The 55965-nt window shown below is 65.7% G+C and carries 53 protein-coding genes; 31 read left to right on the plus strand and 22 right to left on the minus strand.

Annotated features, from left to right (window positions below; genetic code table 11):
* The 4 genes from AC066Y_RS23985 to AC066Y_RS24000 form a co-directional block, all read right to left on the minus strand.
* The coding region (locus tag AC066Y_RS23985; RefSeq protein ID WP_478276148.1) for a transposase at nt 1-134 on the minus strand (134 nt) is incomplete at its 3' end.
* 207 nt (nt 135-341) lie between these two features.
* Complete coding sequence (locus tag AC066Y_RS23990; RefSeq protein WP_478276026.1) at nt 342-1016, minus strand: RraA family protein; 675 nt, start codon at nt 1014-1016, stop codon at nt 342-344.
* Between the two features lie 33 nt (nt 1017-1049).
* Nucleotides 1050-2075: an amidohydrolase family protein gene (locus tag AC066Y_RS23995; protein ID WP_478276027.1), complete on the minus strand. Its 1026-nt coding sequence runs from the start codon at nt 2073-2075 to the stop codon at nt 1050-1052.
* 22 nt (nt 2076-2097) lie between these two features.
* Complete coding sequence (locus AC066Y_RS24000; RefSeq protein ID WP_478276028.1) at nt 2098-3426, minus strand: MFS transporter; 1329 nt, start codon at nt 3424-3426, stop codon at nt 2098-2100.
* Between the two features lie 202 nt (nt 3427-3628).
* On the opposite strand from AC066Y_RS24000, the gene AC066Y_RS24005 reads away from it, so the two are divergent.
* Together AC066Y_RS24005 and AC066Y_RS24010 are read left to right on the plus strand one after the other, a co-directional pair.
* Complete coding sequence (locus AC066Y_RS24005; RefSeq protein ID WP_092124432.1) at nt 3629-4564, plus strand: LysR substrate-binding domain-containing protein; 936 nt, start codon at nt 3629-3631, stop codon at nt 4562-4564.
* Nucleotides 4565-4816: 252 nt separating this feature from the next.
* The gene (locus tag AC066Y_RS24010; RefSeq protein WP_456758379.1) at nt 4817-5167 is read left to right on the plus strand and encodes a hypothetical protein; all 351 of its coding nucleotides are present in this window, start codon (nt 4817-4819) and stop codon (nt 5165-5167) included.
* Between the two features lie 9 nt (nt 5168-5176).
* Here the strand turns inward: AC066Y_RS24010 and AC066Y_RS24015 are convergent, their stop codons facing one another.
* The gene (locus AC066Y_RS24015) at nt 5177-5890 is read right to left on the minus strand and encodes a type 1 glutamine amidotransferase (RefSeq protein ID WP_478276029.1); all 714 of its coding nucleotides are present in this window, start codon (nt 5888-5890) and stop codon (nt 5177-5179) included.
* A gap of 80 nt (nt 5891-5970) precedes the next feature.
* Nucleotides 5971-6945, minus strand: coding sequence for a hypothetical protein (locus tag AC066Y_RS24020; protein ID WP_478276149.1), 975 nt, complete (start codon nt 6943-6945; stop codon nt 5971-5973).
* 449 nt (nt 6946-7394) lie between these two features.
* Here AC066Y_RS24020 and AC066Y_RS24025 point away from each other — a divergent pair, with 449 nt between their 5' ends.
* Nucleotides 7395-7937, plus strand: coding sequence for a cytochrome b (locus AC066Y_RS24025; protein ID WP_456659442.1), 543 nt, complete (start codon nt 7395-7397; stop codon nt 7935-7937).
* 67 nt (nt 7938-8004) lie between these two features.
* Here AC066Y_RS24025 and AC066Y_RS24030 read toward each other — a convergent pair whose 3' ends face one another.
* Nucleotides 8005-8478, minus strand: coding sequence for an Lrp/AsnC family transcriptional regulator (locus AC066Y_RS24030; RefSeq protein ID WP_171948063.1), 474 nt, complete (start codon nt 8476-8478; stop codon nt 8005-8007).
* Between the two features lie 141 nt (nt 8479-8619).
* Between AC066Y_RS24030 and ald the strand changes: the two genes are divergently transcribed.
* Nucleotides 8620-9735: an alanine dehydrogenase gene (ald, locus tag AC066Y_RS24035; RefSeq protein ID WP_478276030.1), complete on the plus strand. Its 1116-nt coding sequence runs from the start codon at nt 8620-8622 to the stop codon at nt 9733-9735.
* Nucleotides 9736-9845: 110 nt separating this feature from the next.
* On the opposite strand, the gene AC066Y_RS24040 is transcribed toward ald, so the two are convergent.
* On the minus strand, nt 9846-10616 hold the full coding sequence (locus tag AC066Y_RS24040; protein ID WP_478276031.1) for an IclR family transcriptional regulator: 771 nt from the start codon (nt 10614-10616) through the stop codon (nt 9846-9848).
* Nucleotides 10617-10761: 145 nt separating this feature from the next.
* On the opposite strand from AC066Y_RS24040, the gene leuC reads away from it, so the two are divergent.
* From leuC to AC066Y_RS24070, 6 genes are read left to right on the plus strand one after another with little or no spacing between them, the layout of a single operon-like run.
* Nucleotides 10762-12165, plus strand: coding sequence for a 3-isopropylmalate dehydratase large subunit (leuC, locus tag AC066Y_RS24045; protein ID WP_478276032.1), 1404 nt, complete (start codon nt 10762-10764; stop codon nt 12163-12165).
* Nucleotides 12166-12168: 3 nt separating this feature from the next.
* Nucleotides 12169-12834, plus strand: a complete 666-nt coding sequence (leuD, locus tag AC066Y_RS24050) for a 3-isopropylmalate dehydratase small subunit (RefSeq protein ID WP_478276033.1) — start codon at nt 12169-12171, stop codon at nt 12832-12834.
* Nucleotides 12831-13964: a 3-isopropylmalate dehydrogenase gene (leuB, locus tag AC066Y_RS24055; RefSeq protein ID WP_478276034.1), complete on the plus strand. Its 1134-nt coding sequence runs from the start codon at nt 12831-12833 to the stop codon at nt 13962-13964. Before leuD ends, leuB begins: the two co-directional genes overlap by 4 nt.
* A complete protein-coding gene (locus AC066Y_RS24060) occupies nt 13964-15025 on the plus strand; it encodes an ABC transporter substrate-binding protein (RefSeq protein WP_478276035.1) in 1062 nt (353 codons plus the stop codon). The genes leuB and AC066Y_RS24060 overlap by 1 nt, the downstream gene beginning before the upstream one ends.
* Nucleotides 15022-15855: an ABC transporter ATP-binding protein gene (locus AC066Y_RS24065; protein ID WP_478276036.1), complete on the plus strand. Its 834-nt coding sequence runs from the start codon at nt 15022-15024 to the stop codon at nt 15853-15855. Before AC066Y_RS24060 ends, AC066Y_RS24065 begins: the two co-directional genes overlap by 4 nt.
* Nucleotides 15852-16724: an ABC transporter permease gene (locus AC066Y_RS24070; RefSeq protein WP_478276037.1), complete on the plus strand. Its 873-nt coding sequence runs from the start codon at nt 15852-15854 to the stop codon at nt 16722-16724. The genes AC066Y_RS24065 and AC066Y_RS24070 overlap by 4 nt, the downstream gene beginning before the upstream one ends.
* A 76-nt stretch (nt 16725-16800) precedes the next feature.
* Here AC066Y_RS24070 and AC066Y_RS24075 read toward each other — a convergent pair whose 3' ends face one another.
* Nucleotides 16801-17007 carry a hypothetical protein gene (locus AC066Y_RS24075; protein WP_478276038.1) on the minus strand — a complete coding sequence of 69 codons (207 nt, stop codon included), beginning with the start codon at nt 17005-17007 and terminating at the stop codon, nt 16801-16803.
* Nucleotides 17008-17222: 215 nt separating this feature from the next.
* Here AC066Y_RS24075 and AC066Y_RS24080 point away from each other — a divergent pair, with 215 nt between their 5' ends.
* Complete coding sequence (locus AC066Y_RS24080; protein WP_092124442.1) at nt 17223-17486, plus strand: hypothetical protein; 264 nt, start codon at nt 17223-17225, stop codon at nt 17484-17486.
* An 84-nt stretch (nt 17487-17570) separates the two neighbouring features.
* On the opposite strand, the gene garD is transcribed toward AC066Y_RS24080, so the two are convergent.
* From garD to AC066Y_RS24110, 6 genes are all read right to left on the minus strand, one after another.
* Nucleotides 17571-19112, minus strand: a complete 1542-nt coding sequence (gene garD, locus AC066Y_RS24085) for a galactarate dehydratase (protein WP_478276039.1) — start codon at nt 19110-19112, stop codon at nt 17571-17573.
* Nucleotides 19113-19219: 107 nt separating this feature from the next.
* Nucleotides 19220-20668 carry an aldehyde dehydrogenase family protein gene (locus AC066Y_RS24090; protein WP_478276040.1) on the minus strand — a complete coding sequence of 483 codons (1449 nt, stop codon included), beginning with the start codon at nt 20666-20668 and terminating at the stop codon, nt 19220-19222.
* Between the two features lie 17 nt (nt 20669-20685).
* Nucleotides 20686-22041 carry a glucarate dehydratase gene (gudD, locus tag AC066Y_RS24095; protein WP_478276041.1) on the minus strand — a complete coding sequence of 452 codons (1356 nt, stop codon included), beginning with the start codon at nt 22039-22041 and terminating at the stop codon, nt 20686-20688.
* Nucleotides 22042-22072: 31 nt separating this feature from the next.
* Entirely contained in the window at nt 22073-23014 is a 942-nt protein-coding gene (gene kdgD, locus AC066Y_RS24100) for a 5-dehydro-4-deoxyglucarate dehydratase (protein ID WP_478276042.1), read from the minus strand.
* 127 nt (nt 23015-23141) lie between these two features.
* The gene (locus AC066Y_RS24105) at nt 23142-24047 is read right to left on the minus strand and encodes a LysR family transcriptional regulator (RefSeq protein WP_478276043.1); all 906 of its coding nucleotides are present in this window, start codon (nt 24045-24047) and stop codon (nt 23142-23144) included.
* A 149-nt stretch (nt 24048-24196) separates the two neighbouring features.
* Nucleotides 24197-25534: an MFS transporter gene (locus tag AC066Y_RS24110; protein WP_478276044.1), complete on the minus strand. Its 1338-nt coding sequence runs from the start codon at nt 25532-25534 to the stop codon at nt 24197-24199.
* 212 nt (nt 25535-25746) lie between these two features.
* Here AC066Y_RS24110 and AC066Y_RS24115 point away from each other — a divergent pair, with 212 nt between their 5' ends.
* Nucleotides 25747-26778 carry an alpha/beta fold hydrolase gene (locus AC066Y_RS24115; protein ID WP_478276045.1) on the plus strand — a complete coding sequence of 344 codons (1032 nt, stop codon included), beginning with the start codon at nt 25747-25749 and terminating at the stop codon, nt 26776-26778.
* 14 nt (nt 26779-26792) lie between these two features.
* On the plus strand, nt 26793-27743 hold the full coding sequence (locus AC066Y_RS24120) for a fatty acid desaturase (protein ID WP_478276046.1): 951 nt from the start codon (nt 26793-26795) through the stop codon (nt 27741-27743).
* A gap of 3 nt (nt 27744-27746) precedes the next feature.
* On the opposite strand, the gene AC066Y_RS24125 is transcribed toward AC066Y_RS24120, so the two are convergent.
* Complete coding sequence (locus AC066Y_RS24125; protein ID WP_478276047.1) at nt 27747-28358, minus strand: TetR/AcrR family transcriptional regulator; 612 nt, start codon at nt 28356-28358, stop codon at nt 27747-27749.
* 151 nt (nt 28359-28509) lie between these two features.
* Here AC066Y_RS24125 and AC066Y_RS24130 point away from each other — a divergent pair, with 151 nt between their 5' ends.
* The 8 genes from AC066Y_RS24130 to AC066Y_RS24165 all read left to right on the plus strand — a co-directional run bounded on the left by AC066Y_RS24130 (nt 28510) and on the right by AC066Y_RS24165 (nt 36176).
* Nucleotides 28510-29535, plus strand: coding sequence for a histone deacetylase family protein (locus AC066Y_RS24130; RefSeq protein WP_478276048.1), 1026 nt, complete (start codon nt 28510-28512; stop codon nt 29533-29535).
* A 237-nt stretch (nt 29536-29772) separates the two neighbouring features.
* The gene (locus tag AC066Y_RS24135) at nt 29773-30702 is read left to right on the plus strand and encodes a Gfo/Idh/MocA family protein (protein WP_478276049.1); all 930 of its coding nucleotides are present in this window, start codon (nt 29773-29775) and stop codon (nt 30700-30702) included.
* Nucleotides 30703-30704: 2 nt separating this feature from the next.
* Complete coding sequence (locus AC066Y_RS24140) at nt 30705-31775, plus strand: aldose epimerase family protein (RefSeq protein ID WP_478276050.1); 1071 nt, start codon at nt 30705-30707, stop codon at nt 31773-31775.
* Between the two features lie 35 nt (nt 31776-31810).
* Nucleotides 31811-32689 (plus strand): SMP-30/gluconolactonase/LRE family protein, encoded by an 879-nt coding sequence (locus AC066Y_RS24145; protein ID WP_478276150.1) that lies wholly within the window; start codon nt 31811-31813, stop codon nt 32687-32689.
* 58 nt (nt 32690-32747) lie between these two features.
* A complete protein-coding gene (locus tag AC066Y_RS24150) occupies nt 32748-33494 on the plus strand; it encodes a TetR/AcrR family transcriptional regulator (RefSeq protein ID WP_478276051.1) in 747 nt (248 codons plus the stop codon).
* 19 nt (nt 33495-33513) lie between these two features.
* Nucleotides 33514-34383 carry an ABC transporter substrate-binding protein gene (locus tag AC066Y_RS24155; protein ID WP_478276052.1) on the plus strand — a complete coding sequence of 290 codons (870 nt, stop codon included), beginning with the start codon at nt 33514-33516 and terminating at the stop codon, nt 34381-34383.
* Nucleotides 34383-35306 (plus strand): DUF1932 domain-containing protein, encoded by a 924-nt coding sequence (locus AC066Y_RS24160; RefSeq protein WP_478276053.1) that lies wholly within the window; start codon nt 34383-34385, stop codon nt 35304-35306. The genes AC066Y_RS24155 and AC066Y_RS24160 overlap by 1 nt, the downstream gene beginning before the upstream one ends.
* Nucleotides 35307-35393: 87 nt before the next feature.
* Nucleotides 35394-36176, plus strand: a complete 783-nt coding sequence (locus AC066Y_RS24165) for an SDR family NAD(P)-dependent oxidoreductase (protein WP_478276054.1) — start codon at nt 35394-35396, stop codon at nt 36174-36176.
* Nucleotides 36177-36394: 218 nt separating this feature from the next.
* Here the strand turns inward: AC066Y_RS24165 and AC066Y_RS24170 are convergent, their stop codons facing one another.
* A complete protein-coding gene (locus AC066Y_RS24170) occupies nt 36395-37198 on the minus strand; it encodes an enoyl-CoA hydratase (protein WP_478276055.1) in 804 nt (267 codons plus the stop codon).
* A gap of 385 nt (nt 37199-37583) precedes the next feature.
* On the opposite strand from AC066Y_RS24170, the gene AC066Y_RS24175 reads away from it, so the two are divergent.
* Nucleotides 37584-38237 carry a PilZ domain-containing protein gene (locus tag AC066Y_RS24175; RefSeq protein ID WP_478276056.1) on the plus strand — a complete coding sequence of 218 codons (654 nt, stop codon included), beginning with the start codon at nt 37584-37586 and terminating at the stop codon, nt 38235-38237.
* 261 nt (nt 38238-38498) lie between these two features.
* Here AC066Y_RS24175 and AC066Y_RS24180 read toward each other — a convergent pair whose 3' ends face one another.
* Nucleotides 38499-39203: a hypothetical protein gene (locus tag AC066Y_RS24180; RefSeq protein ID WP_478276057.1), complete on the minus strand. Its 705-nt coding sequence runs from the start codon at nt 39201-39203 to the stop codon at nt 38499-38501.
* Between the two features lie 186 nt (nt 39204-39389).
* Here AC066Y_RS24180 and AC066Y_RS24185 point away from each other — a divergent pair, with 186 nt between their 5' ends.
* The 7 genes from AC066Y_RS24185 to AC066Y_RS24215 all read left to right on the plus strand — a co-directional run bounded on the left by AC066Y_RS24185 (nt 39390) and on the right by AC066Y_RS24215 (nt 47258).
* On the plus strand, nt 39390-40010 hold the full coding sequence (locus AC066Y_RS24185) for a class I SAM-dependent methyltransferase (protein WP_478276058.1): 621 nt from the start codon (nt 39390-39392) through the stop codon (nt 40008-40010).
* A gap of 23 nt (nt 40011-40033) precedes the next feature.
* Complete coding sequence (locus tag AC066Y_RS24190; protein ID WP_478276059.1) at nt 40034-40444, plus strand: DOPA 4,5-dioxygenase family protein; 411 nt, start codon at nt 40034-40036, stop codon at nt 40442-40444.
* Nucleotides 40445-40579: 135 nt separating this feature from the next.
* Nucleotides 40580-42961, plus strand: coding sequence for a putative bifunctional diguanylate cyclase/phosphodiesterase (locus AC066Y_RS24195; protein ID WP_478276060.1), 2382 nt, complete (start codon nt 40580-40582; stop codon nt 42959-42961).
* Between the two features lie 210 nt (nt 42962-43171).
* Nucleotides 43172-44212, plus strand: a complete 1041-nt coding sequence (locus AC066Y_RS24200; protein ID WP_478276061.1) for a DUF2778 domain-containing protein — start codon at nt 43172-43174, stop codon at nt 44210-44212.
* A 248-nt stretch (nt 44213-44460) separates the two neighbouring features.
* On the plus strand, nt 44461-45510 hold the full coding sequence (locus AC066Y_RS24205; RefSeq protein ID WP_478276062.1) for an aromatic ring-hydroxylating dioxygenase subunit alpha: 1050 nt from the start codon (nt 44461-44463) through the stop codon (nt 45508-45510).
* Nucleotides 45511-45518: 8 nt separating this feature from the next.
* A complete protein-coding gene (locus AC066Y_RS24210; protein WP_478276063.1) occupies nt 45519-46265 on the plus strand; it encodes a GntR family transcriptional regulator in 747 nt (248 codons plus the stop codon).
* Between the two features lie 12 nt (nt 46266-46277).
* Nucleotides 46278-47258 carry a PDR/VanB family oxidoreductase gene (locus AC066Y_RS24215; RefSeq protein ID WP_478276064.1) on the plus strand — a complete coding sequence of 327 codons (981 nt, stop codon included), beginning with the start codon at nt 46278-46280 and terminating at the stop codon, nt 47256-47258.
* 22 nt (nt 47259-47280) lie between these two features.
* On the opposite strand, the gene AC066Y_RS24220 is transcribed toward AC066Y_RS24215, so the two are convergent.
* Nucleotides 47281-49242 (minus strand): putative bifunctional diguanylate cyclase/phosphodiesterase, encoded by a 1962-nt coding sequence (locus tag AC066Y_RS24220; RefSeq protein WP_478276065.1) that lies wholly within the window; start codon nt 49240-49242, stop codon nt 47281-47283.
* A 285-nt stretch (nt 49243-49527) separates the two neighbouring features.
* Between AC066Y_RS24220 and AC066Y_RS24225 the strand changes: the two genes are divergently transcribed.
* Both AC066Y_RS24225 and mhpA read left to right on the plus strand, forming a co-directional pair.
* Nucleotides 49528-50523 carry a VOC family protein gene (locus AC066Y_RS24225; RefSeq protein WP_478276066.1) on the plus strand — a complete coding sequence of 332 codons (996 nt, stop codon included), beginning with the start codon at nt 49528-49530 and terminating at the stop codon, nt 50521-50523.
* A gap of 37 nt (nt 50524-50560) precedes the next feature.
* A complete protein-coding gene (gene mhpA, locus AC066Y_RS24230) occupies nt 50561-52156 on the plus strand; it encodes a bifunctional 3-(3-hydroxy-phenyl)propionate/3-hydroxycinnamic acid hydroxylase MhpA (RefSeq protein ID WP_478276067.1) in 1596 nt (531 codons plus the stop codon).
* On the opposite strand, the gene AC066Y_RS24235 is transcribed toward mhpA, so the two are convergent.
* From AC066Y_RS24235 to AC066Y_RS24245, 3 genes are read right to left on the minus strand one after another with little or no spacing between them, the layout of a single operon-like run.
* Nucleotides 52146-52619 (minus strand): GlcG/HbpS family heme-binding protein, encoded by a 474-nt coding sequence (locus AC066Y_RS24235; RefSeq protein ID WP_478276068.1) that lies wholly within the window; start codon nt 52617-52619, stop codon nt 52146-52148. The genes mhpA and AC066Y_RS24235 overlap by 11 nt on opposite strands.
* Nucleotides 52620-52659: 40 nt before the next feature.
* Nucleotides 52660-54165, minus strand: a complete 1506-nt coding sequence (locus AC066Y_RS24240) for an aldehyde dehydrogenase family protein (RefSeq protein ID WP_478276069.1) — start codon at nt 54163-54165, stop codon at nt 52660-52662.
* A 10-nt stretch (nt 54166-54175) separates the two neighbouring features.
* Nucleotides 54176-55717: a hypothetical protein gene (locus AC066Y_RS24245; protein WP_478276070.1), complete on the minus strand. Its 1542-nt coding sequence runs from the start codon at nt 55715-55717 to the stop codon at nt 54176-54178.
* Nucleotides 55718-55965 lie beyond the last annotated feature (248 nt).

A 55965-nucleotide genomic window follows, 5' to 3' on the forward strand; every position in this document is an offset into this window, starting at 1 on the left:
ACCCAGCGCCGCAGCACCGAGTCTCGCAGACCAAGTTCCTTGCCAACCGACGTAATCGAGCGGCCGCTCGACACCACCAGCTCAACGGCTTGCCGCTTGTACTCCTCGGTAAACGACCGACGTTGACGTTCCATTCGACACCTCCGCGCTCAATGAGCCTACTACAGGTGTCCACTCATTCGGAGGAGGTTCAGTCTCCGCGTATTCGGCGATAGCTGTGTTTGCGGAGACTCCCCCTCACCCGGAACGCATCCAACGATGCGTTCCGACCTCTCCCCGCACGCGGGGCGAGGTGAAGCGGGATCCGTTGCTCGCTTCGGAGCAAAGTCATCTTGTTCTAGCTAGTCCTTGAACTCGCAGCCGAGGCGGTGCAGGGCCTCGTCAACCCAGCGGCGGTCGCTGGTGCCGGCGAGGATCTGCTGGATGGCCTTTTCTTCGCTCGCCTTCTTGGCCTCGGTCAGCTTGCAGACGGCTTCCGCGTCGTCATGCGGCACGCAGAGCACGCCGTCATCGTCGGCCACGACGAGATCGCCGGGCTCGACGATCATGCCGTCGACCGAGATGGCGCAATTGATCTCGCCCGGGCCGTCCTTGTAGGGGCCGCGATGGGCGACGCCGGCGGCGAACACCGGGAACAATCCGGCGCGGATCGCGCCGGCATCGCGGATCGAGCCGTCGATCACGAAGCCCGCGACGCCCTTCTTCTCGGCGAGCGTCGACATGATCTCGCCGATGATGGCGTTGACCAGGACGCCGCCGGCGTCGACCACGATGACGTCGCCCGGCTGGGCCAGGTCGATCGCCTTGTGCACCATCAGATTGTCGCCGGGCCGGGTCTTCACGGTCAGCGCCGGGCCGCCGAGCCAGCCGCCCGCATGCATCGGCCGCAGCCGGTTGGTGCCCGCCATCCGCGACATCACATCGCTGATATTGGCGACCGGCAGCGTGCGGTAGCGCGCGACGAGGTCGGGCGAGACTTTCCGCTTCGCCTTGTGAATTGCAAATCCTATGGCCATCGGTGTTCTCCGGGGTGTTGTCGGCGCGGTCGTTCAATGCGCGCGGCGGTCGAGATGGGCGTTGAGGCGGGGATAGACGCGGCGGGCATTGCCTTCGAAGATCTTGGCCTTGTCTTCCGCGCTCAGGGGCAGCGCATCGATATAGCGGCGGGTGTCGTCGAAGTGATGACCCGTTTCAGGATCGATGCCGCGGACCGCGCCGACCATCTCCGACGCAAACAGGATGTTCTCGACCGGGATCACCCTGGTCAACAGCTCGATGCCGGGGAGATGATAGACGCAGGTGTCGAAGAACACGTTCTTCAACAGATGCTCCGACAGCGGCGGCAGCTTCATGTCCTGTGCGAGGCCCCGGTAGCGGCCCCAGTGATAGGGCACCGCGCCGCCGCCATGCGGGATGATGAACCGCAGGGTCGGGAAGCGCTTGAACAGATCCGAGGTCAGGAACTGCATGAAGGCGGTGGTGTCGCCGTTGAGGTAATGCGCGCCGGTGCCGTGGAAGCAGGGATTGCAGGACGAAGAGACATGGACCATCGCCGGCACGTCGAGCTCGACCATCTTCTCATAGAGCGGATACCACCATTCGTCGGTCAGCGGCGGGTCGCACCAATAGCCGCCGGCGGGATCGGGATTGAGGTTGCAGCCGACGAAGCCGAGCTGCGTCACGCAGCGCTCGAGCTCCTCGATGCAGTTGGCGGGCTTGACGCCCGGGCTCTGCGGCAGCTGGCACACGGGTACGAAGTTCTGCGGAAATAGCGTGCAGACCCGGTGCACGAGGTCGTTGCAGATTGTGGTCCATTCACGGCTGGTCGCCTCCTTGCCGACATGGTGCGCCATGCCGGCGGCGCGCGGCGAGAAGATGGTGACGTCGGTGCCACGCTCTTTCTGCAGGCGGAGCTGCGCGCCCTCGACGCTCGTGCGGATCTCGTCGTCGGTGATGCCGAGATTGGTGGTGAGCGGCCGGCGCGATCTGTCGGCGAGGCCGGCGAGCTGCTTGTCGCGGAAGATCTGCAGCTTGGCCGGCTCGGTGGTGTAATGGCCGTGACAGTCGATGATCATGGTTGCTTCCTTGGCAGAGTTGTCAGTGGGCGACGGATGACGGGATCGCGCCCGTCAATTCGGTCTCGCGCGGTTTGACGCGCATGGTGGCGGCGATGGCGGCCGCGACGAACAGGAAGCCGGCGATGCCGACCAGCGCCCAGGAGAAGCTTCCGGTCGAGTCCTTGATCAGGCCGATGCACCACGGGCCGATCAGCCCGCCGAACTGCGCCAGCGTGTTGACCATGGCGATCGCGGCGGCGCCGGCCGCGCCGGTCAGCAGCGAGGCGTTGATGCTCCAGAACAGCGGATTGCCGGCGTTCAGGCTGAAGCCGACGATGCAGAGGAACACGAAGGCCAGCACCGGGCTCGCGACATAGGCGCTGCCGAGCATCGCGACGGCGGCGAGCAGATAGACGGCCGCAAGATGAAACTTGCGATCGCCTGTCTTGTCCGAGCTGCGGCTGACCACGATGGTGCCGACGACGCCGAGCAGCGGCGGGATCGCCGACAGGAAGCCGACCTCGATGTTGCTGAGATTGCCCATGCCCTTGATGATCTGCGGCAGCCACAACAGCAGGCCATAGATGCCGACCAGCGCGCAGCCGAACAGCACACCCAGCAGCCAGACCCTGATATCGAGCACGCATTCGATCAACCTGTGCTGCCCCTGTTGTTCGATCTCGGCCCGCTCGGCGGCGAACTCGCCCTCCAGCCAGGCGGCCTGCTCTTTGGTGAGCCAGTTCGCTTTGGCGGGACGGTCGGTCAGATAATAGAGCGTGAAGAGGCCGAGCAGAATGGTCGGCACGCCCTCGGCGATGAACATCCATTGCCAGCCATGCAGGCCGGCGGCGCCGTCGAGGAAGGTCATGATGCTGGTCGAGATCGGCCCGCCCAACACCGCTGAGAACGAGCCGGCGATGATGTAGCCGGCCACCGCGCGGGCGCGATAGCGTGCGGGGAACCAATAGGTCAGATACAGCACCACGCCGGGCATGAAGCCGGCCTCCGCGACCCCGAGGCCGAACCGCATCACATAGAGGCTGAGCGGATTCCAGACAAAGGCGGTGAGCGTGGCGACGAGGCCCCAGGTGATCAGGATGCGCGCGAGCCAGATCCGGGCGCCGAGCCAGTGCAGCATCAAATTGCTCGGCACCTCGAGCACCATGTAGCCGAGGAAGAAGATGCTCGCCGCAAAGCCGAAGATGGCGGGGCTGAGGCCGAGGTCCTTGTTCATCGTCAGCCCGGCGTAGCCGAGATTGATGCGGTCGAGATAGTTGAAGAACATCATGACGAAGAGGATCGGAATCAGCCGCCAATAGACCCGGCGGATGGTTTGCTGTTCGAGCTCGCTGATGGACGCTTGGCCCATTGGAATCCTCCCTTGCTTTCTTGTTATCGCGCCTGTGATCCGAACCGGGCGGAGCGCCTGTTATTCGCGGCGATTTCGCATGGCTGACCGGCTGCGCGTGTTGCCCCTTGGAGCATCCGCGTTTCGACGCCAAGATCGGCAAACGGACCTGGGAGGTCAAATACTGCTTTGACCCGTCACTTATAGGGAAACGGAATAAGCGATGGATTACAGGCAGCTTCGCTACTTCATCGCGGTGGCCGAAGAACTCAGCTTCAGCCGCGCCGCCAAGCGGCTGCATGTCAGCCAGCCGCCGCTGAGCACACAGATCAAGGCGATGGAGGAGGAGCTCGGCACCCAGCTGTTGTCGCGGACACGGCGCGCGGTCGAACTCACCCAGGCCGGCCAATTGCTGCTGGAGCACGCACGGCGGGCCGTCAGCGAGCTCGACCTCGCATCGGAGACCGTGCGCCGCGCAGCGCGCGGTGAAGCCGGCGCGGTCCGTGTCGGCTTCACCGACTCGGTTCCGATGCTCGATATGTTCGCCGAACTGTTCCGCGGCTTCCGCAGCAGCTATCCGCGGGTGAAGATCGAACTCAGGCACATGTCGACGGCAAAGCAGCTGCAGGCACTCGCCGACGCAGAGCTCGACGTCGCGATCATGCGGCCTCCGCTGGATTTCCGGCCCGCGGCCGATCTGCAGGTTCACGTCGTCTGGCGCGACCGGCTGATGGTGTTCCTGCCGATCGATCATCCGCTCGCCGCCGCGCCCGGCAAGCTCAGCGTTGCGGACCTCGCCGAGCACGAATTCGTCGGCATGGCCGAGAGCGGCTGCGGCGTCGGCGACCAGGCCGCGATGCTGTGCCGGCGCGCCGGCTTTGCGCCGCGCATCGCGCAGGAGGCGCACGAACTGCGCACGGTGCTCAGCCTCGTCGCCGCCGGAATCGGGCTTTCGATTCTGCCGTCCTGTTACCAGCAGGCCGGCGTCATGAACGTTGTCGCGAAAGCGCTGGACACGCCGGATGCGGAGAGCCGCATGCTGGTGGCGATGCGCTCGAACGCCTCGCTGCTGCCGCGCCGGTTCGTCGAATGCGCGCTGCAGGCGGCGTCGCGAAGCGCACCACCGCTGGTCCCCGAGGTCGCTGCGGCGATCCGCTGATCGAGTTGCGCCGAAGGCGATCACGCGCGCTTGAGATGGCGACTTGCCGCGCGTGGCACGCGATGGTCCGCACACCCCATACTTTCGTCGCCCGTAGTCTCCCGGAATGCAGTCTGGCGTTGCTCTTGCATGGCCAAACGTCAGGTGCTGGGGCGCCGATTCGTCGTGCTTTCGCCTGTGACGCCAATGCCGCGGGCGAACGGTCGAGCGATGCGCGCCCGCAGCTGGATCGACACTTACGGAGACGACACCATGCACGCCATCACGCGTGCGGCACTGCTGCTGGGGGCGATGTGGTTGACATCGCCGACCCTAGCTCGCGACGACGGCCGCTACGCCAATTCACCTCTGAAGCCCTGGTTTGAAAGCCTGCACAGCGGATACGGGCAGTGCTGCTCGGATGCCGACGGATATGTGGTCGCGGATCCCGATTGGGAGTCGGATCACGGCCACTATCGCGTGCTCATCGACAGTGAATGGGTTGTTGTGCCCGATGAGGCCCTTATCACCGAGCCGAACAAGATCGGCCGAACCATGGTGTGGAAGCACTATATCGACGGCCACCCGCGCGTGCGCTGCTTCATGCCGGGCAGCATGACCTGAGGCGCTGCCTTACGCGGGCGTATGGCCGGTGAGGAAGCGTGTGACAACGCCGCCAAGCGTCGCGTGGTCGAGCGGTGCGGCGAGCGATGCCTTGGCCGTCTCGACCACGGTATCAGGCGCGAGGCCGCGGCGCAGGTCGCACAGCGCGTCGGCGTAGTCGACGGTGAATTCCGGATGCGGCTGCACCGACAGTGTGGTGCCGTTGGCATAGAGCAGCCCGGCATGCGGGGTGAACGCGGACGCCATGATGGTGCGTGCGGAGGCGGGCGGGGTGATCACCTGGTCCTGATGCGAGGCGGCCGCCGCGATCGTCTCGCCGTCGATCAGCCCGTTGTCCGGCGCTATCCGATAGACATGGCGGCCGATGCCCCAGCCTTTCTCGGATTTGCGCACGGTGCCGCCGAGCGCCTGTGCGATCAGCTGATGGCCGAAGCAGACGCCGACCATCGGAATGCGCTTGTCATGGGCGGCGCGCACGAAGGCTTCGAGCGGCGCGATCCAGGCGACATCGTCATAGACACCGGCCGCCGATCCCGTGATCAGGATCGCATCCAATGTGGCCGGATCCGGAAGTGTCTCAACGTTGGCGACGCTCACGACGTCGCAGGCGACCGACGGATCGGCTGCGGCCACCATCCGCTGGAACATCTGCGGATAGCTGCCATGGCGCTCGCGGAATTGCGGACTGACGAGCCCGGTTTCGATGATGGTGATGCGGGGCATGGAACGCGCTGATGGATGAGCGGGGATGATCCAGCCTTTACTCCGAAAGCGCTGACAGCCGCAAGCCGCGCGGCCGCCGCTCAATTCCGCGACGGCGCCGCCGCGTCGATCGTTGCGGTGTGCTGCGCCGCCGGCGTCGTGCTGACGATCGCCGGTGCCGGGCTTTCGATCGCCGGCGTCGTCGCGACGATCGCCGGCTCGGTGCGGTAGCGCGGCAGCTGATCCTCGAGCGAGTAGCCGACGCAGAGCGCGAGGCTCGACCAGACCGCCATGCTGAAGTACAGCGACATCCAGGCGATCTCCTCGCGCCACTCGGCGATGTCGTGGGTCACGACCCAGCGCCGGCTGACGTCGCGCAGGCCATCGAGTGGATGCAGCAGCGTGCCGCCGGCGGCGAGATTGGCGCGCCAGCGGTTCAGATACATCGGGACGTCGACGGTCATCAGGAAGGCGAGGAAGGCGGCGATGCCGACGATCGCGACGATGAAGGCCCAGCGCACCGGTCCCTGAAACTCGGGCAGCAGGCGGCACAGCGCGATCCCGACCAGGAAGAACACCACGGCCCAGATCGAGTTCTCGATCGCGTTGCAGAGATAATGGGTGGTCAGCACCGCATACCAGGAGAAGCATTCCGCAATCACGATCAGCGGCACGATGATCCAGGCGATATTGATGGTGGTCTCGGCGCCGGTCATGGTGCCGAGCTGATGCAGGATGATCGCCCATTGCGCGGCGAAGCAGACCTCGGCGACGGTCGCGACGGTGCGGCCGACCACGACGCTCGACAGCCAGGTGTCGAACAGGCAGATGCGCTGCACGTCGGCGCGCGGCAGCACCGAGCGGAAGGCGCAGCCGAACACGTAGGCCGCGCAGAGCAGCAGCATCAGGCCGATGCCGGACGTATTGCTGAGGCTGCCGTTCGACTGCTCTTGGAACTGTCGGTACAGCGCGAACCAGATCGCGATGTTGGCGGCGCTGACGAGGCTCAGGAAGCCCCACCACCGGACCACTGGATTCGACCAAGCCAGCGAAACCGGCCGCGCCCGCCACTCCATGCTCATTCACCGCTCCGCGTGTAACCGAACTGATATTGAATTGTAGCAATTCTGTCATAGAAGGTGGCGAATCACGACTAAAAAATGCGTGTGAAAGCGGGGCCGGGCGGCTCCGATTGTGACAGCGTTTGTGACAGCGGGCGCGGTTTGTGACAGTGAGCGCGTGGCTGCGCCGGACCCTCCGTTCGTCATTCCGGGGCGCGCGGGGCGCGAGCCCGGAATCCATTTTGCCGCGACGATGCGGCCCAATGGATTCCGGGCCTGCGTGCTGCGCACGCATCCCGGAAGGACGAGGAGGGAGCGCAGGCCTCCAGCCTTCGCGATCGTGATCGAAGGCGACGCCCGCGCCGGTAGGCAGGCGTCGCGCGATCATCTATTGAACGGCTTCCTTTTTTCGGGCCGAACCCGCACGGGCTGGCTTCAAGCGAAGGCGCCTTGTGACGACGGACATGACGGCCAGCTACGATCCACTGTTGCGCCGGATACATTGGGCGACGGCGGTGCTGTTCATCGCGGCGATGCTGATCGGGCTTTATTGCGGGCTGCAGCCGGCGGGGACGTCGCCGCGGCGCGAGCTGCTCGAGGTGCACAAGTCGCTCGGCGTCACCCTGTTCTTCCTGGCGATCCTGCGGCTGATGGTGCGCGCCGTGACCACTGCGCCGCCGGAGCCGGGCTCATTCTCGCCGCTGGTCAGGATCGCCGCAAGGCTCAATCACTGGGCGCTCTACGCCATCCTGTTCGTGATGCCGGTGACCGGATACATGTTCTCGTCAGCCGGCGGCTACTCGCTGCGCTATTTCTGGACCTTCAGCTGGCCGCGCCTGTTCGCCGACAACAAGGCGGTCGCGGAGGCGGGCGAGCTGGCGCATGGCCTGCTTGCCTACTTCGTTTATGCCGTGGTCGCGCTGCATATCGCGGCGACGCTCTGGCATGTCGTCGTCAAGAAGGACGAGACGCTGGCGCGGATGTGGCCGCGCGCGAGGGCGCAATGAGCAGGATTGTCCGCGGGCTCCGTTCACCTCTCCCAAGCGAGAGGTGAATCGGAGCCGCCCTCGGCGATCAGCCGCGCAGCGCGGTTTCGGGAATGGTGCGACGGACCACCTCGCGCATCGCGAAGCTGGAATGGATGCGGGCGACGCCCGGCATCCGCGACAGATGCTGCTTGTGGATGCGCTCGAAGTCGGCGATGTCGCGGGCAATGACCTGCAGATGATAATCGTCGCTGCCCGACATCAGATGGCAGGATACGACATCGGGGCAGCGTGCGATCGCGGCCTCGAAGGCTGCGAGATAGTCCTCGCTCTGCTTCTCCAGCGTGATGGTGACGACGACGGTTGTCACGAGGCCAAGCGCGGTCGGCTCAAGGTCGACGCGGTAGCCGCGGATCACACCGATCTCCTCGAGATGGCGGATGCGCCGCGCGCAGGCGGTCGGCGACAGCCCGACCTTCTCGGCAAGCTCGATCTGGCTGGCGCGAGCGTCGGCGACCAGCTCGGCAAGGATTCTGAGATCGATACGATCGAGACCGTCCACGCAGTTTTCCTTCGAGCGGTGAGCCGGAAACGAAGGATATGAGCGTATCTGTATGTGCACAAGCCGGAATTCGCTGAGAAACGCCATGTAACGAGGAATAGCCTTGCGGTTAACGGAAACGAATCCTTCAAGGAGCGGACCATGCGCATCGGCGTGCCCAAGGAAATCAAGGTCGAGGAATATCGGGTTGGGCTGACGCCTGCCTCGGTGCGGGAATATGTGGCGCACGGCCACGAGGTCGTGGTCCAGCGCGGCGCCGGCGACGGCATCGGTGCCGGCGATGACGTCTACACCCAGGCCGGCGCACGGATTGCCGACACCGCCGAAGAGGTGTTCTCGGTCGCCGAGATGATCGTGAAGGTGAAGGAGCCGCAGCCGTCCGAATGGATCAGGCTGCGCGAGGGGCAGATCCTGTTCACTTATCTGCATCTCGCGCCCGACGTGCCGCAGACCGCGGGGCTGATCGCCTCCGGCTGCACGGCGGTCGCCTATGAGACCGTGACCGACGCGCATGGCGGGCTGCCGTTGCTCGCGCCGATGAGCGAAGTCGCAGGCCGGCTGGCGATCGAGGCCGCGGGCGCCGCGCTGCGCAAATCCGCCGATGGCATGGGCAAGCTGCTCGGCGGCGTGCCGGGCGTTCCGCCGGCGCGCGTTGCAATCATCGGTGGCGGCGTGGTCGGCACCCATGCGGCGCGGATGGCGGCCGGGCTCGGCAGCGACGTCACCATCCTTGACCGCTCATTGCCGCGGCTCCGCGCGCTCGACGACCTCTTCCTCGGGCGCGTCCGCACCCGTTACGCCACGCTGGAAGCGATCGAGCAGGAAGTTTTCGCGGCTGACGTTGTGATCGGCGCGGTGCTGATGCCCGGTGCCAGCGCGCCAAAGCTGGTGTCGCGCGCACAGCTTGCAGGCATGAAACGCCGTGCGGTGCTGGTCGACGTCGCGATCGATCAGGGCGGCTGCTTCGAGACCTCGAAGGCGACCACGCACCAGGCGCCGACCTATCTGGTCGACGACATCGTGCATTATTGCGTCGCCAATATGCCGGGCGCGGTGCCTGTCACCTCGAGCCACGCGCTCAACCACGCCACCTTGCCGTTCGGCCTGGCGCTGGCCTCGAAGGGGCTGCGGGCGCTGGTCGAGGATCCGCATCTGCGCGCCGGCCTCAACGTCCATCGCGGCCGCATCACCAACCGCGCGGTGGCCGAGAGCCAGCATCTGCCGGCCGTGATGCCGGAGGAAGCGCTGGCGTCGTAGGGATTTCGACGCAAAGCCCAGCATTCGTAGCCCGAATGGAGCGAAGCGAAATCCGGGGCCGATCTCTCCGCGGAGGGACTGCCCCCGGATTGCGCTTCGCTCCATCCGGGCTACGGCGCTACATTTGCCAGTTCTTTCAGCCGGCTCTGCATGACTTCAATGATGTGCTCGCGCTTTGCCGCGATTCGTTCGATTGGTCCGCCGATGCCAATCGCGAGCGGCGCGCGTCGCTTTGGCAGGGGAACAAGCATGCCGATTGTGTTTGCGCCCGGCGTCGTGCGGCCGCTCGACTCGGAAAAGCCACGGCGGCGGATGCGCTCGACCTCTTCGAGAAAGGGCGCTTCGCGAACGCGCGCCGACTGACTCGGCTCCTCAGCGTTGTTGCGACGGATAATGCCGCGAATTTTGGTGTTCGGCATTTGGCTCAGCAGCACGTGTCCGAGCGCGGTGCGAACCATCGGTCGTATTTGACCGGCATTTGCAATGAACTGAAGCTGAGAGCCGCCGGGGACAACGTGTAGGTATCGCATCCCGGCGGCGCCGGCCTGTTGCCCAAGCATGACGGTCTCGCCGCCCGTCGCGGTCCAGAGTTCCTCCATCAGATCGGTGAGCTTTCGATCACGGAACGGAGAACGGCGGATCCAATCACCAAGCAGATTGACCCGGTAGCTGGGGATGAAACGCCGGGTCTGTCGGTCGTATTCAAGGTAGCTCAATTCAACGAGACTGCGAAGCAACACGGACGTGCTCGATTGGGGCATCTCCAGCGCGGAAGCTATTTCAGTCACGGAAGCAGCCCGCTTTGTTTCCCGAAAGAACTCCAGAACCGCAAACGTCCGCATCGCCGATTTGACGATGGCCGTCTTATTCGCGTTCGGCATGGCTGTCTCCGCGGCGGGTCAATGACCGCGCCTCCATCACATATGTGATGTTAGGCCGAAACGGCTTCACTTGACGACAACTTTGGCACAGATTGGCGTCAATAAGATCAAGCCGCATGGAAACGCAGCGAGCGGGGGAAGGCGGATGCCCGGACGAAGTTTGCTCGAGAAGATCTGGGACCAGCATGTCATTGCCCGCCTGAGCGAGGACACTGACCTCCTGCATATCGACCGCCATTTGCTGCACGATCTCGGCGGCTCGCGCGGCCTGCTCGATCTCAAGAGCCGTGGCCTCAAGGTTCACAATCCCGAACTGACGTTTGCGACGCCGGATCACGCGCTCTCGACGGCGCCCGGCCGCGCCGGAACCAGCAAGATCGGCATGGAATTGCTGGCCGCGCTGCGGGCCGAGACGGCGGCGAGCGGCATCACGCTGTTCGATGTCGACCAGCCCGGCCAGGGCATCGTCCACGTCATCGGGCCGGAACTCGGCTTGAGCCTGCCGGGCGCGACGATCGTCTGCGGCGACAGCCACACCTGCACCCATGGCGGCCTCGGCGCGCTCGCCTTCGGCATCGGGTCGAGCGAGCTCACCCATGTGCTGGCGACGCAGGCGCTGATCCAGAAGCGTCCGAAGACGCTGCGCGCGCGCTTCGAGGGCGAGCTGCCGCTCGGCGTCACCGCCAAGGACATGATCCTTGCGCTGATCGGGCATGTCGGCGCGGCCGGCGGCACCGGCTATGCCGTCGAATATGCCGGCAGCGCGATCCGCGCGCTGCCGATCGAGGGCCGGCTGACGATCTGCAACCTCTCGATCGAGCTCGGCGCCAAGATGGGCATGGTGGCGCCCGACGAGACAACGTTCGAATTCCTGCGCGGCCGCCCCTACGCGCCGCAGGGCGAGATGTGGGATCTCGCAGTCAAGGCATGGCGCGAATTGCCGAGCGATCCCGATGCGGTGTTCGACCGCGAAGTCGTGATCGATGTCGAAAAGATCATCCCGCAGGTGACCTGGGGTATCAGCCCCGAGCATGTCGTCGGCGTCGATGGCGTCATTCCCGATCCGAAGACGGTCGACGATCCGGCGCGGCGCGCCGCGATCGAGACCGCGCTCGAGTATATGGGCCTGCAGGGCGGCGCGCCGATTGCCGGCACGCCGGTCGACTGGGTGTTCATCGGCTCCTGCACCAACAGCCGGCTCAGTGATCTGCGCGCCGCGGCCGAGGTCGCGCGTGGCCGCAAGGTCGCGGCCGGGGTCCGCGCCTGGGTGGTGCCGGGCTCGGAAAACGTCAAGCGCGAGGCGGTCGCCGAAGGGCTCGACAAGATCTTCATCGATGCCGGCTTCGAATGGCGCGAGCCCGGCTGCTCGATGTGCCTTGCCGCCAATGGCGAGGTGGTGGCGCCCGGGCAGCGCTCGGTCTCGACCTCGAACCGCAACTTCGTCGGCCGCCAAGGGCCGCGCGCGCGGACGCATCTGGCGAGCCCCGCGAGCGCGGCGGCCTCGGCCATTGCCGGCGCGATCGCCGATGTCAGGATGATGGGACGCTAGACGATGCCAAAACCGTTCGACAAGCTCACCGCGACCGCTGCGCCGATCATGCGCGCCAATATCGATACCGACGTGATCATCCGGATCGAGCGCCTGGTCGGCAACGGGGTCCGCGGCACGCTCGGCAAATGGGCGTTCGGTTCGCTGCGCTATCTGCCCGACGGCTCGGAGAATCCGGATTTCATTCTCAACCGCGAGCCGTATCGGGAGGCGGAGATCCTGGTCACGGGGCCGAATTTCGGCTGCGGCTCGTCGCGCGAGGGCGCGGTGTGGTCGCTGCAGGAGCGCGGCATCCGCGCCATCATCGGCTCCGGCTTCGGCGACATCTTTTTCGCCAACTGCTTCCAGAATGGAATCCTGCCCGTCGTCGTCGACAAGGCGGTGGTCGATCAGCTCGCCGCCGACATCGAGGCGACGCAGGGCGCCGGCAAGGTCTCGATCGACCTCGAGGCTCAGACCATCGTCTCGCCGTCAGGTGCACGGCATTCGTTCGAGATCGACCCGCGGCGGCGCGAAGGGCTGTTGAAGGGGCTCGACGAGGTGGCGCTGACGTTGCAGCGCGACGACGAGATCCACGCCTTCCAGGCTGCCGACCGCACAGCGCGGCCCTGGATTCATTTTCAGAGGACACCTCTTTCAAAGACACCCGTTTCAAGGACATCTGCATGAGCACGCAATCCAACATGGTCAAGGTCGCCGTCGTCGGCGGCGAGGGCATCGGTCCCGAGGTCACCGCGCAGTCGCGCCGCGTGCTCGAGTGGTTCGCAGCCAAACGTAACGTGCCGATGACCTTGCGCGAGGCGCAATACGGCCTGATCCCGTATCTGGCGACCGGCAAGGTGCTGCCCGAGGACACCGCGGAGGCGATGGACGAGGCCGACGCCATCCTGTGGGGCGCGACCGGCGGACCGGAGACCACCGAAGTGCCGGCGGCGGCGCGCAAGGCTGGCAGCCTGCTCGGGCTGCGCAGCAAATACGATCTCTACGCGAACTTGAGGCCCATCGTGGCGAGCCCGGCGTTGTCGGCGTCCGCGCCGCTCAAGCCCGAGGTGCTCGACGGCGTCGACTTCGTCATCATTCGCGAATTGACCAGCGGCATCTATTTCGGCGAGCCGCGCGGCATCGAGACCTTGCCGGACGGCCAGCGCCGCGGCTTCAACACCGAGCAGTACACGACCAACCAGATCCGCCGCGTGGCGCGCTCGGCGTTCGAGCTGGCGCGAACCCGGCGCAACAAGGTCTGCTCGGTCGACAAGGCCAATGTGCTGGAGACCAGCGTGGTCTGGCGCGAGGAGGTGATCAGGCTGCACAAGGAGGAGTTCTCCGACGTCGAGCTGACCCATCTCTATGTCGACAACGCCGCGATGCAGATCGTGCGCGAGCCGCGGCAGTTCGACGTCATGGTGACGGGCAACATCTTCGGCGACATCCTGTCCGACTGCGCGGCGATGGCGTCGGGCTCGCTCGGCATGCTGCCGTCGGCCTCGCTCGGTCCAGTGGATCGCTTCGGCCGACGCAAGGCGCTCTACGAGCCGGTGCATGGTAGCGCGCCCGATATCGCGGGCAAGGGCATCGCCAATCCGCTCGGCTCGATCCTCAGCGTCGCGATGCTGCTGCGCCTGACGCTGAACCGGCCTGAGGATGCCGACCTGCTGGAGCGGGCGGTGCAGACCGCGCTCGCCTCTGGCGCACGCACCGCCGATATCGCCGAAGCCGGTGCAAGGAAGCTGTCGACCGCCCAGATGGGCGATGCGGTGCTCGGCGCGCTCGACCAGATTACGGCGAAGGAGCACGCGTGATGCCGCGCCTCACCATGCCCCACCTTTCGAGGCGATCGGCCCTGACGGTGATCGCCGCGGGTGGCGCGGCGCTGGCGACCGGGCGCGCATGGGCGCAGGCGGCCACCGGGCGCGCGATCTATCCGGTCGCGGTGCCGGTCTATCAGACGCAGTTCGTTGCTGACCGCATCGGCTACTTCAAGGAGGCCGGGCTCGACTGCAAGCTGGTGCAGGGCGGCAGCGGCGTGAAGACCCGCGAGATCATCGCCTCGTCGCAGGGCGACATCGGGATCGGCGACGTCACCCATCCGATGCAGCTGACCAATCACGGCCGCGCCGCGCGCGTGCTGCTGCCGGTCGACACACGGTCGAACTCGGTGATGTTCATCCTGCGCAAGGACCTGAAGGATCAGGGCATCAACTCGCTGGAGGCCTTCACGCATTGGAAACGGCCCGACGGCCGCAAGCCGATCGTCTCGGTCTCCTCGCTCGGCGGCACCAACCATGTCTGGGCGTCCTACTACATGGAAACCATGGGGCTCGACGACAAGGTGACCTGGATCGGCACGGGCAATGTCGACACCATGCTTGGCTCGCTGAAGTCGAAGCAGGTCGATATCCTCGTCAGCTCGCTGTCGCTGCTGAACGAGGCGCAGCAGCAGGGCTGGGGCGAATTGCTGTTCGACGGCACCGACGAGGCGATCTGGAACAAGCATATCGGCGGCAAGGTGCCGGTGACCGGGCATTTCACGTTGCAGGCGACCATCGACAAGGACCCCGCCAAGATGCAGGCCTACGTCAGCGCGCTGTGGCGCGCCTCGCAGTGGATCAAGACGCACAAGGCGGCGGAGGTCTACGACGCCATCGAGCCCTATGTCGGCAGCACCTCGCGCGACGCCAATCTGCTGGAGATATCAGCGATCCAGAAGGTCGCGGACTATGAGGGTATTGTCGACGCGGCGAGCTTCGCGCGCGGCGAGAAGGTCTGGTTCCGCGAGATGACCGGCATCAAGCCGCTCAAGATCGCTGATGTGGTCAACTCCACTCTCATCGACACGGCGCGAAAGGCCTATCCGGGTTGAGCGCGCTCGAGACGAGCGCAACCTTGTCGCCGCGCGCCTCGGCCGACCGCCGCGTCGAGGTCAAGGGCCTGAGCAAGTCGTTCCAGCTCGCGAAGGCTACAATCGAGGCCGTTCGTGACGTCAGCTTCGACGTGCGCCGCGGCGAGTTCGTCGCGCTGCTCGGCCCGTCGGGCTCCGGCAAGAGCACGGTGCTCAACATGATCGCCTCGCTGATCCGTCCCACCGGCGGCGAGATCCTGATCGACGGCAAGCGCGTCGTCCCCGGCAAGGCGACGCCAGATGTCGGCTATGTGTTCCAGCGCGACACGCTGTTTCCCTGGCGGACCGTCGCCGACAATATCGGCTACGGGCTTGAGCTATCCGGCGTGCCGGCTCAGGAACGGAAAGAGCGCATCGCACAATGCGTCGCGCAGGCAGGACTGAAGGGGTTTGAGAACGCCTATCCGTCGGCGCTATCAGGCGGCATGCGCCAGCGCGCGGCGCTGATGCGGACGCTGATCGTCGAGCCGCAGATCCTGCTGATGGACGAGCCGTTCGGCGCGCTCGACACCCACACCAAGATCGACATGCACGAGGTGCTGCTTCGGATCTGGGAGCGCGAGCAGCAGACCGTGCTGTTCGTGACCCACGATCTCGGCGAGGCGTTGACATTGGCCGACCGCATCATCCTGTTCTCGGCGCGGCCGGGCCGCATCAAGGACATGTTCGAAGTCGACTTCGCGCGCCCGCGCGATGCGGTGAAGGTGCGCGAGACCCCGCGTTATGCCGAACTGTTCCAGCACATCTGGCACTCGCTCGGCGAGGAATTCGTCAAGGGCCGCAGCGCATGAGACGATACAGCATGCTCAGTACGATCGGTTGGCAGGTCCTGATCTGCGCGATCGTGCTGTCGGTGTGGCAATGGGGCTACGATCTTCGCACCAGGCTGCCGTGGCTGGTGCCTGACCTGCTCGATCCCTACTTCATCTCGAAGCCGTCGATGATCTTCGACAATTTCCTGGTCCAGAGCTGCCTGAAATCGAAGCTCGGCGTCTTCAACGGCTGGTTTAACGGCGAGTTCGCAAAGTGCCTGGCGCGCAACGAGAACAATCTCTGGGCCGCGACGGCGATCACGCTGAAGAACACCTTCTTCGGCTTCGTCACCGGCGTGGTCAGCGGCTTCGTCGCCGGGCTGATCCTCGGGCGATCCGATCGGCTCAGCGCGATCTTCCAGCCGTTCATCACCGCGGTGAATTCGATCCCGCGGATCGCGCTGGCGCCGATCATCGTGCTGGCGTTCGGGATCGGCGACATGTCGAAGATCGTCACCTCCTGGATCGTCGTCGTGTTCCTGGTGTTCTTCAACACCTTCGAGGGCGCGCGCTCGATCGACGAGGGTTTTACCAACGCGGCGCGGCTGCTCGGCGCCAGCGAGTGGCAGATCACCCGCACCGTGGTGATCCCCTCGACCATGGCATGGGTGTTCGCCTCGCTGACGCCGGCGATCTCGTTCGCGCTGATCGGCGTGATCGTCGGCGAGTTCATCGGCGCCGAGCGTGGCATCGGCCGGCTCATCATCGAGTCCGAGGCGCGCGGCGAGGCCTCGGGCATGATGGTCGCGGTCGTGGTGCTGATGCTGGTCGGTGTCGTGCTGTCGGCGATCATCTGGCGGCTGCAGGCCTATCTGCTGCGCTGGCAGCGGCAGCGTAGCGCCGAATAAGAAGCGGCCCGCGGCGACGGTTCATTTGTCGCGCGCGGGCTACTTCCAGACCTTCGATTTTCAGACCTGGGCTGGCTCAAATTCGGGCTGCGGTTTCCGACGGAGCTGCGGCTGCGGTCTCCGACGGCGAGGTTTCGCCGTCGAGCCAATCCTGCTCCTTGGCCAGCGCGCGCCAGGCCGCCTCCATGCGCTTGAACCGGTTGTAGGTCGGCTCGTCGTCGGCGCGCTCGGCAAGCTGCGCGCAGTTCTCCGCATTGTCGAGGAAGTGCTGCGATTGTTTCATGGAACGTCCTCCTGTTGATGGGGACGTGGGCCATCAAATCAGGCTATTCAACGCGTGGAACATGAGCATTTCGCCACACAGATGAATGTCTGTTCAGCGAGGTTCCCGACGCGATGTTCCGCATCGCGAGAGCGTCTGCAGCAGGGACGACATAGGAACGGTTTGTCGCACCCGACGTTCCGCCTCCACATCGCCACTCGAGGAGGTGAGACGTCATGAGAAAGTATCTGTTTGCGGCGGCCATGGTGACCGCGATCGCATCGCCTGCATTCGCCGATGAAATCGGCGTTCGTGCCGGCCCCGTCGGCGCCGGCGTTACGGTCGGCGAGTCGCATGAATATCGCGACCGCGATCGGGATCGTGACCGCACCACGGTGATCAAGGAGCGTGAGCCGCGCAGTGACCGGACCACGGTCATCAAGAAGCAGGACGAGTTCGGCAACCGCAGCAAGACCGTCATCCATCACGACGACGATTGATACCGATCAAGATCATGAGAATAAAAGTCCGCCGCTGACCTCGTCGCGGCGGACTTTCGGTGCGTAGGTTGGCCTGCGCTGTTGCTAGGTCACCGGCGCCGGGTTGAACAGCGTGAGATCGTTATGAATGCCCCAGCGGTCCGACCATGGCTTGGTCCGGCCGCTCGCGACGTCGAGGATCAGGCGGAACAGGTCCCAGCCGGTCTCCTCGATCGTCTTCTCGCCGGTCGCGATGCAGCCGGCGTCGAAATCGATCAGGTCCTTCCAGCGCCGCGCCAGCTCGCTGCGGGTCGCGACCTTGATGACAGGCGCTGCCGCAAGGCCATAGGGCGTGCCACGGCCTGTCGTGAACACCTGCAAGGTCATGCCGGAGGCGAGCTGCAATGTGCCGCAGATGAAGTCGCTCGCCGGTGTCGCGGCGAACAGCATGCCCTTCTGCCGCGCCTTCTCGCCCGGCGACAGCACGCCAGCGATGGGGCCGGAGCCGGACTTGACGATCGAGCCGAGGGATTTCTCGACGATGTTGGCGAGCCCGCCCTTCTTGTTGCCCGGCGTGGTGTTGGCGCTGCGGTCGGCACCGCCCCGGGCGAGATAGGCGTCGTACCAGGCCATCTCTCGGATCAACGCGCGGCCGACATCCTCGTTGACGGCGCGGCGGGTCAGCAGCTGGATCGCGTCGCGCACCTCGGTCACTTCCGAGAACATCACGGTCGCGCCGGCGCGAACCAGGAGATCGGCGGCGAAGCCGACCGCAGGGTTGGCGGTGACGCCGGAGAACGCATCGCTGCCGCCGCATTGCAGGCCGATCACGAGATCGGCGGCCGGGCAGGTCTCGCGCGTGCGGGCGTTGAGCACCTTCAGGCGCGCCTCGGCCTGGGTCATGATGGCCTCGACGATGGCGCCGAAGCCGTCAAAGGCTTCGTCCTGCATCCGCACGATGGCGTCGCTGACGCCTTCGGGCACCAGCCGTTCCGGCGCGAGCTTCTCGCAGCCGAGCCCCACGACGAGGATCTCGCCACCGAAATTCGGATTGAGCGCGAGGTTTTGCAGGGTACGGATCGGCACCACGGCGTCGGGCGCGGCAATGGCCACGCCGCAGCCATAGGCATGGGTCAGCGGCACGACGTCGTCGACATTGGGATATTTCGGCAAGAGCTCGGCGCGGATGCGCTTCACCGCGTATTCCATCGTGCCCTTGACGCATTGCACCGAAGAGGAGATGCCGAGGATGTTCTTGGTGCCGACCGAGCCGTCGGGATTGCGATAGCCTTCGAAGGTAAAACCTTCGAGCGGCGGCAGCGCCGGCGGCACCGCGGTTGCGATCTCGAGCTGATCGAGCGGCGGCGCGTCGGGCATGCGGATGCGCGCTTCGTCGACCCATTCGCCGGCCAGGATTGGCGACAGCGCATGGCCGATCACCTCGCCGTAGCGGATGATCGGCGCGCCCTCGGCGATGTCTTCCAGCGCGGTCTTGTGGCCCTGCGGCACGAAGGCGCGCAGCGTCAGGCCCGAGGCGAAGCGCGAGCCGGCAGGCAGGCCGAAATCATTCACGACGATCGCAACATTGTCGCGCGCGTTGAGCTTGATGTAGCGGGGCTGCTCCTGCGTGCCGATCGACTGGTCCATGCGGGCTCCGGAAGTTTGTAGGGCGGGTTAGCCGAAGGCGTAACCCGCCATGTTTGATGTGCGGTGCCGATGGTGGATTACGCTGACGCTAATCCACCCTGCGAGTCTCAGCCCGGGAACGTGTAGGCCGTCTTCACCGTGGTGTAGAACTCGCGGGCATAGGCGCCCTGTTCGCGCGCGCCGTAGCTCGAGCCTTTGCGGCCGCCGAACGGCACGTGATAGTCGACGCCGGCGGTCGGCAGATTGACCATCACCATGCCGCTCTCGCTGTTGCGCTTGTAATGCGAGGCGTATTTCAGGCTTGACGTGCAGATGCCCGAGGCGAGGCCGAACTCGGTGTCGTTGGAGATCGCCAGCGCCTCCTCGTAATCCCTGGCGCGGATCACGCAGGCGACCGGGCCGAAGATCTCCTCGCGGGCGATCCGCATCCGGTTGTTCGCCTCGGTGAACAGCGCCGGCTGCAGATAGAAGCCGGGCGTCTCGCGGTTCAACAGCTCGCCGCCCCAGTGCAGGCGGGCGCCTTCGTCCTGGCCGATCTTGATGTAGCGGAGGTCCTGGTCGAGCTGGCTCTGGTCGACTACGGGGCCGACATGCACGCCGCTCTTCAGCGCGTCGTCCACCGAAAGCCCCTTCATCCGCTCGGTCATCGCGGCGACGAAGCGATCGTGAATCCCAGCGGTGACGATCAGGCGCGAAGACGCCGTGCAGCGCTGGCCGGTCGAGAAATAGGCGCCGTTGACCGCGACCTCGACCGCGACCTTGACGTCGGCGTCGTCGAGCACGACCAGCGGGTTCTTGCCGCCCATCTCAAGCTGGAATTTCTTCATCGGATTGGAGAGCACGCAGGCCTGCGCGATCTTGCGGCCGGTCTGCACCGAGCCGGTGAAGGAGATCGCGGCGACGTCGGGATGATCGAGCAGGGTCTGGCCGACCACCGAGCCCGAGCCGACCACGAGGTTGAACACGCCGGCCGGAATGCCGGAGCGCGCGATGATCTCGGACAGCGCATGCGCGGAGCCCGGCACCAGTTCGGCCGGCTTGAACACCACCGTGTTGCCGTAGCAGAGCGCGGGGGCGATCTTCCAGGCCGGGATCGCGATCGGGAAATTCCACGGTGTGATCATGCCAATGACGCCGACCGGCTCGCGGGTGATCTCGACATCGAGACCGGGGCGCACCGACGCGCCTTTCTCGCCCATCAGCCGCAGCGCCTCGCCGGCGAAGAACGCAAAGATCTGCCCGGCGCGCGCCACCTCGCCGATGCCTTCCGGCAGCGTCTTGCCTTCCTCGCGCGCCAGCAGGCGGCCGAGCTCTTCCTTGCGGGCGAGGATTTCGACGGAGATTTTGGTCAGCGCGTCAAAGCGCTCCTGCGGCGTCGCGCGTGCCCAGGCCGGGAAGGCGGCCTTCGCCGCGGCGATCGCCTTTTCGGTCTGTGCCTTGTCGGCCTTGGCGTATTCACCGACCACGTCGGCCGTGTTGGAGGGGTTGATGTCCCGCGTGATGCTTGTTCCGTCGACCCATTCGCCGGCGATGAAGTTCTTCTGGTGAGCGGTCATGTTTCCAACCTTTCTTGTTAACGCACGAGGCAGGGACGCTTGTCGTCGAAGGTCCACCCCTGGATCAGGAACTGCATGGCCAGCGCATCGTCGCGGGCGCCGAGGCCATGCTGCTTGTATAGCGCGTTCGCCGCCTCGATGGCAGCGCGATCGAGCTCGATGCCGAGGCCCGGCCGATCCGGGATCGCGATCTTGCCGCCTTTGATCTGCAGCGGCTCTTTGGTCAACGCCTGGCCGTCCTGCCAGATCCAGTGGGTGTCGATCGCGGTCACCTTGCCGGGAGCCGCGGCGCCGACATGGGTGAACATCGCCAGCGAAATGTCAAAGTGGTTGTTGGAGTGCGAGCCCCAGGTCAGGCCGTTGTCGCGGCAGGTCTGCGCCACCCGCACCGAGCCCTGCATGGTCCAGAAATGCGGATCGGCCAGCGGGATGTCGACCGCCCCGAGCCGCAGCGCGTGGCTGAGCTGGCGCCAGTCGGTCGCGATCATGTTGGTTGCGGTCGGCAGCCCCGTCGCGCGACGGAACTCGGCCATGATCTCGCGACCCGAAAAGCCGGCCTCCGCGCCGCAGGGGTCCTCGGCATAGGCGAGCACGCCATGCATGTTGCTGCACAGCCGGATCGCCTCGTCGAGCGACCAGGCACCGTTCGGGTCGAGCGTGACGCGGGCTTTCGGAAAGCGTTTTGCAATTGCGGTGACGGCCTCGATCTCCTGTTCGCCGGCGAGCACGCCGCCCTTGAGCTTGAAATCGGCGAAGCCGTAATGCGCCTGCGTCGCTTCGGCGAGGCGCACGATCGCCTCCGGCGTCATCGCCACCTGGTGGCGCAGGTTGAACCAGTCGGGCTTGCCGCTCTCGCCTTCGACATAGGGCAGGCTGGTCTTCCTGCGATCGCCGACGAAGAACAGATAGCCGAGCGTCTCGACATCAGCGCGCTGCTGGCCTTCGCCGAGCAGCGCCGCGACCGGGAGATTGAGATGCTGGCCGAGCAGATCGAGCAGCGCGGATTCCACCGCGGTCACTGCATGAATGGTGACGCGGAGGTCAAAGGTCTGCTTGCCGCGTCCGCCAGCGTCGCGGTCGGCGAAGGTCCGGCGCATCGACGCCAGGATGTTGTTGCAAGTGCCGATGGTCTGGCCGACGACGAGGTCGCGGGCGTCCTCGAGCGTCTTGCGGATCTTCTCGCCGCCCGGCACCTCGCCGACGCCGGTGTGGCCGGAGTTGTCGGTGAGGACGACGAGGTTGCGGGTGAAGAACGGCGCATGCGCGCCGCTCAGATTGAGGAGCATCCCGTCGCGGCCGGCGACCGGGATCACCTCCATCGCCGTGACGACGGGGGCGCCGGCAAAGCCGGTGCGGATCGTGTCCTGAATCATCTGCTCCTCCCTTGGTCGTTGGCCGTTCGGCTTATTCCGCCGCCTGCCGGGTCGCGGCCTGCGGCAGCTTCGCCACCAGTGCCGCGAGCTCGGCGATCTCCTGCTCGGTGAGATCGGTGAGCGGCGGCCGCACCGGGCCGGAATCGCGGCCGATCACCTTCATGCCGGCCTTGATGATCGACACCGCATAGCCCTTCTTGCGGTTGCGTATCGCGATCAGCGGCAGGATGAAATCCTTCAGGCCTGCATGGATGGTCTGATGATCGCGCCGGCGCACCGCGGCGTAGAATCTGGTGGCGAATTCCGGCACGAAATTGAACACCGCCGACGAATAGGTGGTCACGCCCATGTCGAGATAGGGCAGCGCAAAGGTCTCTGCCGTCGGCAGGCCGCCGATATAGGTCAGGCGGTCGCCGAGCCTGGTGTAGACGCGGGTCATCAGCTCGATGTCGCCGATGCCGTCCTTGTAGCCGACGAGGTTCGGGCAGCGCTCGCAGAGGCGCGCCAGCGTGTCGGGCTGCAGGATCGCATTGTCGCGATTGTAGACGATGACGCCGATCTTGACCGACGCACACACCGCCTCGACATGGGCGGCGAGGCCGTCCTGCTCGGCATGGGTGAGATAGGGCGGCAGCAGCAACAGGCCGTCGGCGCCGGCCTTCTCGGCGCCAACAGCGATCTCGCGCGCGATTGCGGTGCCGTAGCCGGTGCCGGCCAGCACGGGAACGCGGCCCTTGGTCTCGTCGACCGCGATCTTCACGACATGGGGAACTTCAGACGGCGTCAGCGAGAAGAACTCGCCGGTGCCCCCGGCGGCGAACAGGCCGGCGACGTCATAGCCGCACAGCCAGTCCATGTTGGCGCGATAAGTCGCCTCGTCGAACGAATAATCCGGCTTGAACGGGGTCACGGGGAAAGACAGGAGGCCGCCACCGATTCTTGCGGCCATCTCCTGAGGGGTCAACTTGCTCATGGCGCCACTCCTGGAATGTTGTTGGGATCAGGGATGCGCGAGCAGCGCGCGTCCATGGCGGAATTCTTAGGGAATGCTTCGATGCGCGTCCAAGCCAAACGCGGTATCGAGCGATGCCCAATCGGCATCAATCGCCGCGCAGATGCGGCGCGGCGATTTCGGTCGCGATCTCGATCAAGGACGGCAGCAACTGGTTCTCGTGATCGCGCCGCCACACCATGAACAGTTCGACCGGCACCGGCGTGCGCAGCTTCAGCGGCTTCAGCTTGACGTCCGCGATCTTCAGGCTGGCGGCGGCTTCCGGCACGATCGCGACGCCCAGCCCGGCGCGCACCATGGCGAGGATCGAATGGATCTGGCTGAGATGCTGCACATAGCGCGGCAGCACGTCGGCGCGCGTGAACAGCGACACCAGCAGATCGTGGAAGTATCGCGCCTCATAGGGCGAATACATCACGAAGGGCTGGTCGTCGAAATCCTTGATGCTGACGGTTACGGCCGCGGCCAGCGGATGCTTCTTCGGGATCGCGGCGAGCAGCGGCTCGGCCACGACGCGCCGGCTGGCGAATTCCGGCCGCGCGATCGGCGGCCGCAGCAGGCCGGCATCGATCTGGCCGGTGGTGAGCGCCTCGAACTGATCGCCCGAGACCATCTCCTTCAGGGAAAAATCGACCTCGGGCAGGCGGGAACGGGCGGCTGCGATCAGATCGGGCAGGAAGCCATAGGCGGCCGCGGCCGTGAAGCCGATCTTGAGCGAGCCGGTCTTGCCGAGCGCAATGCGGCGGGCGACTTGCGAAGCGGATTCCGCGAGCTTGAGAATGCGCCGCGCTTCCGGCAGGAAGCTGCGTCCCGCCGGGGTCAGCCGCACCGAGCGGCTGGTGCGTTCCAGCAGCGGCGCGTCGATGATGTGCTCGAGTACCTGGATCTGCCGGCTGAGCGGCGGCTGCGTCATGTTGAGCCGCGCCGCGGCGCGGCCGAAGTGCAATTCCTCGGCCACCGTGACGAAACAGCGGAGCTGGTTCAGGTCGAACATCGATGCTAGCCTGGAATGGATCGGTCGAGGATTTGTACGTTCTAGCATCGATGCCTCCCACTGGCCAAGAAGACAAAAAAGCAGACAAACAAGAAGACAAAGACGGCGGCCGAAGCCGCCGTTGATGTGTTGTTGCGGCGGCGGCCCGCTCAGGCCGCCTTCAGCTGCACCCGCTTGATCTCGCCGACGATGAACAGGTAGGCGATCGCCGCGACCAGCGCGTTGGCGCCGACGAACACCAGCGCGCCATTGAACGAGCCGGTGGCGGCGAGGATGTAGCCGATGATGATCGGCGTGGTGATCGAGGACAGATTGCCGAAGGTGTTGAACAACCCGCCGGAGACGCCGCCGGCTTCCTTCGGCGAGGTGTCGGAGACGACCGCCCAGCCGAGCGCGCCGATGCCCTTGCCGAAGAAGGCGAGCGCCATGAAGCCGACCACCAGCGCCTGGCTGTCGACGTAGTTGCAGGCGATGATCGTCATCGACAGCAGCATGCCGCCGACGATCGGGATCTTGCGCGCCATGGTCAGCGAGCCGGTGCGGCGCAGCAGGTAGTCCGAGATCACGCCGCCGAGCACGCCGCCGATGAAGCCGCACAGCGCCGGCAATGTCGCGACGAAGCCGGCCTGCAGGATCGAGAGCCCGCGCTCCTTCACCAGGTAGACCGGGAACCAGGTCAGGAAGAAATAGGTCAGCGTGTTGATGCAGTATTGGCCGATATAGACGCCGAGCATCATGCGGTTGGCGAGCAGCTGGCGAATATGGTCCCAGCCGGGGCCGCTGTCGTGCGTCTTGCCGGCCTTCGCCGCGTCCATGTCGACCAGCGCGCCGCCCTGCTTGATGTAGTCGAACTCGGCCTCGTTGATCCCAGGATGGTCCTTCGGCTCGTAGATCGTCTTGATCCAGGCGATGCCCATCACGATGCCGAGCCCGCCCATCACGTAGAACACGTGGCGCCAGCCGTATTCGTGCGCGATCCAGCCCATCAGCGGCGCGAAGATCACGGTCGCGAAATACTGTCCGGAGTTGAAGAACGCCGATGCGGTGCCGCGCTCATTGCCGGGGAACCAGGCCGCGACGATGCGGGCATTGGCCGGGAACGATGGCGCTTCGGCGAAGCCGACCAGGAAGCGCAGCCCGAACAGCAGCACCACGGCCGCGCCCGCGGAGAGGAACCCGACCAGGCCCTGCATCGCGGTGAAGATCGACCAGACGATGATGCTGATCGCATAGACCCATTTGGAGCCGTAGCGGTCGAGCAGCCAGCCGCACGGCACCTGCGCGATCACATAGGACCAGCCGAACGCCGAGAACACGTAACCCATCGCGACGGGATCGAGATGCAGTTCCTTGGAGAGGGCAGGGCCGGCGATCGAGAGTGTGGCGCGATCGGCATAGTTCACGGTGGTGACGAGAAACAGCATCGTCACGATCAACAGCCGGACGCGGGATCGCCGCGCGTCCGTGGCGGACACAATTGCGCTCATTCGCGCCTCCTTAAGATTTCCTCGGGGACTGTCCTAGAGAGATGACGGCAATGGGTCCAAGCCGAAACGGGTATTGATCGATACCGATTTTGAATGGATCGGCCCGGTGCGATGCCACCTTCGCCGCTCTTGCTTCGGTTCCAAATTAGTGTACTATAAGTACAGTTATTGAGGGCGCAGCGTCGCGCCCTGCCGATCGAGGTCGAATGCGCATGACCGCGTCACGTGACTACGAGGTGTTCGAGGCAGGTCGGGTGACCTTGCAGGGCGGCGCGGTGTTTCCGCAGCTTGCGCTCGCCTACAAGACCTACGGCACGCTGAACGCGGCCAAGGACAACGTCATCCTCTATCCGACGTCGTTCGCCGCGCAGCACGCCGACATCGAATGGCTGGTGCAGCCGGGCGGGGCGCTCGATCCGGAGCGCTACTTCATCGTCATCGCGAACCTGTTCGGCAACGGTCTGTCGTCCTCCCCCTCGAATTCGGGCGAAGTGCTCGGCGGCGCGCCGTTCCCCGCCTTCACCTATCATGACGCGGTCGCGATCCAGCGGCGGCTGCTGGTCGAGCGGTTTGGCGTCGCGAAGCTTGCGCTGGTCTATGGCTGGTCGATGGGCGGCATGCAGGCCTATCACTGGGCCGCGCGCTATCCCGACATGGTGGAGCGCGCGGCCGTGGTCTGCGGCAGCGCGCGGTGCTCGCCGTATAATCATGTCTTCCTCGAGGGTGTGAAGGCTGCGCTGACCACCGACCCGGCCTACCAGGATGGCCGCTTCGTCACCAAGCCGACCGCGGGCCTTCGCGCGATGGGGCGCGTCTATGCCGGCTGGGCGATGTCGCATGAGTTCTATCGCGAGGAGGTCTGGCGCGAGGCCGGCTTCAGCTCATTGGAAGACTACCTCGCGCGATCCTGGGACGGTGCCTTCGCGCGGCGCGATGCGAATGACCTGCTGGCGCAAATCTCGATCTGGCAGACCGGCGACATCAGCCGCTGCGCTGAATTCGGCGGTGACTTCGATCGCGCATTGGCCGCGATCAGGGCGCATGTCCTGCTGATGCCCGGCCGCACCGACCGCTATTTCGACCCGCGCGACAACGAAGATGAGCTCGGCCGCCTGGTCAATGCCCGCTCCGCGGCGCTGCATCCGATCCCCTCGATCCATGGGCACCGCGCCGGCAATCCGGCCAACAACGCCGAAGACCGCGCCTTCATCAACGCCGAAATCTCGGCGCTCTTGCAACGCTGACAGGTGAGACGACCATGAGCACCGCAGAGACCAGTGACGCCGGACCTCGCCTGAAGCCGCTCAGCCCGCTGACCTTGCGCGACCTGTCGGCCAAGTCGAACCTTGCCGGCGCGGTGCGCGCGGCCAGCCATTACGGGATGATCGTTGTGGTCGGCGCGCTGATCTGGCTGGTCTCGTCGCGCTATGGTCTCGCGTGGGCGTTGCCGCTGATCGCCATCCAGGGCTACTTCGTCGCGTTCCTGTTCATGGTGGTGCACGAGACCGCGCACAAGACGGCGTTCCGCAGTCATGCGCTCAATCTTGTGGTCGGCAACCTGTCCGCCTTCATGATCGGATTGCCTTACCAATATTACTGCCTGTTTCACTGGGACCATCATCGCTACACCCAGGATCCGGAGAAGGACCCGGAGCTGATCGTCGGTCCCAAGCCGGCGTCAGACACCCAGCTCGCGATTGCCTATTCGGGGCTGGTGCAGGTGCTGGTCCGGATCCGGCTGATGTTCCGGCACGCACTCACCGGGAAGGTGACCGTGCCGTGGATTCCGGAACATAAGCGCGCCTCGATCGTGCTGGAAGCCAGGCTTTATCTTGCAGGTTATCTGCTGTTGCTGGCGGCATCGCTCGCGCTGCACAGCGCGATCCTGCTCTGGGTGTGGATCGTGCCGCTGCTGGCCGGTCAGCTCGTCCTGCGCCCGTATCTTTACGCCGAGCATACCGGTTGCGAGCGGACGCGGAGTGCATTCGAGAACACCCGCACCACGATGACAGGCCGGATCATGAAATGGTTCGCCTGGAACATGCCCTACCATGTCGAGCATCATGCCTATCCGACGGTGCCGTTCCATGCGTTGCCGAAGCTGAACGCGATCGTCGATGGCCACATCGTGTATCGCGGCAGTAACTATCGCGCAGTGACGCGCGAGACCTGGGCCTGGTTCCGCCGTCAGCGGCAGCGCTCTGCGTGATGCTCACGCCTCGGCGTGCGGCCGCAGCACCAGATTGACGAGGTTGCGGGCATAGGCCGGCGTCAGCGGCTTGATGCCGAAGACATAGCGGTAGAACAGGCTGCCGTAGATCGCGTCATAGATATCGCCGGGTACGCCCGGCGCGGCGATGCTGCCGTCCTTCTGGCCGGCGGCGATGATTTCCAGCATCCTGGCGCGACGAAGGCCGAGGTAGCGCTCATAGAACAATTCCGCCGTGCCGGTCTGCGAGATGCATTCCGAGATCACCGCGAGCTGCACCCGTCCGAACTCGCCCTGCAACGCCTCGACATAGGTCGCGACGTGGCGGCGGATGCGGGCGACCGGATGGCCCGCTTCCGGCAGCGGTACCGCGCGCGAGGCCTGGTCGAGGAAGGCATCGATCAGCAAGGCCTCGCGCGACGGCCACCATTTGTAGATCGTCATCTTCGAGACGTTGGAATGTCTGGCGATCGCGTCGATGGTGGTGGCGGCAAGGCCGGTGGTCGCCATCAGCGTATAGGCGCTGTGCAAGATCGCGGCCGTGGTCGCGGCAGAGCGTGGCCGGCCGCGCCGCCCCGTTGTCGTATCCTCCGTCTCCACCTTGCTTCCCGCCATGGCCGGGATTCGTCTCCTGCGTGCTTGAATCATTGCGCTGCCTGCGGACATAGCATGAAATCGCGCGCTGTTTCAGATCATCGCCGCCGCTGATACTGTACAATTCGCTAGCAAAGGCTCAGCTCAACTGCTCATCGAACAGGAGTATCTCGTGAAGGCCGTCTACAGTGATCTGCACCGCAGCCATGATCCGCAGTTCTTCCTGGTCCGCGGTGTGGTCCAGCGCACCACAGAGCAGCCCGAGCGCGCCGACCGCCTGCTGGCGGGCCTGAGAGCCGGCAAGCACACGCTGATCGAGCCGACTAAATTCGGGCAAGGGCCGCGGGCGCGGGTGCACAGTCCGGAATATCTGAGCTTTCTCGCCGATGCCTGGGGCGAATGGTCGGCGCTCGGCAACGCCGGACCGGAGATGATCGCGAACATGCATCCGGTGCGCAACGCCGGCACCTACCCCACCCACATCGTCGGCAAGCTCGGCTGGCATACGGTCGACACCGCGGCACCGATCGGCCCCGGCGCCTGGGCCGGCGCCTGCGCCTCGAGCGACGTCGCGGTCACCGCGGCGCAGATGGTGCTCGACGGCGAGGACGCCGTCTACGCGCTGTGTCGTCCGCCCGGTCACCACGCCTATCGCGATCTCGCCGGGGGCTTCTGCTTCCTCAACAACAGCGCGATCGCGGCCGAGCACCTGCGCCAGCAGCACGAGCGCGTCGCGATCCTCGATGTCGACGTGCATCATGGCAACGGCACGCAGGGCATCTTCTACGAGCGGCCGGACGTCTTCACCGTCTCGATCCACGCCGATCCGTCGTTCTTCTACCCGTTCGTCTGGGGTTATGCGCATGAGCGCGGTGCCGGGCCCGGCCTTGGCACCAATCTCAACATTCCCCTCGCCAAGGGCACCGGCGACGACGACTACATCAGGGCGCTCGCGGCGGCGGAGAAGGCGATCCGCTCCTTCGCGCCGACCGCGCTCGTGGTCGCGCTCGGGCTTGACGCCTCCGAGAAGGACCCGCTCGCAGGCCTCGCCGTCACCACCGACGGCTTCCGCCGCATCGGCGAAGGGCTGGCCCGGTTCGGCCTGCCGACCGTGCTCGTTCAGGAGGGCGGCTATCTCTCCGACATCCTCGGTGCCAATCTGACGGCGGTGCTCGGCGGATTCGAAGCCGCCCGCTAGCGCGGCTTCGAATGGCGCGGTGACCGGTTCACGCGAAGAAAACCCGTCAAAACAACAGTCTGGAGCATCGGTTGTGATGGATCAGGACCGATACCCCCGCCGTGCGCCGTACAACAAGGCGTCGTGGAGCTGCACCTTTGCAACCAAAACCGGATCATGCCGTTGGTATCCGGTGCTGGCCTATGACCTTGCCTGGCGGCATCGGCCGTCCGGGCGGGCAGCAACGCGAGGACGGCCATGAGCGATCTGCTTCGCGTCGCCATCGTCGGTTTCGGGGAGATCGCGTGCCGGCAGCACGTGCCTGCAATCGCGAAGACATCAGGCGCGGCACTCGTCGCGGTGGCCGATGCGGCGAAGAGCCCATCCGGCCTGCCGCATTTCCGCGATTTGCAGGAGTTGTTGCGCGACGGGCCGGAGATCGATGCGGTTGCACTGTGCACGCCGCCGCAGGCGCGTCACGCGCAGGCCGCCGCGGCGCTCGCGGCGGGCAAGCACGTGCTGCTGGAGAAGCCGCCTGGGTCTACGTTAGGCGAACTCACGCCGCTGATCGCGGCCGCGGGCGAGGCCGGCCGGACATTGTTTGCGGCATGGCACTCGCGCTACGCACCCGCGGTTGGACCGGCGCGGCAATTGCTCGCCGGCCGCACGATCAACAAGGTGACGATCATCTGGAAGGAAGACGTCCGCGTCTGGCATCCAGGCCAGGCCTGGATCTTCGAGGCCGGTGGCTTCGGCGTGTTCGATCCCGGCATCAACGCACTGTCGATCCTGACCGAGATCCTGCCGCGTCCAGTCTTCATCAAGAGCGCAATGTTGGACGTTCCTTCCAACCGGGAGGCGCCGATTGCAGCAGCAATCGAACTGTCCGATGAGAACGGCCTGCCGATCCACGCCGAATTCGATCTTCGCCAGACCGGGCCGCCGAGCTGGGACATCCTGTGCGAGACCGAGGCTGGGCCTGTGACGCTGTCGAAAGGCGGACGGCAGCTGCGCGACGGCAGCAGGTTGGTGGTCAATGCCACGGATGAGGAATATCCCGCGCTGTACCGCCGCTTCGTCGCGCTGACGGCGGACGGAAAGTCCGAGGTCGACCTCGCGCCCTTGCGGCTGGTCGCCGATAGCTTCATGCTGGGGCGACGGCGCTCTGTCGAGGCGTTCGGGGACTGACAATGACATCAGCCAGCATTGCTCGCGCGCCCTTCGGCAAATCGCACGACGGCACCGTGGTCGAGCGCGTGACGTTGCGCGGCGCGCAGGGCTTCGAGGCCAGCATCCTTCCCTTCGGCGCCACGCTGCAAACGCTGCTGACACCCGATCGCGGCGGGCATTGCGACGACGTCGTGCTGGGCCACGACGAGTTCGACGGCTATCTCGCGCAACGCAAATTCTTCGGCGCGACCATCGGGCGCTACGCCAACCGGATCGCCGCCGCGCGCTTCGTGCTCGATGGCGAGACGGCGAATCTCGCCGCCAACAACGGTCCCAACGCGCTGCATGGCGGGCTGCAGGGCTTTGATCGGAAACTGTGGCGGATCGCCGAACTATCCGATGAACCGGGGCCGGCAGTGGTGCTGGAGCGCGAAAGCCCGCATGGCGAAGAGGGCTATCCGGGCAATCTTCAGACCCGCGTGACCTATCGCGTGCGCGACCCGATGGAACTCGCGGTCACCTTTGAGGCGACTACCGACCGGCCGACATACGTCAACCTCACCAATCACAGCTTCTTCAATCTCGACGGCGCACGCTCGGGCACGCAGATCCTCGATCATCGGCTGACGATCGCCTCAGACCATTTCCTCGCGGTGGACGCCACCGCGATTCCGTTGCCGGGCTCGCCGCAGCCGGTTGATGGCACGCCGTTCGACTTCCGCAAGCCCACTGCGATCGGCGCGCGGATCAGGATGAACGACGAGCAGCTGCGGCTCGGGCGCGGCTACGACCACAATTTCTGTCTGGCCTCGGGGACAGGCCTTCGCCTCGCCGCACGCCTCGAGGCGCCGCACAGCGGCCGCGTGATGGAGCTGTTCACCGATCAGCCGGGGTTGCAGTTCTATTCCGGCAATTTCCTCGATGGCTCGAGCGCCGGCAAGGGTGATCGGCTGTATCGCCAATCCGATGCGCTATGTCTCGAGCCGCACGCCTGGCCGGATACGCCGAACCGGCCCGACTTCCCGTCGGCGCGGCTCGATCCCGGGCAGATCTATCGACGCACCGCAATTTATCGATTCTCGACCATGTGAGTGACGCCATGACCGACCGTGCCGCCGAGCCGCTGATCGAACAGGTGCCGACATCCGTGCTGTCCACCGAGCGCTGTCATCTCGGCGAGGGCCCGACCTATGACGTGGCGACCGACACCGCCTGGTGGTTCGACATCCGCGAGCGTCGCCTGTTCGAGCATCGTTTTGCAAGCGGCCGGACCGTCATTCACGAGCTGCCGAGAATGGCGAGCGCGCTGGCGCGGATCGATGGCGAACGGCAGCTGATCCTCACTGAGGATGGGCTTTACGTCCGGCAGGTCGCCAGCGGTCGCATGGAGCTGTTCGTCGCACTCGAAGCCGACAATCCCGTGACGCGCTCCAATGATGCGCGCGTGCATCCGTCGGGCACCTTCTGGCTCGGCACCATGGGGCGCCAGGCCGAGCACGGCGCAGGTTCGATCTACGCGCTGCATCACGGCCACATCACGCGGCTCTATCCCGGGGTCACGATCCCCAATGCGATCTGTTTTTCGCCCGCTGGCGACGTCGGCTATTTCGCCGATACCGCGACCAACGTGCTGCATCGCGTACCGCTCGATCCATCAACCGGACTGCCGACCGGCGAGCCGATCGATTTGATCAGACATCAAGGCACCGGCGGGCTCGACGGTGCGATCGTCGATGCCGATGGGTTGATCTGGAACGCGCGCTGGGGCGGTAGCTGCGTCGATGTCTACGATCCCAGCGGCCGGCACCTGCGCTCGCTGAAGGTGCCGGCGAGCCAATCGAGCTGCCCGGCCTTTGTCGGCCGCGATTTCGCGCGCGTGCTGGTCACCTCGGCCTGGCAGGACATGGACGAGGCACAGCGCGCGGCCGATCCCGGCCACGGTCAAACCTTTCTGCTCGATGCCGCGGCACGCGGCCGTGCCGAGCCTGACGTCAAACTGTTCTGAACGCGGGCCCGCCGCCGCCTTGTTGACGTGACCTGAATATTTGGACGATAGTACAAATATGGTCCGCAAACCTGCCAAGCCCGGCATGAAGGCCGACGCCAAGGCGGCCAGCACCCGCAAGCCGAACATGCGTGAGGCGATCCTCGCCGCGGCGGAGGAACTGTTCTCGACCTACGGCTTCAACGCGGTCTCGGTCCGTGACATCGCACAGGCAGCCGGCGCCAATCCCGGCAGCGTGACCTATCACTTCAAGACCAAGGACGGTCTGCTGCTGGAGATCTATCGGCGGCATTGCGGCCCGATGAACCGGCGGCGCTCGGAGCTCCTGGCGGCGGCGCGGCGGGTCCGCGACCTGCAGGACCGGCTGGAGGCGATCGTGCGCGCCTATGTGCTGCCGGCCTTCACCTCGGGCAGCGATCTCGCCGGCGGCGGGACGCGATTCACGCGGTTGCGCGCGATCATGTCGGCCGAGGGCAACGAGGTCGTGCGCAAGATCATCGCGCAGACCTTCGACGACACCAGCCACGCCTTCATCGACGCGATCCATGAAAGCCTGCCGCATATTCCGCGCACCGATCTGGTCTGGCGCGGCCACTTCCTGCTCGGCGCGCTCTACTACACGCTGGTGACGCCGGAGCGCGTCTCGCGCCTGTCGCGCGGCAGTGCCGACGGCACCGATGCCGGCCACGCCATCGAGCAGCTGGTGCGCGCGACCGTCGCCGCGATGCAAGCCGCGCCGCTCGATCAACCAGCGCCTGTGCTGCGCAAGGCCGCAAGCGTGAATCCAGGGCGCGCGCTGACCTGACCCCGCGGAGTTCGTCGCCATGGAGAAACTTCGGCTGCGCACGGTGCTTGGCAATCACCCGCACGTCCAGGCGGTGAAGAGCGGCGAGCTGCGCTCGGAACTGTTCGATCTCGACTTCACCGAGTTCACGCCGACCAACGCGGCGTTCAAGCCGATGGTGCGCGAGCAGGCGTTCGATGTCTGTGAGATGGCGACCGTGACCTATCTGATGGCAAGGGCGCACGGCAAACCACTGGTGCTGTTGCCGGCTGCGATGGTCGGCCGCTTCCAGCATGGCCACGCGCTATACCGCGCCGACCGCGGCACGCTGATGCCCGCCGATCTCGAAGGCAGGCGGGTCGGCATCCGCTCGTTCACCACCACGACGGGCGCATGGATGCGCGGCATCCTCGCCAACGATCATGGCGTCAACCTCGACCGCATCGACTGGGTCACGTTCGAGGACCCGCATGTCGCCGAATATGTCGACAGCACTGAACGGGCGCCGAAGGGCAGGGCCATCATCCAGATGCTGAAGGACGGCGAGCTGGACGCCGTGCTGGGCGAGACCTCGAGCGATCCGGCGCTCAGGCCGTTGTTCGCCGATCCCGCCGCAGAGGCGGCGCGGTGGTATGCGCGGCATGGCGTCGTGCCGGTCAATCATCTGGTGGTGGTGACGACGCAGCTTGCGACATCGCGCCCGGACGTGGTGCGCAGCCTCTACGAACTCCTCAAGCGCGCCAAGGCGAACGCCGGTCCGCCTGATGTGCCGGACCTGCTGCCGTTCGGCGTCGAAGCGAACCGCAAGCCGCTCGAACTGATGATCGACTATTGCGCCCAGCAGGCGCTGATCCCCCGGCGGATCACCGTCGACGAGCTGTTTGACGACACGACACGGGACTTGAACTGATGACAATCTCCAGCGATCCGCGGCAGTGGCAGGTCGGCATGCTCGGTTATGGCGAGGTCGGACGCATCCTCGCCGAGGACCTGCGCCAGCAGGACGTCAAGGTCGCTGCCTACGATATCAAGCTCAACCGCGCGGAGGGCGTGCCGCTGCGCGCCCACGCGGCGGAGACCGGCGTTGCGCTTGCGCAGTCCCATACCGATCTCGCGACGCGGGCCGATTTCATCATCTCTGCGGTGACGGCGAGCCAGGCGGTGCCGGTGGCCGAGGCCTGCGCGCTCGCGATCCGGAACGGCGCCTGGTTTCTCGATTTCAATTCGGCGTCGCCCGGCGCCAAGCGGCGCGCGGCGGCCCACGTCGATGGCGCCGGCGGCCGCTATGTCGAGGGCGCGGTGATGACCTCGCTGCCGCCCTACCGGATCAAGGTGCCGCTGCTGCTCGGCGGCCGCGGTGCGCGGGAACTGGCGCCGCTATTGGTGGCGCTTGGCTTCGCCGCGAAGGTCGCGAGCGACGAGCTTGGCGTGTCCTCGGCGGTCAAGATGTGCCGCAGCATCATGATCAAGGGCCTTGAGGCCATGGTGATCGAGAGCTTTACCACCGCACGTGCCTATGGCGTCGAGGATGCGGTGCTCGCCTCGCTCAAGGAGACCTTTCCAGGCATCGATTGGGAGAAGCAGGGCGCCTATTTCTTCCAGCGGGTGATCCAGCATGGCCGGCGGCGTGCCGAGGAGGTGCGCGAGGTGGCCGAGACCGTGCGCGAGGCCGGGCTGACGCCATGGTCCGCGTCGGGGACCGCCGAGCGGCAGGGCTGGATCGCCGATCTTGCCGATGACGGCGTGTTCGGGCCCAAGGGAACGCCGGACTTCGCCCGCAGCGCCGATTGGCGCACCGAGGCCGACCGGATTCTCGCGCGCATCAAATCCTGAGCGCTGCGCGCGAAGAATCCGCCGCGTTCCCTGCCGACGCGCAATGCGCTATTGCTCTACGAACAGTTTTGGTCTGGAGGCACTCCCATGAAGAATACCGGCAAGGTCGTCGCCATCACCGGGGCGGCGCGCGGCATCGGCAAGGCCTGCGCCGCGCGCTTCCTGTCCGATGGCGCCAGGGTTGTGATCTCGGATGTCGACGCTGCCGGGCTCGTCCACACCGCCCAGGAGCTCGGACATGAGGACCGGTTGCGGGCCGTCGAGGCCGACGTCAGCAAGCGTGCCGACGTCGACCGCATTGTCGCCACGGCGGTGAAGGAGTTCGGCCGGCTCGACGTCATGGTCAACAATGCCGGCGTCGCGCGCAACCGGGATTTCCTCGATATCAGCGAGGCCGAATTCGACGACGTGATGGGGATCAATCTCAAGGGCGCGTTCTTCGGCGTCCAGGCCGCGGCGCGCCAGATGATCGCGCAGGGCGGTGGCGGCGTCGTCGTCAACATGTCCTCGGTCAACGCGCTGCTCGCGATCCCCTCGCTTGCGACCTACGCGATGTCCAAGGGCGCGATGAAGCAGCTCACCTCGGTGGCCGCGGTGGCGCTGGCACCGCACGGCATTCGCGTCGTGGCGGTCGGACCCGGCACCATCCTGACCGAGATGGTGGCGACGGCGATCTTCTCGTCGGAGGACGCGCGGCGCAGCGTGCTGTCGCGCACTCCGGCCGGCCGTTGCGGCGAGCCGAGCGAGGTTGCCTCGGTCGTGGCGTTCCTCGCCAGCGACGACGCCTCCTACATCACCGGCCAGACCATCTATCCCGACGGCGGGCGGTTGATCCTCAACTACACGGTGCCGGTCAACGAGAAGAAGTAGGCTGGCTCGTCGCGAGGGCGCTGAAGCTGTGCTTCGCCTCCCGCAGAGCCCTGCACGATTTCGGAATATTAGAAGAATAGTCCTGAGTTGCCCGACGTGTCAAGTCGCCCTGTCAGAACGCCGCGGGCTCCTTTGCATGGGGTTGTTTTCGATATTTTGGCGAGCGCACCTGCGGCAGCAGGGCGCTGCTGCCGGCTGGGCGGGGTAAGACTGCCGCGTCACCGGCCCTTGAACTGCGGCTTGCGCTTTTCCATGAAGGCGCTGCGGCCTTCGCGGAAATCCGCGCTGTCCATGCAGTCGATGCCGATCTGCTTGATCGCGGCCATGTCGCGATCGGCGGGATCCTTCAGCACCTGCGCGATGGTGATCTTGGCGGCCTTGATCGCCAGCGGCGCGTTGCCCGAAATCGTGCGCGCGATCTCCATGGTCGCGTCCCACAGCTCGGCATCCGGCAGCACGCGATCGACGAGACCGATCCGCAGCGCTTCCGCGGAGTCGATCCGCATGCCGGTATACATGATCAGCCGCGCCCAGGACGGGCCGACCAGCGACACCAGGTGGCGCAGCCCGTCATAGCCATAGGCGATGCCGAGCTTGGCGGCGGGAATGCCGAACTGCCCGCTGGCGCCGGAGATGCGGATATCGGTCAGCATCGCGACCTGCATGCCGCCGCCGAGGCAGAAGCCGCGGATGCAGGCGATGGTCGGCTTCGGGTAGTCGGCGAGCAAGGCGCGCTGGGCGGCGCTGCGCCGTGAATATTCCTCGGAGGCTTCCGCGTTGTGGCGGGTCTTCTCGAACTGGCTGATATCGGCGCCGGACATGAAGGCCTTGTCGCCCGCGCCGACCAGGATCACGACACGGACAGCCGGGTCGTCGCGCAAGGCGGTCAGCGCCTCGCCGAGCCCTTCCCACATCTCCAGCGACATCGCATTGCGCTTGTCGGGATTGTTGAAGGTGATGACGCCGACGCCGTCGACCACGCTTTGCAGGATCTTGCCGTCGGCAAGCGATCTATCTGACATGTTGAGCCTATGAGGGTCCGGTCCGATTTGAGTCAAGGCTAGCACTCGGTTGCGAGCCGAGGCAGGCGGTTTAGGGCACGGCGCGATTGCATCGGCGTGCGGCAACTCTCCCGGTAGTTGTACGGCTCGCAAAATAAACGGCCGCGAAAGGGTTGCGCCATAGAGTGTGCCGCCCGCGCTCCGTGCCGGCTTAACTTTTTCCTAGTTTTTCGGCGGTACGACTGTACGCACCTGCGCGCCAGGATCGTTCCACGACGCGCTGGGGTGCGTGCCGCAGCCTCCCGCTGCCATCGCATCGGTAGCGGACATCCCCTCATCGGACCGGCAGGGAAGCCGGTCACCCCCGACCTCCGTGCACTCACATCGCCTCGGGCGAGGTCCAGTCGTGTCTGTCGAAAAGTTTCTCAAGCAACGCGCGGTCAGGATCTCGGTCAACGGCAGCTACACGCTGCCGAACTGGTACGATGCGCAGGGCAAGCTGCGCACCTTCGCCTGCCGCACCACGCGCGTCTCGCCGTTCCGGATGATCGTGGACGTGCCTGTCGTCGGCAAGATCGGCGACCGGTTGACCTCGTATTTCGAGGAGTTCGGCAAGTTCGAAGGCTGCATCACCGACACGATGAGCGGCAGCTTCCTGCTTGAGCTCGAGATGACGCATGCCAGGCGCGAGAAGTTCGCCGACAAGCTGACCTGGATCGAGAAGAAGCAGAGGGATCCGAGCGTCCGCGAGGCGCGCAACAATCCGCGTTTTGTTCCGGTCGTGCCGCATGCCATGCTGACGCTGGCGGACGGCACCATGCAGAGCTGCTTCATCATCGACATGTCGTTGTCGGGCGCGGCGGTGTCCTCCGAGCTGCAGCCGCCGATCGGCATGCCGCTGGCGATCGGCGCCTGCGTCGGCCGCGTGGTCCGGCATCTGCCGAACGGCTTCGCCATCAAGTTCGTCGAGACCTACAGGCAGGGCGATCTCGGCCGCCTGATCGCGCGCAAGTCCAGGGAACTGCTGGTGGTGTCCGCCGACGCCGACCCGGTTGCCTGACGGCCGGACTTCGCCGGCTCTGCTAGAGCATGATGAGATTGGGCTGAGCTGGAACGGCGTCGCAAGTTCACCTCTCCCTTGGGAGAGGTCGATTTGCGCAGCAAATCGGGTGAGGGGTTACGGTCTATCGAGAGAGCAAAAGCCCTCACCCGGATTGCACCGGACGATGCTTCGCATCGCCGAGAGCAATCCGACCTCTCCCCGACGGGGAGAGGTGAACCGAGACCGCGCCAAGCCGATTCATCCAAACCTCATCCCGCTTTAGGACAGCTGTTCCGGATCTTCGGCCGCGCGCATGCGCGCGATACTGTCTTCTGTCGCCGCCGCGCCGGCCGCCGCGATCGCGATCTCGCGCGCCAGATTGGTGCATTCGGCCCACAGCAGGAAGAATACCAGCGGCGGCCGCTCGCGCGCCTCCAGCATCTGGCGGCAGCGCTCCGCGGCGCCGTCGAGCGCCCACCACTGCCGGGCGACGACCATGACCTTGCGGAAGCTGCGCAGCGTGCCGGAGAATTTTTGCGGATCGGCACCCACGATGGCGCCGCAATGGTTCAGCCAGTTCAGCGCCGCATAGATCGCGATGCCGTAATCCTCGATCGCCGTTCCCGTGAAATCGACGACGGTGTTGTCGTGCGCGCGCTGGCGCAGGAAAGCGTCGATCATCTCGGCCTGGCGCGCCGGATCGACCAGCAGCGAGGTGTCTTTCCGCGGCACCATCGGGACATAGCGCATCGCCTCGAGCCGCGTGTGCTCCCAGACCGCCCTGCTATCGCCGAGCAGGTCGCCGGGCTTGCGCTTGCAGGCCGGATAGACCAGCACGCCGTTGTCGGCGAGATCGAGATAGCGCGGCACCACCTTGTCGAGTGCGGCGAGAAACGCGCAGGGATCGGTGAGGCCGCGCAAGTCGCTGGCGGCGTCGTCCGTCTGTGCAGGCTTGTTGCCGCGTGTCCAGCCGAAATTGGCCATCCCCGGACGCCCCGATCTCAACCTCGCCATCAGGTTAAATCGAAAATGTGGCGATGCAAATGCGGCATTTGCCGCTGCGCGGCCGTGCGTGTCGGCTGCTGCCGGTTGACGCGGGAGACCACCACGCCTAGCTGATGGTTAATGGTGCGCAACACGGGTTGCTGCCGCTTTCGGGGACCTATCGCCGTGACCGCTTCTGATCGCCAGTCGCATTGGCAGAACGTCTATCTGACCAAGGGCGAGCAGCAGGTGAGCTGGTCGCAGGCCGATCCGCAGCCATCGCTGGGCTTGATCGAATCCGTCGCGCCCGGCCGCGATGCGTCGATCATCGACATCGGCGGCGGGGCCTCGCGCCTCGTCGATGCGCTGCTGGCGAGGGGCTTTCATGATCTGACCGTGCTCGATCTCTCGGAAGCTGCGCTGGCGAGCGCGCGGGAACGGATAGGCGCGACCGGCGCGGCGGTGCGGTGGGTGGCCGACGATGTGACGGTCTGGCAGCCGCAGCAGGCTTTCGACATCTGGCACGATCGTGCGGCGTTTCATTTTCTCGTCGAGGAGAGCGACCGCGCGGCCTATCTCGAGAGACTGCATCGCGGCGTCAAGGCAGGCGGCCACGCCGTGATCGGCACCTTCGCGCTCGACGGTCCGGAAAAATGCAGCGGCCTGCCGGTGCAGCGCTATGATCCCGCAACACTCAGCCGGACCATCGGTCCGGCCTTCGAGTTGACCGCGCATGAGGCGCATCGGCACGTCACGCCCTGGGGCGCGACACAGTCGTTCCAGTTCAGCGTACTGCGGCGGACGTGACCGGCCGCGGAAGGAGAGGCGAGATGACGGACGGTCCACGGACGATCGGCGAGATCGCGAGCTATCACGCCCATGTCTATTACGACCCCGCCACCAGCCGGGGCGAGGCCGAACGCCTGCGCAACTGGATGGGCGAGCGTTTCCTGGTCACGCTCGGGCGTTGGCACGACGTCAAGGTCGGCCCGCACGACCAGGCGATGTATCAGGTGGCGTTTGCGGCCGAGCTGTTTCCGACCCTGGTGCCGTGGCTGATGCTGAACCATGGCAGCCTGAGCATCCTGGTTCATCCCAACACGACCAATCCGCGCCGCGATCATCGCGACGATCCGCTCTGGATCGGCAGGCCGCTTGCCGTCCATGCCGACAAGCTGCCCGAGGAGGCCGAGATGGAGCAGGCGCCGGCCCCGAACACGTCGCCGACACTGCGTCCCTGAGCGTCGCGGCAGTTGTGTAAAGTTTGACGCAATGCCGTTACAGCCAAGTCGTTTCAAACTCATCGCGTTTTGCAACGTGAGGTTAAGCCGGCATTCCTAGGCTTACCCGACATTTCAGGGTCGGGCGCATTAGGCATGTTCTTTTCGTTTCGAAGCTGGTCACTGTGGCGGGTGGTCGGGCCTCTGCTCGCCATCGTGTTGCTGCTGGGCGGACTGTCGGCCGGCAGCCTGCAGGTGATGTCAGCGGTGCGCGCTTATGTGGCGGGCGAGAGCCTGTGGTCGAAGGGGCAGAAGGACGCCATTCACGACCTCCAGATCTATGTCAGCACCGGCGCGCCGCTCTATCTGCAGAAGTTCGATGCCGCGATCGCGGTGCCGCTGGCCGATCGCGCGGCGCGGCTCGCGCTGGAGGCGCCAGGCAACAATGACGCCGTGGCGAGGAGTGGCTTCGCTAAAGCAGGCAATCATGACGACGACATCGGCGGCCTGATCTGGCTGTTCAAATATTTCCGCACGATGCACCACGTGGCCGGCGCGGTGACGGCCTGGCGGAATTCGGATGCGCTGCTCGATCAGCTGATCGAAATCAGGAACGAGGCCGCCAACGACGTCGCGCTGCATGATCCCTCGGCGGCGACCATCAAACACTGGGCCGAGCGGATCGGTGCGGTCGACGCCGCGCTGAGCACGCTCGCCGTCGATTTCTCCGACCATTTGGGGAAGGCGTCGCGCCAGGTCTCCGCGCTGCTGCTGCTGGTCAATCTCGTGATCGCGGCCTGCCTTGCCGGCATCGTCCTGTTCCATACACGACGGATGCTGTGGCGGCGCTGGCTCGCCGAGACCGCGCTCGCCGTCGAGAAGGAGCGCGCCCAGCTCACGCTGGCCTCGATCGGCGACGCGGTCATCGTGACCACGCAGGACGATCGCGTCGGCTACATGAACGGCGCCGCGCAGCGGCTGATCGCGTCGGGGCAGGACGTAACCGGATGGCAGCTCTCATCGCTGTTCAACATTGCCGAGCAGCCGGTGCGGGGATCGTTCCAGAGCGCCGATTCCGGCGACGAGAGCCGGCCGCAGCAGCGGCTCCTGGTGCGGCCGGACCATTCCAGCGTGCCGGTCTCGGTGGTCGAGACCCCGATCGTGCACGCCGGCGAACCGGCCGGCCGCGTCATGATCATTCACGACATGACGGCCGAGCGGCGGCTGGTCGAGGAACTGGCGTGGGCCGCCTCCCATGACGCACTCACCGGCCTTGCGAACCGCCGGCAGTTCGAGTTCGAACTGCACAAGGCGATGTCGGGCTCGCCGGCCACAGGCGCCGATCTGATGCTGATCGACCTCGACCAGTTCAAGATCGTCAACGACACCTGCGGCCACATGGCAGGCGACCGGCTGCTGAAACAGGTAGCGAGGCTATTGGCGGCTGAAGTCGGCGGCAGCGGGCTGGTCGCGCGTCTCGGCGGCGACGAGTTCGGCATTCTGCTCCACGATGACGGCTCCGCCACGCATGACGTCGCCGCCGATGTCGCGGAGCGGATCAGGGCGGTGATCGAGCAGTCGAACTTCGTCCATGAGGGCTCGAGCTTCCGGATCAGCGCGAGCATCGGTCTGGTCGCGCTTGCCGACAGCGCCGGCGTGCAGGACGCGTTGCGGCTTGCCGACGTCGCCTGCTTCCTCGCCAAGGACAAGGGACGCAACCGCGTCCAGGAGCACCGTCCGTCCGATACCGGCATGGCGGTGCGTGTCGCCGAGATGAGCTGGGTCAATCGCATCCGCAAGGGATTGGATGAGGGACGCTTCTGCCTCTACGAGCAGGAGATCCGCCCGATCAACGGTGCGCTGAAGGGCAATGAGCGGCGCGAATTGCTGCTGCGGCTGCGCGACGAGAACGGCGCGCTGGTGCCGCCCGGCAGCTTCCTGCCCGCGGCCGAACGCTACGGGCTGATGCCGCTGATCGACCGCTGGGTGGTTCGCCGCGCCTTCGAGATCATCGCCGAGCGCAAGCACCACCCGCGCAGGATTGCGAGCTACGCCATCAATCTCTCCGGCGCCACCATCGGGGACGGCGACTTCGTCGACTTCGTCGCCGAGCTGTTCGCCCAGCATGATTTTTCGCCGGCATTGGTGTGTTTCGAGATCACCGAGACCAGCGCCATCTCCAATCTCGACGAGGCGCAGACATTCATCGCGCGGCTGCGCAAGATCGGCTGCAGCTTCTCGCTCGACGATTTCGGCACCGGCATGTCCTCGATCGCCTATCTGAAGCACCTGCCGGTCGACACCATCAAGATCGACGGCTCGTTCGTGAAGGAGATTCTGAACAGCAAGGTCGATCGCGCGATGGTCGAGATGATCACCAAGACCGCGAAGATCATGCAGAAGCAGGTGGTCGCCGAATTCGTCGAGAGCCTCGCGATCCTGGACGAGCTGCGCCTGATCGGGGTCGACTACGCCCAAGGGTACGCCATCGGGAAGCCGGTTCCGGTGCTCACCCTCCGGGAAGAAAAGATCGCCTGAGTCGCCGAAAATTGTCCCGAAACGGGACTTTTTCGGCCATTTCGCCCCGCCCGGGGCTGATTCGCCGGCACTTTCCATCCGAAAAACGTTTAAAAATCCTGTCGTTGCCCGCTTCGTCTCGATTATGCCTTACTCTAATTCCCTGATATGATGTGCGAACGGTGAATCCAACGTGGGCCGGGTAACAGGCCCCAGAGCACCGACTTGGGGATGATGGGTCAACGTACGACGAAAGCTGCCGCGCGCAAGTCGAGCCGCGGCACGTCTCTGGTGGGCAGCACGGCGTTCGCCGTGAGCGCGCTCGTCCTGTCGTCTGGCCTTGCCGCCTGGATGGTCGGCATCGACCCGACCGCATGGCTGCATGGACCGGCACTCGCCAACACCGCCGCCTCGCTGAACTTCGACGATCGCTTCGGCTCTCGCTCCACGATCAATACGGCCTCACTCTATTATCCTCTGCGCCGCGGGTTCCGTTCGAGCCGCGGCGATTTCAATTCCGAGTTCGGTCAGATCGAGGACGCGCTGGCCGGCCAGCTGCGTGACACCCAGACCGAGCTGCCGACCAGCCAGCCGGCGTCGGCATCCGTCGCGGCCACGACGACCACGACCGCAGCATCCGCTGTGCCGATGCCGCGATCGCGGCCGGCCGAGGCCAATCTGCTGGCGCGCAACGATCAGCCGCCGCCGCAGGCGCCGGTGCAGCAGGGCGACAACCGGACGTTCCTGCAGAAGATCGCCGACATGATGCCGGGCAAGCTGCAACTGGCCTCGATCGATCCGAATGATGGCTTGTTGTCCGGCCCGAGCCCCGATCTCGGCGCGCTCGGTTATGACAGCACCACGGCGGTCTACGACATCACCGGCCGCATCGTGTACATGCCCGACGGCACGAAGTTCGAAGCGCATTCGGGGCTCGGCAATCTGCTCGACGATCCGTCGCATGTGACCGCCCGCAACGCCGGCGCGACGCCGCCCGGCATCTACGAGATGAAGCCGCGCGAGAAGCTGTTCCACGGCGTGCCCGCGCTGCGCATGACCCCGGTCGATGGCAGCGATACGTTCGGGCGTGTCGGCCTGCTCGTGCACAGCTACATGCTGGGACCGAACGGCGACTCCAACGGCTGCATCTCGGTCAAGCATTACGACAAATTCCTGCAGGCCTACCGCAGCGGCACGATCAAACGCATCGCCGTCGTGGTCAGCATCAAGGACGTCAAGTCGGCCTCGACCCGCGCGGCGTCGAACTCGTAGGCCGCACCGGCGCGGCCGGGTCGTCGAACCCTTCAAATCCTCAGTGAGTCTCCTCGCCTCGGGCGCGAAAGCGCCGGGCGATGCGCCGTTGGCGCGGCGGAATGCGCGCCAAGACCCCCGGCTGCTCCTCCTTCCTTAATTGATGTATACATGAATATCCCGTTTGCGGACTATAATACCGTGATTTGTCATATTCGGAAGATTGATGTATACATAAAGTATCCGAAGAGATCCCAAGAGGGCGACCGATGCCAAAACCCTTTCCAATGAACGCGTGGTACGCAGCCGGCTGGGATGCCGAGATCAAGCACGCGCTGTTGCCGCGGACGATCTGCGGCAGGCATGTCGTGATGTTCCGGAAGGGCGACGGCGAGGTCGTGGCGCTCGAGGATGCCTGCTGGCATCGCCTGGTGCCGCTGTCCAAGGGCAGGCTCGACGGCGATACCGTGGTCTGCGGCTATCACGGCCTGAAATACAATGCGAAGGGCCGCTGCACCTTCATGCCCTCGCAGGAGACGATCAATCCGTCGGCTTGCGTCCGCGCCTATCCGGTCGTCGAGCGCCATCGTTTCATCTGGCTCTGGATGGGCGATCCCGCGCTGGCCGATCCCGCGCTGGTGCCCGACATGCACTGGAACCACGATCCGGCCTGGGCCGGCGACGGCAAGACCATTCACGTCAAATGCGACTATCGCCTCGTCGTCGACAATCTGATGGACCTGACCCACGAGACCTTCGTGCACGGCTCGAGCATCGGCAATGATGCGGTCGCCGAAGCGCCGTTCGACGTCACCCATGGCGAGAAGACCGTGACCGTCACGCGCTGGATGAGGGGCATCGAGGCGCCGCCGTTCTGGGCCAAACAGTTGCAGAAGCCGGGCCCGGTCGATCGCTGGCAGATCATCCGCTTCGAGGCGCCGTGCACCGTCAATATCGACGTCGGCGTCGCGCCGACCGGATCGGGCGCGCCGGAGGGCGATCGTTCGCAGGGCGTCAACGGCTATGTGCTCAACACCATCACGCCGGAGACCGAGAAGACCTGCCATTATTTCTGGGCCTTCGTCCGCAATCACCGCATCACCGAGCAGCGCCTGACCAGCGAAATCCGCGACGGCGTCGCCGGCATCTTCCATGAGGACGAGATCATCCTGGAGGCGCAACAGCGCGCGATGGACGAGAATCCGGACCGCGTATTCTACAACCTCAACATCGACGCCGGCGCGATGTGGGCGCGGCGCGTCATCGACCGCATGGTGGCGAAGGAAAATCCGTCGCAGCAGCTGCAGGCGGCGGAGTAGGCCGAGCCATGGCGGAACGCGAAGCCGATCGCTCAGTATCGCACACGGTGCGGGCGCAGCTCGCACTGCGCGACCTGGTTCTCTCGGGCAGCCTGCGGCCGGGCGAGCGCATCTCGGAACTGCAGGCGGTCGAGATCACCGGGGTGTCGCGCACGCCGGTGCGGATGGCGCTGGTCCGGCTGGAGGAGGAAGGCCTGCTGGAGGCGATCCCGTCCGGCGGCTTCATGGTCAAGGCGTTTTCCGAGCGCGACATCCTCGATTCGATCGAGCTGCGCGGCACGCTGGAGGGCCTTGCCGCGCGCTTTGCCGCCGAGCGCGGCGTCTCGTCGCGCGATCTCGAGCCGCTGAAGGAGTGTCTCAGCGAGATCGACGGCCTGGTGCGGCAGGACCCGATCTCGGTCGAAGCGTTTTCGTCTTATGTCGCGCTCAATGCGCGCTTCCACGCGCTGCTCACCGAACTGTCGCGCAGTCCGCCGCTGATCCGCCAGATCGATCGCGCCTCGGCGCTGCCGTTCGCCTCGCCGAGCGGCTTCGTGATGGCGCAATCGGCCTTGCCCGAGGCGCGCCAGATTCTGCTGATCGCGCAGGACCATCATCGCGTGGTGGTCGACGCCATCGAGAACCGCGAGGGCGCGCGCGCCGAAGCGATCATGCGCGAGCATGCCCGGCTTGCGGCACGCAATCTGCGGCTGGCGCTGCGCAACCGCACCCACCTTGATCTGCTGCCGGCGCTGGCGCTGGTCACCGCCGGCTGAACGGAGCGCGCGATGCGATTCATTGAAACCTGGACCTCCGCCACGCTGCTGGCAACGCGCGACCTCACGCCTGGCATCCGCGAATTCCTGCTGCGGCCGGACGATTTCACCGGCGCGGCCTATCCCGTCGGCAGCCACATCGATGTCGGCGTCACCATCGAAGGCCAGCCGCAGACCCGGTCCTATTCGCTGGTCGGCGAAGTCGAGCCGCAAGGTTATCGGATCGCGGTGCGGCACGCAGCGGATTCCCGCGGCGGCTCGCGCTATATGTGGTCGCTTGTGCCGGGGGCGCGGCTCACCATCACGCTGCCGACCTCGCTGGTGCAGCTCGACTGGACGCGGCGGCATTTCTGCCTGATCGCGGGTGGCGTCGGCGTCACGCCGATCGTCGGTGCGGCACAGGCACTGGTCCGCCGCGATGCCGGCGTGACATTGCACTATGCCGTGCGCACGCGCGGCGACGCGGCCTATCTCGATACGCTCGAGCGTCTGCTTGGCGACCGCCTCATCGTCCATGCCGCTGACGAGGGCAAACGGCTCGACCTCGACGGCGTCTTCGCAAGGCTGCCGCAGAATACGATGACATTGTTCTGCGGTCCGATGCGGATGCTCGATGCGGCGCGGCGTGCCTGGGCGGCGTCCGGCCGGGCGATGACCGATCTGCGTTACGAGACCTTTGGATCGAGCGGGCTGCTGCCGACCGAGGCGTTCCGCGTGCGGCTCAAGGGTGAGGGGACCGAGTTCGTGATCCCGCGCGACCGCTCGATGCTGGACGTGCTCAACGAAGCCGGCCATGAGGTGATGAGCGACTGCCGGCGCGGCGAATGCGGCGTCTGTGCGATCGATGTGGTCGATGTCGACGGCAAGATCGACCACCGCGACGTGTTCTTCAGCGACCACCAGAAGCAGGAGAGCCGCAAGATCTGCGCGTGCGTCTCGCGCGCCCGCGGCACCATCACGGTCGACACCTTGCATCGCGCCGACGCGCCGTAATGTGTGCGGCGCCCGGTCGGCGCTACGCCGCGCGCACCGAATGCTGCGGATTGTGATCGAGCAGCGCGGAGATATCGCTGCCCGACATCGGCCGGCCGATCAAATAGCCCTGCACCTCGTCGCAGCTGGTCTGGCGCAGATATTCGAGCTGATCCGCGGTCTCGACGCCTTCGGCCACGACGCCGATCTGCAGGTCCTGCGCGAGGCCGATCACCGATCTGACGATCGCGGCGCAATCCGGCTGGGTCAGCATGTCCCGGATGAAGGATTGATCGATCTTGATGCGGCTGAACGGCAGCTTGCGCAGATAGGTCAGCGACGAGAAGCCGGTGCCGAAATCGTCGAGCGCGACCGTTAGCCCAAGCTCGAGCAGCCCGTTCAGGATCGCGGGCGCCGATCCGAATTTCGAGATCAGCATCGATTCGGTAATCTCGATCTCCAGCCGGTTCGGCGCGACATTGGCCTCGGCAAGCGCCTCGACGATGGTCTGCAGGATGCCGACGTTCTGGAACTGGACCGCGGAGAAATTCACCGCGATCCTGATGTCATCAGGCCAGCGCGACAGCATCGCGCAGGCGCGGCGGATCACCCACTCGCCGAGCTGGTGGATCAGTCCGCTCTCCTCGGCGATCGGAATGAAGACGCTGGGCGGGATCAGGCCACGCGTCGGATGCTGCCAGCGCAGCAGCGCCTCGAAGCCGGTGACGCGGCCTTCGCGGATGTCGAGGAACGGCTGGTAGACCAGAAACAGCTGGTCGGCTTCGATGGCCTGTTCCAGGTCGCGCTGCAGGGCGCGGCGATCGCGCGCCGACTGGTCGTCGCTGGCCTCGAAGAAGCAGATCGTGCCGGGACCGGATTTCTTCGCCCGGTACAGCGCGATGTCGACATGCTTGAGCAGATCGTGGGACGTATTGCCGTCCCGCGGCGCGAGCACGATGCCGATGCTGATCGCGCTGGTGATCTCGAACCCGTCGATCGGGAACGGATCGGCGAAGGCCGCGACGAACCGTTCGGCGATTGCGAGTGCGTCGTCGGGCCGCGTCAGATTGGACATGATCAGCGCGAACTCGTCGCCGCCGATCCGTGCGACATGCTCGGCCGCGCGCGTGCAGCGCTGCAACCGGGCGGCAAGCTGCACCAGGAGCTCGTCGCCAGCCGGATGGCCGAACCTGTCGTTGATCTCCTTGAAGCGGTCGAGATCGAGCAGCAGCACCGCGAATTCCTCGCCCGAGCGCTCCAGCCGGCTCAGCGCGCCGTTGAGCGCCTCGTTGAAGGCGACGCGGTTCGGCAGATGCGTCAGCGGATCCTGCCGCACCGTCCGTTCGGCTTCGTGCTGGGCGATGATGCGGCGCCTGAACTCGAATGCATTGACGAACACGCCGCGCAGCAGCACGGAGCCGTAGACCAGGACGAGCACGACCATCAGCAGATAGATGAAGTCGCCGTCCCTGCCGAGGCAGATCGCGGTGCCGACGAAGATCGGCCCGGTAAAGGCAATGGCGGCGATCGGGATGGTGGAGAAGGCGAAGGCGCCGCCGGCCAGCATGCCGGCGCAGAGACACGTGATCACCAATTGGGCGCCGCTCGATGCGTTCGCAAAGAAGGTGACCGGGACGACGCCCCAGGCCGCGCCCAGCGCCAGCGCATTGCGCACCAGCCGGTACATGGTCCGGCGCGACACGAATTGCGGCTTGGCGATGCGGCGCGATGCGCGCACCTGCATGCCGAAGAACAGCGCCGCGCTGCTCACCGCAGCGGCCCACACCAGCGCGAAGGCCCAATCCGGCGATTGCCACAGCGCAACCGCGAGCACCAGCGCGTTGCAGGCGTTGGCCAGCATGATGCCGAAGGAATAGCCGAGCACGAGCGAAACCTGCTCGGCGCGGATGTGGCCGGCAAGCGCTTCGTCTGTCGGTGGTGCGCCGAAGGCCGCGAGGTCACCCGCGAACAGGGCCGCGAAATATGATCTGAGATCGATACGCATCTCACTACATTGCCTGCGTGGTTTGACCATGCGCAGGGACCAAGAATTCTCTGCAAACCTTTGACAAACTATGAACTATTGGAACGAACCGTGCCACGGCGGGCTCACGTTTTGGTTCCCGCCGGCAGGCATTGCTAACAAATCGATAGAAATGCGTGACGGGTGTCACGGCGGGCCGTGACGGGTGTCACGGACCGGCAAAGGTGGCCCCCGCTCGGCTTGATCCTCCGCCGGTTTTTCGCAATGACTTGAGTTCCCAGGAACGGCAAGAACCAGAAGGTGCGCATGAGCCTCCCGATCACGAACCACGATCCCGGGTTTCGGATCACGCGGGCCAGCCACGTCGTCCTGACCGTCTGTGACCTCGCGGCGAGCCGGCAGTTCTACGAAAACGTGATCGGGCTGATCCTGACCGCCGAGGAGGGCGATGCGCTCTATTTCCGCGGCGTCGAGGAGGCCTGTCATCACAGCCTTGTGTTGCGCAAGGGTGGAGACGCCGTCTGCGTGCGGCTCGGCTTGCGGGTGTTTCAGGACGATGACCTCGACCGGCTCAAGGCCTTCTTCGAAGCGCATGGATGCGAGGCCGCCTGGGCCGAGGTGCCGCACCAGGGCCGCACACTGCAGGCGACCGATCCGGCCGGCACGCCGCTGGAGTTCTGCGCGACCATGCCGGTCGAGCCGCGCATGATCACCAAATTCACCCGCCACGCCGGCGGCTCGGCGCTGCGGCTCGATCATTACCAGGTGCTGACGCCCGACGTGCGCAAGGCGTGCGAGTTCTATACCGCGGCCGGCTTTCGGCTCAGCGAGTATATCGCGCCCGCCGGCACGTTCGATCTGCGCGGCGTGTTCCTGCAGCGCAAGGGCAATCCGCACGACATCGTGTTCTTCAATGGTGCGGGGCCGCGGCTGCATCATTTCGCGTTCCTCGCGCCCGAGATTCATCATCTGCTGAACGCCTGCGATCTCGCCGGCGAGCTCGGCTATGGCGCGGCGGTTGAACGCGGACCCGGGCGGCACGGGCCGGGCCATGCGATGTACGTCTATATGCGCGATCCCGACGGGCACCGCGTCGAGCTGTTCAACACGCACTACCAGATCATGGACATCGAGAACGAGCCGATCGGCTGGGACCCGTCCGACCACAAGATCTCGTTTCCCTGGGGCCTGCCGGCGCGGCAGGCCTGGTTCGAGGAGGCGACGCCGTTCGAAGGTGTCGCGGTCCGCGAGCCGCAAATGAAGCCGAAGCCGTTGACGCTCGAGAGTTATCTCGCGAAGTAGCATGTCTATGTCAGTCGCGAACCCCGGGCATGGTCCGATGTATGACGTGGCAATCGTCGGTCTCGGGCCGGTCGGTGCCATCTTCGCCAATCTGGTCGCGAAAGCCGGCCTGAGCGTCGCGGTCGTCGAGCGCACTGCCGACATCTACGACAAGCCGCGCGCGATCACGCTCGATCACGAGGCGCTGCGCGTGCTGCAGGCGATCGGGCTCGGCGATTTCACGGAGCAGGCGATCGCCCCGCATAACGGCTCGCATTATCTCGGCGTCGACGGCGAGATCATCAAGATCTTCGACCCGATGCCGCCGCCGTATCCGCTCGGCTGGATTCCGAACGTGACGTTCGTGCAGCCTGACGTCGAGCAGGCGCTGCGCGACAAGCTTGCCGGCTATCCGCAGGTCGACGTTTTCCTTGCGGTCGCCGGCGTGGCGCTCGAACAGGACGAGCGCGCGGTGACGTTGACGGCGCGGCGCGAGCAAGGCGACGAGTTCCTGATCCGCGCGCGCTATCTGATCGGCTGCGACGGCGCCAACAGCTTCGTGCGCAAGCAGCTCGGCATTGGTCTCGACGACCTTGCCTTCGATGAATGGTGGATGGTGGTGGATACGCTGACCAGCGACCCCGCCAAGCGGCCGGCCCGGAGCTTTCAGTATTGCTGGCCGTCGCGTCCCGGCACCTTCGTGCCGGGGCCGCGCAATCTGCGGCGCTGGGAGATCAAGCTGTTGCCCGGTGAGGATCCCGAGGCGGCCGGCGCATCCGACAACGTCGTGAAGCTGCTGAAGGGCTTCACCGACATTTCCGACCTCACGATCTGGCGCTCGGCGGTCTATCGCTTCCACGCGCTGCTCGGGCAGCGCTGGCGCGACCGCCGCGTGCTCCTGATGGGCGATGCCGTGCACCAGACGCCGCCGTTCCTCGGCCAGGGGCTGTGCGCCGGCATCCGCGATGCCGTGAACCTGGCCTGGAAGCTGCGCCTGGTGCTGCGCGGTGACGCCGGCGAGGCGCTGCTAGACGCTTACGAGATCGAGCGCAAGCCGCATGTCCGCGCCGTCGTCGCCAGCGCCAAGGAGTTCGGCAAGATCATCGGCGAACTCGATCCCGCGGCAGCTGCCGAACGTGACGTGCGGCTGCGCGCCGACCTGAAGGCCGGCAAGGCCGAAACCATCAGGCAGAAATTCATCCCCGATCTCGTCTCCGGTCTGATCGCGCGCGATGCCATTCTTGGCGGGCGGCTGTTCGTGCAGCCGCATGTGCGTGCGCCGGATGGGCAGACCTGCCGGCTCGACGATCTGCTGAGGCCGGAATTTGCGATCGTGACGGCGGCCGCGGAGCCGATGGCGTGGCTGTCGAACGCGTCCCGTGCCGCCTGGCAGCATCTCGCCGGCGAACGTGTCGTCATCACGACGTCAGGTGAAAGCAGCGATGCCAACGGCATTCTGAGCGTGGTCGAGCGCGACGGGCTGTTCGCCGACTGGATGCTGCAACATGGCGCCGCCGCGGTCATCGTGCGGCCCGACCGTTACGTCTTCGGTGCCGCCGGCAGCGCCGGCGAGCTCAATATGCTGGTCGGGCAACTGCTCGAAGGTCTCGGTGCGAGACATAAGTCGTTCCCGGCGGCATCAGTCACTTCTTGATGTCGGCTGCGACCAGCACGCGGTGGCCGTGCAGCAGCTCTTGCAACGCCTGCAGGGCTGCGACGCCGCATTGGGTGTCCTGCTCGCCGTTGCCGCCGCTCAACCCGATGCCGCCGACAACCTCGTCGTCGACCACGATCGGAAAGCCGCCGACGAACACGGCAAATTTTCCGTCAAAGCTCCACTGGATGCCGAAGGCCTCGTTGCCGGGCAGGGCAGGTCCGTTCGGCGGTTGGTTGAACAAATGGGTGGAGCGCTTGTGTCCGGCCGCCGTGAACGCCTTGTTCCAGGCGATCTGCGGGCCGGTGACCCGCGCGCCATCCATCCGCTCCAGCGCCAGCGGATAGCCGCCGTCATCGGTCACGCAGACCGTCTCCGCAACGCCGATCTCGGCGGATTTGCGGATCGCGGCAGCGATCATGTGGCGGGCTTCGGTAAGTTCAAGTTTGAAAGACTGTTTCATCGCTCTGGTCCAGGATTGGAGTGGGGTCTTCGACCGCGGCTTAGGTGCCGCGGTAGACCGTCTTGATCTGGGTGTAGAATTCGAGGCCGGTGCGGCCGGACTCGCGGAAGGTCGAGGTGCTCGACCGCTTCAATCCGCCGAACGGCGCGTTAATCAAATTGCCCGTGGTGGTGCGGTTGATCTTGACCGTTCCGGACTGGATGTCATTGGCGAAATCGTGCATCGCGCGCGGGTTGCGCGTCACGATCGCCGCCGACAGGCCGTACTCGCTGGCATTGGCCTTGGCGATCGCGTCAGTATAGCCGTCGACCTCGATGATCGCGATGACCGGGCCGAAGATCTCCTCGCGTGCGATCGTCATGTCCTGGGTCACATCGCTGAAGATCGCGGGTGAGACGAAGTAGCCGCCGTCATAGGCGGCACCGGTGAGCCGGTCGCCGCCATGGAGGTGCGTTGCTTCCTTCTTCCCGATCGCGACGTAGCGCAGCACCGTTTCGAGCTGCCTGGCTGTGGCGAGCGGCCCCATCTCCATCCCGCTGGTGAGGCCGCTGCCGATCTTGATCGCCTTCACCTTGGCGAGGAGCCGTGCGGTGAACTCGGTGCGCACCTGCTTCGTGACCAGGACGCGGCTGGTGCCGGTGCAGGCCTGGCCGGCCAGCGACAGGCCGCCCTTGACGGTCAAATCGACCGCCAGATCGAGGTCGGCGTCGTCCATGACGATCAGCGGGTTCTTGCCGCCGAGCTCCATCTGCGTGCGGGTCGTGAAGCTGACCGCGCGGCAGATCTGTTCGCCGGCGGATGTCGACCCGGTGAAGGAAATCGCGCGAATGACCGGCTGCTCGGTGATCGCAGGCCCGATCTCGCCGGCCTTGCCAGTGATGAAGTTGAGCGCACCGTTCGGCAGGCCCGCTGCAATCAGCGCCTCCGCCAGGCGATAGCCGCTGAGCGGCGCATCGGACGACGGCTTGAACACCACCGTGTTGCCGGTGATGAGGGCCGGCGCGATCTTGCGCGCCGGGATGGAGATCGGAAAATTCCATGGCGTGATCACCGACACGACGCCGAGCGGCTCGCGCAACGTATAGACCGTCATGTCTGCATCGTCGTTCGGAAACACCTCGCCGGTGAGCGACAGTCCCTCCACGGCATAGAACCGCAGAGTCTGTGCCGAGCGCAGCACCTCGTCGCGGGCGAGGCCGAGCGATTTGCCCATTTCCCGCGTCATCTCCCGCGCGATGTGACCGGCGCGCGCCTCGAGATGATCGGCGGCCCGGTTCAGGATGGCGGCGCGTTTGGAGATCGGCGTCCGCCGCCAGCCTTCGAACGCGGCGGCCGCGGCATCGACGGCCGCTTGCGCATCGGCGGCGGTCGATTCCTGGAAGCGGCCGACCAGGTCGCTGGTGTCGGCGGGATTGATGTTCACGAACAGTCTGCCGGACGCGCTTGCGATCCGCTCGCCGGCGATCAGGTTCGGAAATTCTGCGATCCCTGCGCTGCCCTCCGCGGAAGGGTGCGCGTTGCGTATCGTCGTTTCAGCTGTCGTCACAGGATTCTCCTCAATGCCAGATCAGCACCGCGCAGACGGTCGACACCGCGAGCCCGGTCAATACGGGGATCATCGCCGTCCGCACGATCTGGAACACGGGAACGCGCGCGAAGCCGGCCACTGCGATCAGCGACGACCAGGCCACCAGGGTGCCGCCGCCGGTCCACACCGCGCCCATCTGGCCGATTGCGGCGAGCGTCGCGGGCTCCATTCCGACCGACGGTGCCAGCGCACCCGACAGTGAGCCGGTCAGCGGCAAGCCGGCAAAGCCCGAGCCGTCGATGCCGGTGATCATGCCGGCGATCAGGATGCCGAAGGCGACGAAAATCTCGTTGCCCGGTATCCAGGCTTGCGCGGTCTGGATCAACTCGAACAGGAGGCTCGGCGCCTGGGCCGCGGGCACCCCGAGGATCGGTGCAGACAGGCTCGGCTCGGCGCCGAGAAAGAAGAAGCCCGCGATCGGCAGCACGGAGCCCATCGCCTTGAATGCGAAGACGAAACCTTCGGTGACGTGGTCGGCGCTGGTGTCGAGGAATTTGCGCAGGTCATCGGTGATGAAGGATGCGCAGATCATCAGGATCGCGGCGACGCCGCCGACCAGAGCGGCAGCATCGCCGCCCTTGAGGTCGTGGCCCACGCCAAGCTTGGCCAGCACCATCACCGCGATGACGCAGAGAAAGGCGAGCGGGGTCGCAATCGCAAAGAACTTCGACCAGCCTTCGCGGCGCGTCGGCACCCCGGCGAGTTCCTTGTCGATCTGCGCCTGGGTCGCAAGCGGCCGCTGGCCGTCGGCGGTGCCGCGCGCGATCTCCGCCTTGTCGAAGCTGCCTTCCTGCTCCAGCCGGGCCAATTCGCCGTTGCTGGGCTGCGCCTGCCAGCGCTCCAGCAGCCGCTCGTCGGCCTTGGTGATCGACTTGCGGATCGAAAGATAGGCGAGCGTCAACGCGATGCCGCCCGTGATGAGGGACAGCACCAGCGCGCGGTCCGCGACGGTGGCGGCGCTGACCGCGGCGCCGGCCGCCTTGGCGCTGATCCCGGGCGCAACGCCGATCACGTAGTCCGACGACAGCGCCATGCCTTGTCCGGCGATCGCGATCGCAATGGCACCGCCGAGCGGCGACAGGCCGGCCGCAATCGCCGCGGGCAGCAGCACCGCGGAAACCAGCGGCACTGCCGGCGTCGGCCAGAAGAACAGCGAGATCACATAGGTGATGGCGGCAAGCACGAAGTAGGCGGTGTGTCCGCTCTTCATAATGGCGCGGAACGGTTCGACCATGCGAATGTCCGAGCGCAGCACCTTGAGCGCGTTCAGCAGCGCCGTCATCAGCGCGATCACCAGGAAGATGTTGAACAGCTCCTTGGCGGCGGTGAAGCTCGCGTTGAAGACGCTGGCAAGTGCCGCGACCGGGCTGTGCGTCCAGGCAAGCGCGACCAGGAGTGTCGCGATCACCGACGGCGCCACGACGTTGGCGCGCCAGATCATGGTGAGAACGATGACGGCGACGCCGAGCAAATAGACCCAGTGCGCGGCAACGATCGGAGCGTGCTGCATGGTTGTTGCTTCCCCCTCGAATGCCGCGAATAATGTATACTGTATTCCGCAATGGCAAGCGTAAATTGCGGGCTGGCGATCCCTGCGTCGCAGAAGGATGGGAGCACCTCCGACCGAATTTTTGTGCATCCGAAGCCCAAAATAGCGGCGATTCCATGCGGTTGGTGTCGGGTGGGATGGATGGCCGGGAACCCGGCCTTCGGTGTTGACAGGCACAAGGATAGTATACAGTATACCGAAATGGTCGA

The sequence above is a fragment of the Bradyrhizobium sp. USDA3010 genome (assembly GCF_056429065.1).

Coding starts and splice junctions, on each gene's coding strand:
- AC066Y_RS23990 (WP_478276026.1), bottom strand. CDS start 1,016: ATGGCCATAGGATTTGCAATTCACAAGGCGAAGCGGAAAGTCTCGCCC.
- AC066Y_RS23995 (WP_478276027.1), bottom strand. CDS start 2,075: ATGATCATCGACTGTCACGGCCATTACACCACCGAGCCGGCCAAGCTG.
- AC066Y_RS24000 (WP_478276028.1), bottom strand. CDS start 3,426: ATGGGCCAAGCGTCCATCAGCGAGCTCGAACAGCAAACCATCCGCCGG.
- AC066Y_RS24005 (WP_092124432.1), top strand. CDS start 3,629: ATGGATTACAGGCAGCTTCGCTACTTCATCGCGGTGGCCGAAGAACTC.
- AC066Y_RS24010 (WP_456758379.1), top strand. CDS start 4,817: ATGCACGCCATCACGCGTGCGGCACTGCTGCTGGGGGCGATGTGGTTG.
- AC066Y_RS24015 (WP_478276029.1), bottom strand. CDS start 5,890: ATGCCCCGCATCACCATCATCGAAACCGGGCTCGTCAGTCCGCAATTC.
- AC066Y_RS24020 (WP_478276149.1), bottom strand. CDS start 6,945: ATGGAGTGGCGGGCGCGGCCGGTTTCGCTGGCTTGGTCGAATCCAGTG.
- AC066Y_RS24025 (WP_456659442.1), top strand. CDS start 7,395: ATGACGGCCAGCTACGATCCACTGTTGCGCCGGATACATTGGGCGACG.
- ald (WP_478276030.1), top strand. CDS start 8,620: ATGCGCATCGGCGTGCCCAAGGAAATCAAGGTCGAGGAATATCGGGTT.
- AC066Y_RS24040 (WP_478276031.1), bottom strand. CDS start 10,616: ATGCCGAACGCGAATAAGACGGCCATCGTCAAATCGGCGATGCGGACG.
- leuC (WP_478276032.1), top strand. CDS start 10,762: ATGCCCGGACGAAGTTTGCTCGAGAAGATCTGGGACCAGCATGTCATT.
- leuD (WP_478276033.1), top strand. CDS start 12,169: ATGCCAAAACCGTTCGACAAGCTCACCGCGACCGCTGCGCCGATCATG.
- leuB (WP_478276034.1), top strand. CDS start 12,831: ATGAGCACGCAATCCAACATGGTCAAGGTCGCCGTCGTCGGCGGCGAG.
- AC066Y_RS24060 (WP_478276035.1), top strand. CDS start 13,964: ATGCCGCGCCTCACCATGCCCCACCTTTCGAGGCGATCGGCCCTGACG.
- AC066Y_RS24070 (WP_478276037.1), top strand. CDS start 15,852: ATGAGACGATACAGCATGCTCAGTACGATCGGTTGGCAGGTCCTGATC.
- AC066Y_RS24075 (WP_478276038.1), bottom strand. CDS start 17,007: ATGAAACAATCGCAGCACTTCCTCGACAATGCGGAGAACTGCGCGCAG.
- AC066Y_RS24080 (WP_092124442.1), top strand. CDS start 17,223: ATGAGAAAGTATCTGTTTGCGGCGGCCATGGTGACCGCGATCGCATCG.
- garD (WP_478276039.1), bottom strand. CDS start 19,112: ATGGACCAGTCGATCGGCACGCAGGAGCAGCCCCGCTACATCAAGCTC.
- AC066Y_RS24090 (WP_478276040.1), bottom strand. CDS start 20,668: ATGACCGCTCACCAGAAGAACTTCATCGCCGGCGAATGGGTCGACGGA.
- gudD (WP_478276041.1), bottom strand. CDS start 22,041: ATGATTCAGGACACGATCCGCACCGGCTTTGCCGGCGCCCCCGTCGTC.
- kdgD (WP_478276042.1), bottom strand. CDS start 23,014: ATGAGCAAGTTGACCCCTCAGGAGATGGCCGCAAGAATCGGTGGCGGC.
- AC066Y_RS24105 (WP_478276043.1), bottom strand. CDS start 24,047: ATGTTCGACCTGAACCAGCTCCGCTGTTTCGTCACGGTGGCCGAGGAA.
- AC066Y_RS24110 (WP_478276044.1), bottom strand. CDS start 25,534: ATGAGCGCAATTGTGTCCGCCACGGACGCGCGGCGATCCCGCGTCCGG.
- AC066Y_RS24115 (WP_478276045.1), top strand. CDS start 25,747: ATGACCGCGTCACGTGACTACGAGGTGTTCGAGGCAGGTCGGGTGACC.
- AC066Y_RS24120 (WP_478276046.1), top strand. CDS start 26,793: ATGAGCACCGCAGAGACCAGTGACGCCGGACCTCGCCTGAAGCCGCTC.
- AC066Y_RS24125 (WP_478276047.1), bottom strand. CDS start 28,358: ATGGCGGGAAGCAAGGTGGAGACGGAGGATACGACAACGGGGCGGCGC.
- AC066Y_RS24135 (WP_478276049.1), top strand. CDS start 29,773: ATGAGCGATCTGCTTCGCGTCGCCATCGTCGGTTTCGGGGAGATCGCG.
- AC066Y_RS24140 (WP_478276050.1), top strand. CDS start 30,705: ATGACATCAGCCAGCATTGCTCGCGCGCCCTTCGGCAAATCGCACGAC.
- AC066Y_RS24150 (WP_478276051.1), top strand. CDS start 32,748: ATGGTCCGCAAACCTGCCAAGCCCGGCATGAAGGCCGACGCCAAGGCG.
- AC066Y_RS24155 (WP_478276052.1), top strand. CDS start 33,514: ATGGAGAAACTTCGGCTGCGCACGGTGCTTGGCAATCACCCGCACGTC.
- AC066Y_RS24160 (WP_478276053.1), top strand. CDS start 34,383: ATGACAATCTCCAGCGATCCGCGGCAGTGGCAGGTCGGCATGCTCGGT.
- AC066Y_RS24165 (WP_478276054.1), top strand. CDS start 35,394: ATGAAGAATACCGGCAAGGTCGTCGCCATCACCGGGGCGGCGCGCGGC.
- AC066Y_RS24170 (WP_478276055.1), bottom strand. CDS start 37,198: ATGTCAGATAGATCGCTTGCCGACGGCAAGATCCTGCAAAGCGTGGTC.
- AC066Y_RS24180 (WP_478276057.1), bottom strand. CDS start 39,203: ATGGCCAATTTCGGCTGGACACGCGGCAACAAGCCTGCACAGACGGAC.
- AC066Y_RS24190 (WP_478276059.1), top strand. CDS start 40,034: ATGACGGACGGTCCACGGACGATCGGCGAGATCGCGAGCTATCACGCC.
- AC066Y_RS24195 (WP_478276060.1), top strand. CDS start 40,580: ATGTTCTTTTCGTTTCGAAGCTGGTCACTGTGGCGGGTGGTCGGGCCT.
- AC066Y_RS24200 (WP_478276061.1), top strand. CDS start 43,172: ATGATGGGTCAACGTACGACGAAAGCTGCCGCGCGCAAGTCGAGCCGC.
- AC066Y_RS24205 (WP_478276062.1), top strand. CDS start 44,461: ATGCCAAAACCCTTTCCAATGAACGCGTGGTACGCAGCCGGCTGGGAT.
- AC066Y_RS24210 (WP_478276063.1), top strand. CDS start 45,519: ATGGCGGAACGCGAAGCCGATCGCTCAGTATCGCACACGGTGCGGGCG.
- AC066Y_RS24215 (WP_478276064.1), top strand. CDS start 46,278: ATGCGATTCATTGAAACCTGGACCTCCGCCACGCTGCTGGCAACGCGC.
- AC066Y_RS24220 (WP_478276065.1), bottom strand. CDS start 49,242: ATGCGTATCGATCTCAGATCATATTTCGCGGCCCTGTTCGCGGGTGAC.
- AC066Y_RS24225 (WP_478276066.1), top strand. CDS start 49,528: ATGAGCCTCCCGATCACGAACCACGATCCCGGGTTTCGGATCACGCGG.
- mhpA (WP_478276067.1), top strand. CDS start 50,561: ATGTATGACGTGGCAATCGTCGGTCTCGGGCCGGTCGGTGCCATCTTC.
- AC066Y_RS24235 (WP_478276068.1), bottom strand. CDS start 52,619: ATGAAACAGTCTTTCAAACTTGAACTTACCGAAGCCCGCCACATGATC.
- AC066Y_RS24245 (WP_478276070.1), bottom strand. CDS start 55,717: ATGCAGCACGCTCCGATCGTTGCCGCGCACTGGGTCTATTTGCTCGGC.